Genomic DNA, 57,671 nt, shown 5'->3' with positions numbered 1-57,671 from the left:
GAGTCCCTCGGTATCGACTCACTTGACCGCCTCAACATTCTTTTCGATCTCGAGAGCGAGTTCGAAATTGAGATCGATGACGAGCAGGCAAAGCAGGTCCAGAACATCCACGAGATGATCGAAGGCGTCACGCATCTCGTCGAGGCGAAGACCTCTTCTTCGCCCCCCGAATAGCGTGCATCGCGTCGTCGTCACCGGAACGGGCGTTATCAGCGCCATCGGCGGCAACACCGCCGGTTTCTGGCGGGCTTTGCTCGCCGGCACATCCGCCATCCGTGAGATTCTCAGCGTCGATGCCTCGCAGATCCGGTTCAGGAACGGTGCGGAGGTCCGGAATTATGTCCCCGAAGAACACTTCGAGGCAAAAGACATCGCCTTCATGGACCGCTTCGCGCAGTTTGCCGTCCTTGCCGCCCGCGAAGCCGTCTCTGACGCGGACATCGAGTGGACCCCCGATCTGCGTGAAACCACCGCGGTCATTACCGGTTCCTGCCTTGGCGGCCGTGCCGCGGAGGAAAGCGGCTACTGGGAGCTTTTCCATAACGGCAAGACCCGCGTCCAGCCGTTGACGATTCCGCTCAGCATGAGCAATGCCGGCGCCAGCCACATCTGTATGCAGTTCCACATCGAAGGCCCCGCTTATACCATTTCAACCGCCTGCGCCTCTTCCAGCCACGCGATCGGCCAGGCCTTCTGGATGGTCCGCTCCGGCGCTGCCCCGATGGCCATTGCAGGCGGCAGCGAGGCTCCGTTCTTTCTTGGCGGCCTCAAGGCATGGGAGGCGATGCGCGTCATCAGCAAGGACACCTGCCGCCCCTTTTCAGCCGAGCGCAGCGGCATGGTCCTCGGCGAAGGCGCCGCCATGCTGGTGCTCGAAACCCTCGACGCCGCACTCGCTCGCGGAGCGCGCCCTATCGCCGAGATCGTCGGCTTCGGCATGTCCGCAGACGCCAGTCATATCACTCAGCCTCTGGCTGCCGGGCCCGCCCGTGCTATGCGCCTTGCTCTGCGCGATTCCGGCCTCGCTCCTGAGCAGATCGGCTACATCAATGCCCACGGAACCGCCACCGAGGCGAATGACCGCATCGAAACCGCCGCCATCCGCAGTACCTTTGGTTCGCACGTTGGCAAACTCGCTGTCAGCTCCACAAAATCCATGCACGGTCACGCACTTGGCGCTGCCGGTGCTCTTGAAGCCGTCGCCAGCGTCCTCAGTCTCAGGCACGGCATGCTCCCGCCGACGGTCAACTTCCTCACCCCCGACCCCGCCTGCGACCTGGACGTCATACCGAATCACGCCCGCGCAGCCGCCATCGAAGCCTGTCTCTCAAACTCCTTTGCTTTTGGCGGCCTGAATGCTGTGCTGGCCTTCAAAGCGCTCCCTTAGCTCAGCTCAAACCCTTCAGCCACGCGACCGATCGAGCCACACCCTCTTCCAGGGATACCCGCGGCACAAAGCCGAACTCCGCCCGCGCCTTGTCACCTGGAAACTCCTGATCCCGTCCCAGCAGGAAAACCGCGTGCCGCGTCAGCATCGGCCGCCCCGGCAGCAATTTCACCCAACGGTATGGAGCCTCCATCGCGCCCGCCAGCGCCATGGCCGCCGCATACGGCAGGTTGATCCAGGGCAGACTGCATCCCTGCCCCCTGGCAAGCGCAGACACGTATTCCCGCCAGTTCGCCCCGGTCCCATCCGTCAGGTTGTAAGCCTCTCCCCGCGCCGCAGGACACTGTGCCGCGGCAAGCATCGCGTCTACGGCGTTGTCGACATACAGGAATCCTCCCGCCGCCCGTCCCCCGCCGATATACGCCATCTGCCTCTTGCGCAGCAGATCCGCGATATCGGTCACAAATGCCTTCCCTCGAGGACCATAGATGGTCGCCGGACGAACCACCGTCACCGGCAGTCCGCTCTCCCGTGCTGCCTGCCAAACCGCCTTTTCCGCCAGAATTTTTGTCCTGTTATACGGCAGTCCCACATCGCGCAGCGCGCCTGTCTCGGAGCATGGAATCACCGGGTATCCATAGACATCCGTCGTGCTGACGTGGAGAAAGCGCTCAAGCTGACCGGCTTCCCGTGCCGCCAGCAGCAGCCTCTCCGTGCCCCGGACGTTGCTTTCGAGGTAAACGTCCGCGGAAGCCCAGTCCGTCGAAGCAGCCGCGCAGTGAAAGATATGGGTTGCGCCGCGAACGGCTTCCCTCAGCGGACCGCTCTCCGTCAGGCTTCCCCGTACCACCCGTACCCGGGTTCCCGTAAATTCGGCAAGATGCCGCAGATCGGAATTCGCCCGGGCCAGGACGGTTACCTGTTCCCCGTTGCGCGCCAGTACCTCCGCCAGCCGTCCACCAAGAAAACCGCTCGCCCCGGTTACCAGCGCCCGCATCCGTTACGCGCTCCGCATCTTCTCGAAGACGTCCAGCGCAAACTGAAGGTGCTCTGACGTATGAGCCGCCGTCACGCAGAGACGCAGGCGCGCCGCTCCCTGCGCCACCGCGGGAAACAGCACCGGCGAAACCAGAACTCCGTAATCCCGCAGCTTTCGCGCAAACAGCGCCGTTCTCGTATCGTCATACAGCATCACCGGAACGATCGCTGTCTGCGAAAGTCCCGTGTCGTATCCAAGGCTCTGCAGGCCCTCGCGCAGAAATGCCGCATTCGCACGCAACCGGTCAACCCGCTCCGGCTCCTGCTTCAGAATCTTCAGCGTCTCACTGACCGCCGCCGCTGCCGGAGCCGCCAGTGCGCCCGAAAAAATAAAGGGAGCCGAAGCATGCTGAAGAAAAATCGCGAGCCGCCGCGAGACTGCGACAAATCCGCCGTTCGATGGGATGGCCTTCGCCAGCGATCCCGTCCAGATATCGACATCCTCCGTCGATATCCCAAAGTGCTCGTCCGTCCCTCGCCCGCGCTCGCCCAGCACGCCGCTCGCATGCGACTCATCCATCAGCAGAAAACAGTCGAACTCCTTCTTCAGGGCAATCAGCTCCGGAAGACAGCAGATATCGCCGTCCATCGAGAACACCCCGTCGGAGACGATCAGCGTGCGATTCGCCTCCGGCCCGTTCTCCAGCTCATGCCGCAGAGACGCCGGGTCGTTGTGCTCGAATCTCTGGACCTGAACCCCGGCCAGCCGGCACGCATCCATCAGGCTGCGATGCGACAGCGCATCGGCAATCACGCGATCGGCAGGCCCGAACAACGCGCTGATCACCGCCAGATTCGCCGCATATCCTGAAGTGAAGGTGATCGCCGCTTCGGTGCCTTTGAACTCTGCCAGGGCCTCTTCCATCTCCTGGTGAAGATCCAGCGTTCCCGTCAGCAGACGGACCCCTCCCGTCCCCGTGCCGTATTTCCGTACCGCGGCAATCGCCGCCTCATCGACGCGCTGATCTCCGATCAGTCCGAGGTAGTCATACGACGACAGCATCAGCATCCGGTGGCCGTTCATCTCCACCATCGGCCCTGGCCGCGTGCTTAACGGAGCCTGAAATGGATAGGCATCCATCGAGCAGGCCAGCGCCGTATTCTCAAACAGCCTTCGCGCGCGCGCGTCGATCAGATCGCGCTTCCTGTAGCTGTCTTCACGCTCAGAAGCAAAATAGTTCTGAAACATCTGTCCGGATGAGGAGGGAAAGCTCTTCCTGGCTGGGACGGTCAATTCATCGCTCGGTAAACGCGCACTCATGAGTAATCAATATATCGCGTGTATGGGATCACATGGCGAATGCACAGCTCGATCCCCCAGTGCCGCTGTACCAGTGAATGCAACAGATCTCTGCCGGAGCTCCCGCATTAGTCTGCTTCAGCGCCCCGGCAATTTGCCCGCCCGGCCTCATCCATATCGCTTTTAACTATCGATCCACGGGCAGAACAGGCATCGTCGCGGAGGGCATCCTGGCCTCAAGCTCTTTCGCGATAGTCGGAGCGATCTGCCGCATATCGATAACTCCCAGATTCCTGTTTCTCGCGATCCTGGGCCCCATGATGAAGAACGAAGACTGCAGCTCAGGATGCACAGGAAGATAGCCGTGCGTGCCCTTCTGCGAAGCATCGGTAATCAGAGGCGTCGTCAGACCGCGGCCGACATAAAATCCCGGCCTGCAGTCAATCAGAAATTCGGTCTCCGGCGTCCCGCCGAATGCTTTCGCTTCCTGCTTCGATAAGATCTGCGCGATGCCGCTTGCGGGGTCCTTCTCGAGACCATCGAGGATCTGTCTGACCTTTTCCGCCGTCTCCCTGTCGTCAGGGTTGTGCAGAATCACCGCAGCGCTTCCTCCGCCGGTCCAGGAAAAAACCTTCCATGACGCAATGTGTCCGGTCTTCGAGAGCGTGATCAGTCCATGCCGCACAAACTCCGCATTCAGATTGATCACATGGCTCACCGGAAAAAATCCATGGTCGGAGACGATCACGATGTCAGCGTCGGGATAAACCGCGCGCTCGGCATCGGCAATCTGCCGGACCTGGCCATCGATCTTTTCAAGCGCGGCGAAGGCCTCCTGAGAGTCCGGCCCGCTGTGGTGCTGCGCATCGTCCAGGTTGCCGAGATGAACGGTCAGCAGGTATGGCCGCTGTCCGCGGATAACAGCGATCGCGGCGCGTGTGACAAAATCGTCTTCATCCTCTTCCGGCGAATAGACCCCGATCTGCTTCTCCACGGATGCAAGGAAGCCATCCGGGCGTGATACCGCTTCGAGCAGGTAATGGTCTGCCGGCGTGCCCTGCGTGTGGATTGGAGGAATGTTGTAATCGATGCCGCGCGCCCCAAGGCTGACCGGCCAGAAGACGCTGGCCGTCTTCAGCCCGGCGGACTGCGCCGCTTCCCAAAGCGTGGGAACGCGGATCGCATTCCCGTATTCCATCGGAGCCGCTATCAGATTTGAGTTCGGGTCCTGCAGCATATTATTGAAGATCCCATGCTGCTCCGGCAGTGTCCCTGTGATCAGTGTGACGTGATTCGGAAACGTGATCGTTGGAACAACATTGATGACGCTCTGCGCGTATGTGCCGTTGGTCAGAAAGCTGCGAAGAAACGGAATACCGGCCGCGTGATCTTCTGCGCGAAGCACGTAATGGGGATTGAGCCCATCGATCGAGATCATGATGACCGGTGTGCGGGCGCTCTGTCCCTGTGCGAGGAGACATCCCACCAAACCTGGCAATGCAATGGCGCAGACGCGCCGAAGAAGACGAAGAGACTGGAAAAGAAACATGGACCGCAAACTCCTTAACGATAAAAAGGAAAAACCGGATGGAGGAAACCTCCATCCGGAAAGTGGCTGTGCTAGAAAATAAACTTGCCCGAGAACTGAACGACGCGAGGCAGGTTGCTCTGGTCTTCCGCCCCGGCGATTGCGCCGAAGCTTCCGCTTGTGGCGCTCGTAGTCGGGCCGTTGAACCATTGTGGCGTATTGGTCAGATTGAGAAAATCGACACGGAAGTTGAACGTAACCCTGTTGGTGATGGCGGTATCGCGCATCAGGCTGGCATCGAGATTACGAATCGGTGGGTTCCTCACATAAGAAAGATAGGGCGACCAGGTCTGCAGCGTGTTGGACGGGAGCGTCTTCCACACCGGCGTTTCTCCGGCAAGGCAATTCTGAGTCGCACCGGTGCTCAGCAGCGTGCAGGTATTGAACCAGCGGTGCAGCGTGGGATGAGCGAGTTTAGCGCTCACGCCTGTCGGTTCCACACCTGTCGGCGTGGTCAGCGGAAAACCGGTTTGCAGACGAGCGATGGCGCTGAACCGCCATCCGCTGATGATGGCGCGCACCACCGGCTGTGCATCGTTTCCGAACCTTCTGTGCGTGCCGAAGGGAAGATCATAAACGCCGTTGAACTGGATGCTGTGGGCCACGGCGTAGGGAGAGACAACCAGAGCCGGCTCCGCGTCCTGAGGATTCAGATAGCTGGTGCGTCCCAGCGTGTTTGAGTACGTGTAAGCGATGCTGGCGCTGACTCCTGAGGAGATGCGCTTCTGCAACAGCGTCTGCAGCGCGTTGTATGTCGATGTCCCGACCGAATTCGTCGTCTCCGTGATCGAGAGGAACTGAGGATGAGGCCGCAGCAGCTGCGCATGCGTGGTGGTCGGACTGTTGAGCGAGGTTCCGGGAAGCAGTCCGGCAAAGGGATTGGGCACACTGGCGGTGAGATAGGTCTCGCCCAGCGCCATATCCGCGGCTGAAATCTCATTCACGGAACGGCTCACAGGGAGAGCGGTTGAGTGGCTGCCCACGTAGGCAACGGATCCAACCATGCCCCAGGGCAGTTCACGCTGGATCTCGAGCGAATACTGCTGCGTCCACGGGAGATGGCGATGAGGATTCGCGTACGTGAGGGTTTCCCCCAGGTTTGTCGCCAGCCCGCGGGAGCTGCCGGTGGGTTTTGAAATTCCGGAAGGAAAGGGATTGTCCAGGGTGTTGTAAGGAATGCCTGTGACCTCGGAGGTCGCCATAGTGGTCTGAGCGCTGAACCCCGGCGCGTTGCCCGGATCGTCGAAGGTCTGCGAATAGACCAGTCCGTAGCCGCCGTGCACGATCGTGCGATTGTTGATCCGGTACGCAGCGCCAATACGAGGACCGAAGTTGCTCCAGTCGTCGTCGTAGATGCCGCGCGGTGTGCCGTTGACGCCGGCGTAGATGAGCCCGCCCGTCAGATTCAGTCCTGACACCTGCAGTGGGCTGGCCGCTGTGCTGTCGAAGCCGCGCGCGACCGCATTGTAGCGATCGGTCATCGGAGTCTCGACGTCCCAGCGCAGGCCGGCGTTGAGGGTGAGACGGCTCGACGCGTGGATGTCGTCCTGGACGAAGAGCGAGTAGAGCATCTGCTGCCGTGCTTCGTTGGTATTTACATTGATGTACCCGCTCTGCACGTCGCCGAGCAGGAAGGATGCGATGGCGTTGCCGGAGTAAGTGTTGGTCGCCGTAGCGTCGCTGCCCGTGAACTCCGGAGTGAAGGAGAAGTTGCCCGCGCTGTATCCGGGGCTGTCGATATAGACGCGATTCAGATAGAACTCGCCGCCCGTGCGCAGCGTCTGTCTGCCGAACTCATGATAGAGCATCCCCTGAAAGGCATTTCCCTGGGAAACCGTGAGTCTGCTGGGCTGTGCGCCGGCGCCGGCGTAATTGGTCCAGGTCATGGCAGGCACAATGTCCGCCGCTTCACCGGCAAAGGCGCTGGAGAATCCAAGATTGCCGAGCCCGTACCCAACGCCCTGAAAGGTGTTATACCGCGTGATAAACCGCTCGAAGCCGACATGCATATCGAGCATCGTTTTGGAGTTGAAGTCATGAGTCAGCTGGATGGTGGCGTTGTGATTCTCGCGATTGAATCCGGAGTTGGCGGTTACATCGAAAGGATTGACCGTGCTGATGGTCGAGTATTCCCAGTCGCGCGACTCGGTAAGCTTGTTCCGGGAGTAGCGCACAAAAGCGCGTGTCGACGGTGACAGGACATAGTCGGCTCGCGCCAGCCAGCTTCCAAAGTAATCGGTAAATTTGCGCGAGTCGGAATTGTTGACGAAATTATGCAGCCCGGTGGTGGCGTTCCCGGCGGTGTTCGCCAGCGGAATTCCGGCCAGCACCTTAACCGCGACCGGGTTCAGCCTGTCCGCAGGAATTTTGTTATTCGGAAACGGGGTGCGCACGTATTGTCCGGAGGAGTTCAGCGTGGTCGTCTGCGGATCGTAGATCGTCTCCAGTTCCGGAGCGCCTGAAGCGCTGAGGCCGTAGTAAGTCTGCGAGAAATCTCCCGTGCGCTGCGCCGGTGTCGGGACAGAGGTGACGAATGGATCGGGAATCGACTGGCGCAGCTCTTCATAGGCGAAGAACCCAAAGAGCTTCTTCTTTATGACAGGGGCTCCGATCGCTCCTCCGAAGGTGTTGATGTGAGACGACTGCCGGGGCGTTCCCGTGTAATTGGACCCGAATGTATTGGCGTTCAGAACCGTATTCTGAAAAAACTCGTATGCGGAGCCGTGAAACTCGTTAGTGCCGCCTTTGGTGGAAATGTTCACGACGCCCCCGGAGGTCCAGCCGTACTGCGCGTCGTAGACCGATGTCTGTACGCGAAACTCCTCGGTCGCGGACACAGGCGGCACATAGGCCACTGTGCTCTCTTCGGAAAGCACCGAAGTTCCATCGACCAGCACCTCATTGCCCCCTGGCTGTCCGCCATTGATCGACATTCCGGAGGAGCCGCTGGTGTCGAATGGCCGCAGACGCTGCACCGAGCTCGTCACTGCAACGCCCGGAGCCGACCACGCTTCAGCAAAGATATTCTGCCCCTGCAGAGGTGTATTCTCGACTCTTGCCTGGTCCACCGTCATGCCTCGATCGGCCGACTGAGTGTTGATCAGCGGCGGCGCGGCACTCACTGTAATCTGCTGGCCCAGGGAAGCGACCGTAAGCGTGATATCCAGTTCCGTGGTCTGCGCCGTGGAGATTGTCAGGCCGGTCTGCCTGACCTTTGCGAAGCCCGGTTTCCCGACCGTCACATCGTACTGTCCAGGATTGAGAAACGGGAACTGATAACGCCCATCATGATCCGTTGTCGCTGTCTGATCGGTTCCATCCTGTACGGAGTGCAGAGAGACGCTGGCTCCGGCAATCACCGCTCCCTGGACGTCCGATATGACGCCGGTTGCGGTTCCGCGAAAATCCTGAGCAGAGACAGATAACAGGCACTGTCCAGAAAGCAAAAGCAGGAGCAGGAACAGGCGCAGGCCAGGGGTGAGCCCGCATGACGGACCCCTTCGAATCTTCATCATTATTTTTCCTTATGTGAAGTACTGCATGGCATCGTTCAGACCCGCGATACGCCTCGGGAACCGCAGGCCCGATCCTTCGGGAAAAGCAGTGCATCGGTTGCAGCAAAAAACCGTCCAGTCCTGGGCGGCTCTCCGCTTTCTGGGTTGATGTGGGGACCCAGAGCCACCGTATCGCCCGCTCTGTCCGCAATCCAGTCAATTCACTGCACCGTTCACAGTGAAATGTTTCTGAATCACTGCATACTGAGGCACTTAACCGAACGTTTACAGGGACGATAAACACACGCCCGTAACATACTGAGCGGCCTGATTTATGCCTCATTCACGAAGAACTGGTTTACTTTGAATCAACGGGGCTCGATCCTCAGCTCGGAGCAGGTTGCAGCGTTGCAGAACTCGGAAGCAGAGCCAATCTCGGATGCCGCCAGGCGGGAATTGGTCGCGCGCATCGTTGATTCCCGATGGTTCAAAAAATCCGACCGGCTGTCGAGCTTTCTATTGCATATCTGCGAGCTCGATCTTCAGGGGCGTTCGGAAGAGATCAGCGAGTACCGGATCGGACGGGCTGTCTTCGGCCGTCCGGAAAACTACGATCCGGCTGTCGATGGCATTGTGCGTTCCCATGCCAGCCGTCTGCGCATGCGGCTCGACCAGTACTTCACGCGCGAGGGCCGCGACGAACCAATCCGGCTCAGCATTCCTCGTGGTGCTTACCTGCCCCTGTTTATGCCGCTTGTGCGGGACAATGCATCCGCGGGAAGCGATCCTTCCGAGGCGCAGACCGCTCCTGTAAAAGCAGGCGACACGCCGTTCGCGATGGAGCTGCAGCCCGCTTCACCCGCTTCCGCTCCATCGGCCGATACGATTTCCGCAACGGAGACGGCCGCTCTCCATTTTGCAGACAGCAAAGCGTCGCGTCGTCAGGCGGCAACCACCAGCCTCGCCTGGGGACTGGTCGCATTTCTGACCGCAGCGCTGCTGGTTATGTATCTGCGCGACCATACCGTGCATGCCGGCCTGCAGACCAGGACAGATATCCGTCATCCGCTGTGGAGCGAGATGTTCTCTGCCGCGCATCCGACGATGATCATCGTCGGCGACAGCAGTTTTGTGCTCTGGCAGGACTTTCTGCATCGCAACATCGGCCTGGCCAGCTACCTCAGCTCAGGTTATCGAGCGGCCATTCCTCAAAGCAACCCCGACCTTCAGAAGGAGATTGCGCTCATGGCCGGCCGGCGCTACACATCGATCGTCGACCTTGAGGCAGTGCAGAGCTTCACGCGGATCGCGCAGTCCGCGGGTGGATCGCTCGACATGCGCTACGCGCGAGACATCCGGCCAAACGATCTGAAGCAGGGCAATATCATCCTGATCGGAACCGCGGAGACCAATCCCTGGGTTCAGCTTTTCGAGCACGATATGAACTTTGTCTTCAACAAAGACCGGACCAGGCAGATCTACTCCGTGATCAATCGCAATCCGCGAAAAGGCGAACCCGGGCGCTGGGATTACAGTGAAAATGATGCCCTGCACCGGGTTTATGGAGTCGTGGCTTACCTGCCGAATCCTGTCGCGAATGCCAATGTGCTGATACTCGAAGGCACCGCGATGGCCGGCACGGAGTGCGGCCGCGATTTCATCGCGGATGACATGCAGCTTCTGCCGTTCCTCAAAAGAATTCGGCGCGCCGACGGCAGAGTGCCGCATTTTGAAGTCGTACTGGGAACCGATAACATCAGCGGCAGCGCCGTCAACAGCAGCATTCTCGCATGGCGAACCATGCCATAGACGAAGCATTGTCAGCTTGACGGCGGCGGTACAGCCATACGCAACGCTCGGCTATCTCAAGCGGAAAACGGCGCCGACGGCATCTCTCCGGTGCTCTCACCATCTCGGCATCCGGAGAAGTCTTCATCCGGACACCGACCCTGCCGGAGCAATTCGCGAGATGGCAGACAATCACAGGAGATGAAAGGCTCGCCCTGTCCAGTAAGGCAGCAGGAAGGTTGTGAATTCCTCCTCCCGCCGGCCGTCGCCCCAGCCATCGACGCAGAAGGGGCTGCTGTTCCAGCGCTGGATGGGCAGTTCGTCGGGTGGCAGGAGCCGGCTGGCCTGCGGAGTATGCCCGCGATAGAGCCCGCCGTTCATGCGGAGATCGTGCCGCGTCGAGTTCATCACGCTCCACCCGATCGTATCGAGCGGCATCCGCCCCAGCCTTGCGATGGCATCGTGCAGCGGGATGCGGCCGCGGCGCGTGATCTTCTGATAGAGGAAGCTCCACAGCGGATTTTCCTCGCGGCGCTCGTTCTGCCACCACTGGTCCAAAGCGGTCTGGTAGAGCGCGATCAGTGCGGGGTCGCTCTCATCGTGCATCAGCGGATAGATGGACAGCATGAAGAGCTCTTCGTCCGAACAGTTGATCTCCTCTCTGAGCTCGAGGTAGCGCGTGCCGAGCGCTGCATAGCCAAGCTCAAGGGCCGCGTGCTGATAGGCGGTGGCGAAGCGCCCGTCGCCGGTGATATGCGCGGCGGTCCTGAGAATGCTCAGCAGCTCTATCGCGTTCAGCGGCGCGTCGGGTCGCCCCTTCTCGGAACGGAAATACTCCGGTGACCATCTTCCCCAGGTCGTCGGCTGTCCGGATTCGCCAACGAGGTTGTAGCCATGGTCGAGGATGTTCGTCGCGATCGCACGCACGGTGGCCGCGATCCGCTGTCTGGATGCAGGGTCGGGCAGCAGGTCATAGGCGACTGAGTAGAGGAAGAAGTGCCCAACGATCTCGTCCGAGCTCGTGTCGCCCTTCCAGCGATAGCGCCCGTCTTTTGAATCGTGCCACTCCGGTCCGTCTGCTTCAGCGTCTCCTCTGCGCACAAACGAGCGCGCCGGATAGCCGGGAATGCCCGTGACCTGCGAGAGGAAGAGCACGGCGTCGAGCGAACGGTGCGCACGAGCGAGCGCAGCCGGCGAATGATCGGCCGCATAGTGGAAGCACTCGGCCGCCGCATACATCGAGGTCCAGAGCCCGTCGTTATCGGCCGGCGTGGTATGGCTGTGAGTGAGGTCGCCGGGCTTGTCGAGGATCGCGTCTGACACGAGACCGTAGCGGAAGTGCCGTGCACCCTGCATAGCCTCGAAAAGATCGGCCTTCGCTGCGAGAGTGATGGGACGGTAGTCGATGTAGGCCGCGCCGGCGCCCGTGCGTACCCACACGCCGCGGTTGCCATTAGGAAGAATCCCCAGCACATGGTTGTCCGGCAGGTAGCGTCTTCCGGCCAGATACTGCGTCGACTCGCTTTCGCCGGCACCTGCCTGATAGCGGACCAGCCCATCGTTTGTGCCTATCCACATCACATCGCCTGCCGTCGCTGCCGCCGTCATCTCTCCTTCCGGCAGCGTGAGCGGCGTGGAGCCGAGTGCCTTTGGAATGGCGGCGGAGCCCGGCGTATAGAAGGTCACCGTCTTGCGGGGAAACATCGGGCTGGCGCTCTGTGCGGATGTTGCCTGACCAGCGGCCAGCACCGCTGCCAATGCGAAGATTCCATATCTCCCCCTGTTTTTCACCGGCTCCTGTTCCCTTCTCCGTTTGCAGTTGCGGCAGGGTGTTCGGGCTCAAGGCGTGTCGCGCCACGGCGCGGAAGCACATAGGGCTCGACATCGGGCAGCACCTTGACGGCGGTAGTGAAGTGAAGCGGAAGCCTACTATCGCCGGGAAATTCGGCCTCGACATAGAAGGCGGACCAGCCTTTGGCCGGAACAGCGATGTGAGTGATGTACAGGCCTTTGCCCGAAGCCTTCAGCTCGGTTGCGTGGTAAGCTCGCCCGATCGATTCGAGGCGGAAGTCGCGGTGTTCTGAGTTCGTGGCCTGCCAGAGCGTGACCTTCGTGGGCGTACCTGTTGTCTCGACCCGGAGGGTTCCATCGTGGCTGAGGTGCCATCGCAGATCCGGTCGTTGAGTCTTGCGCAGCACGGAGAGATAGAAGGCGGTTAAATCCTCAAAGACGGTTGATCCGCGCAGCGAGTGATCGGTGTTGGGCTCATAAAGCAGATGCTTCTCACCCGGCAGCCGGCTGAAGTAGAACTGCGAGGAGTCGGGCAGAAAGAACTGGTCGCCCGATGCCAGAATCAACAGCTTGGGCATGGTGAAGCGCTCGCGATAGCTGTAGGGGTCCTCGATCTTCATCAGGCTGCGGTATTGCTTCGAGTGCAGCTGGTCCATCAGGCCTTCGTCCGCATAGTCCTTCACCGCGCGCGACCAGAAGCCGTAACTGCGGTAGTGGTGCTCGAAAGAAGGCACCACATGCAGCACGTCGATCACCATGGGAACGATGGCGATGACACGCGGGTCGACGGCGGCCGTGGTCCAGACCGTCCAGCCGCGCTTCGATGCGCCTGCCAGCACAAAGTGGTCAACGCTGTGGCCGCCGCCGGCGGAGCTGGCCAGAAAACCGGTCACCGTATCCATCGCGCGCACCGCAGCTTTGGTCATCGGCAGGCGCAGCGGCCAGGTGGAATCTCCGGTCTCGATATAGCGGCGCCATGTATATGCGATGATGGCATCTTCGTTGCGCGGCCCATGCGCGTCGCCCACAAACGTGAGTGGCTCGTTCGGCACATCGTGCAGCTCGGTCACAACCGAGCTTGTCTCAGTTGCGATATTTTCAAAGGCCGGGTTGGGCTCCGGATGTCTGCTGCGCGTCGAGCCGCCGGAGATAAAGAGCAGGCCGGTGGTGCCGGTGACCTTATCCGGAACGTAAATCTCCAGCCAGTGCACCCACTCCGGCTGCGTCACCTCATCCGCGTTGCGCCATGCCTGCGAGACCATACGAAGGTGAAATACCGTCTCATGCGGCAAATGCGTTGTCTCGACCAGTTCGTAGCGATAGTGCGAATCCGGCGCGTGGACATAGGTATCGAGCGCGGTGCGGCGCGCGGCGCATGCGCTGTATTCTGCGCCGAGCAGGCAGACAAAGACGAGGATGAGATTGCGGAACAGCCGCTTTCCTGCAATGAGCATAGGCCTCCAGTGGCGAAAGGCGCGTCGACGGCACATGTCCGTGGTGCGCGACAGAGTGCATGGAACTTAGAGAATCTCGACGGCTCCCGGCGGGAGATCGGCGTCGAGGGTGATCTGCGACTTCGTGTCGATACTGCCACCTGTGCGACAGAAGACGCCCGCTGTGGAATCTCCGCTGAAGTGCAGCATCGGCCCTTTGCGCCTGCCGAACGCAATGATCTCCAGAAAGGAGTTGCGCAAAGCATGCAGCCGCGCGACGCTGCCCTCGTGGGTGGACAGCAGCTCCAGGTAGAGGCCGTCAAGGTCATCGCCGGCAATCGCCGGTAGAGAGACGGCATCTTCCGCGAAGAAGCGTATGTGGCGAAACTCCGCCTCGGCGAGATGCCGCAGGTAGAGGCCGAACGCGGGGAGTGGCCCAAACATGTTCGGCTCAGGATAATGCGCAGGGTTTTCGGGAATCCCTGTGCTCTCTTCCTGCGCGGCGCTCGGCGCCATTCTGGTCTGGGTCATGCGCACGGTCATATCGGAGAAATGAATCCCGGTGACGGGCCGGCCCGGAAGCCCCGCGATGATGCTCGGAAACCGTGTGCCGCTGGCGATCACGTTACTGATGCGCACACCGCGCAGCAGCCCTGGGCCGCGGCCGAGTTGCCATGCATCGCGGTTGCCCAGCATGATCGCGAAGGGAGTCGCCACATCGCGCATCACGATGTTCGAGATGGCAATGTCTTCGAGGTTTCCGCCATCCACCGTATAGAGAGCGATGCCGGGGTTGCCGTGGCGAAGTCCCATGCCTCCCTCGAACGTGCAGTTCGAGACAGCGATGGCGCGGAAGTCTCCGCAGCTTTCCGTGCCGCACTTGAAGTGAATACTCGCGGTGCGCAGCATGCAGTCGGAGATCGCGATCTGCTCCGTAACGCCCTGCGCGGACGAGGGCCGGCTGGCCTTGAGGCAGATGGCATCGTCGACCGACTCGACCATGCAGCCGGAGACGCGCACTTCACGGCAACAGTCGAGATCGATGCCGTCGGCATAGCCGTTGAGAATGGTGACGCCTTCGATCACTGCGCGGCGGCAGCGGAAGAGGCTTACCGTGTAGTTCGGCGCGTTGCGAAAGGTGATGCCGCGGAGCGCGATCCCGCTCGAGTCCCGCAGAAAGACCGGCTTCGGTCCGCCACGGCGGCTGCGGTTGCCTTCGATCTCGCCTTCGCCGTACACGGCAATGTTGTGCACGCCGTCGCCCAGCAGCAGAGCGCGCGAGGTCTCATTACTCTCGGGTCTGTCTGCCGCGGAGGAAGCATCATCGGCTGCTGGAAAATCTTCGCGCGAGGCGCTCATCACCAGCGTGGCTCCGTTGTCGATCCACAACGAGACGCTGCTGCGCAGGCGGAGCGTCCCGCTGAGATATCGGCCGGCGGCGAGGTAGACGGTGCCGCCACCTTTTTCATGCGCGGCGTCGATGGCCGCCTGCAGCGCGGCAGTGTCGCTCGAAATACCGTCGGCGCGAGCGCCGAATGACCGCGCGTGGAAGAGCCCGACGTTCTCCGCCTGCGCCTCAGGGCGTGCGGCAATTGTTTCTCCGTTCAGGAAACGGTCCTGACCGATGGCTGATGCGGCGGAGAGCCCTGCGCCGCGTAGCCATTCTCTGCGGTTCCAGATCATGCGGCTGCTTTCTCTGTTCCGAAACATAAAAGGGGACAAGGCCGCCGGAGTCCGGTCGGCCTTGCCGAGGGTCGCCGGTCAGAAGCGAATGTGTCCGGAGACCTGCACGATGCGCTGCGTGTTGTACTGCGAGGTGATGAGACCGAAGGACGAGCTCGTCGGAGTAAGGTTGGGTGTGCCGAACGTGGGGTGATTCGGCAGGTTGAAGGCTTCGGCGCGAAATTCAAGCAGATAGCGTTCGGTGAACCTGAACTGCTTGGCCAGCGCCATGTCGAGGTTGTTGATGCCGTCCTGCCGCCATTTGGAGAATGTCGAGTGGAAGGTGCGGATGTTATTGCCGAGCTGCTGGCTCGATATCGTGTTGAACTGCGTGGTGTCGAATGCCGGCGTGGTTGTATCTCGCGGATTCAGCTTCAGCGAACCGCCGTAGTAGATAAGGTTGCCCCATTGGAGCGGCGACCCGGACTGCGCGGTATAGATCGCGCTGACCGCCCAGCCTCCCAGCGTGGAGTGCATCAGGTGGCTTGTGGCGCCCTGTCCTCCCAGCGTCGCATACGGCAGCGTGTATGTGCCCGCGATGACAAAATGATGCGGATAGTCAAAGGGTGAAATGCGCTTCTCGTAGTGCAGATCGGTTGCGTTCAGCAGCGAGTTCTGATCGATCGTGCGCGACCATGTGTAGTGCACAAAGCCGGAGAGCCCGCGAGACGAGCGATACGTCAGCGCTGCGTTGAGCGAGTTGTAGTTGCTCGTGCCGTTGCTCTTCTGCTGCATGTCCAGACCGGACGACACGGGATATTGCGGATACGGAGCCAGCAGCTGCGAGCGGCTGACCGTGGTGCCATTCAGGGTCGTTCCGGTGAGCAGCCCGGCGAAGGGGTTCGCCACACTGGACGAGAGAAGGCTGATCACCGTGTTGTTGCGCGTCTGCCCGGTCGCCAGATACTGCCTCGGGATCGCATTGATTTGTGTATCGGAGACCAGCAGCTTTACATACTGCGCTCCCATATAAGAGAGCTGAAGAGAAAGGTTCTTCGCGAGCTGCTGCTGGATCGTCAGCGCATAGCGCGACGAATAGGGGTTGTGAATGTTCTCGTTGAGGAAGGTCATCGCCTTGCCCTGGTAGGTCGAGGCCCCAAGAGTGTTTCCTGTAGGCTGAGTAAACCCGCTCGGGAATGGATCGCTCAGGTTCGCTGCAGAGGTGAGGTAGTTATTGTTCGTGGCTACATAGGTTGTGGATGCGCTGTAGCCGTCTGTGTTCAGATCTGCCTGGACCATGATCGGCGCGACAAAGATCGAGTACGCGCCGCTGACCACGGTCTTGCCGCGCAGATAGTCCGGAGTCCACGCAAACCCGACGCGCGGGCTGAAGATCTTCGATGGGGTGTTATATATCTGCGGCCGTGCGCTGTCCGCGAAGGTGACGCCTCCGGGAACGGCAAACTGACCGGCGGGAATCTGTGCGATCGGGTTCTTGTTGTAGGCGGTCTCGGCTTTGGCCGCAAGCGGCGTGACGATAGATGGATCGAAGCCGTTGATGGCGCGATCGTGGCGTTCGTAGAGCGGGAAGTCGTGATCGAAGCGCAGGCCGAGGTTCACCACCAGATTGCGCGCGACGCGCCAGTCGTCCTGCACGAAGAGCCCCAGGTAATTGTTATGCGTGGCGGTGAAGATATTTTTGTCATAGTCGCCGGAGCTGGGCAGACCGAGGAGCAGCGCAGCGAGATCCGGTCCCAGCGTAGCCGGGGTGGCGCTGCTGGACTGCTTGGTGAAGTTCGAGCTGAAGGCGAACTCGCCGTCCGGATAGTTATAGTTGATGGCCGAGTAGCGGTACTGACGCGTGTCCACTCCGATGGTCAGCGAGTGTCCGTGCCACAGTGTCGAGACGTCTCCGAAGAGCTGATAGCTCTCCGTCCACTGAGCCTGCGATTCGTGAGCCGGCGAGAACAGGCAGGCAAAGGTTGCCGACGTCGAGTTGCATCCGGTGAACTGGATCGACGGATACTGCTTCAGCGTGCTGGTCGAGCTCAGGTAGCCGGGGAAGCCGAGCTGCGTCGGGTCGTCACCATCCGTCGGCGTGTCGTCTGAGTTTTCGTAGCGGGTCCAGTTCGCGCGTACATCGGCTACCGTTGTTGGGTTGATGGTGTAGACGTTATCCACCGTCCCGCCGTAGTTCTCACGCGCCAGCGAGAAGCCCGTCGCGTCATTATGAAGGAAGTTGCTCGTCACCTGATTACGCAGGCTGTGCCGCATGTCGACGAACAGGCTGTCGCGCGAACCCAGGTTGACGTCGAGCCTGCCGAATTCGTTGTCGTAGAGGTCTTTGCTCGGAAACTTCGTGAAGTAATTCAGTGAGCCGTCCGCCGCGCCGGCAGTGTTCGGTTCCGGATAGAACGTCATCAGCTTGCTGGCGATCGGGTTGATGCTGGTGGTGGGAATGACGTTTCCGCTGAATGCGGTACGGGTGATGCTTCCGTTCGCATTCTGGACCGCAGTTGTCGGGTCGTAGATCACCGTCGCCGGATTGAGCCCCAGCAGGGCGGAAAAATCTCCCTTGCGCTCCGCATCCGTCGGAACCGTGAGGTACCCGGACGCCGGCTGCTGGTCGCGAATGCCTTCCCATCCGAAGAGGAAGAAGAGCTTGTTGTGGCCGTTGAATATCTTCGGCAGGATCACCGGACCGCTGATGCTCAGTCCATACTGGTTATAGTGGTCGTTCTCCTTCGGCGTGCCGGTGCGGTCCGAAAAGTAATCGTTCGAGGCCAGCACTGCGCTCTGGTTGTACTCATAGAGCGAGCCATGAAACTGGTTGCTGCCGCCTTTGGTGATCTGGTTCATGATGCCGCCGCCCGAGTGCCCATATCCCGCGTCGGTCTGGAAAACATGCGAGGTCACCGACTTCACGATGTCCTGCGGCGGGCTGTAGGCCAGCTTGAGCAGATTGTCGGTGTCAGGCGAGCCGTCCAGCAGCACCTCAGTACTTTCGTCGGGGGTACCTGCAATCGAAATCGACACCGCTCCGGCGTTATCAAAGGGGCGATACTGCCCCGGACCGTCCGTGCTGGCCACGCCCACGCCCAGCTGAGCGAGCATGATCGGCGTTCTGCCGTTCAGGGGAAGGTCTTCCACGTCTTTGGCCGTGATCGTCGAACCGATGACCGTTGTCGTCGTCTCAAGCAGCGGCGCGTCGGAGTTCACCACCACCTGCTGCGACACCGTGCCCGGATGTAACACGACTTTCACGGAAGGATGCGAGCCCACCTCGAGGGTGAGACCTCGCTGGAGGAAGCGCTCGAAGCCCGGCGACTCGACGGTAAGGTCATAGGTGTCCGGAATGAGGGAGCGCACCTCGAAGTCGCCGTCCTTATCTGTGATCGTGTTCGTTACTGTTCCGGTCGCAACGTCGCGCACCTCGACCGATGCATGGACCACGATCCTTCCCTGATTGTCCGTAACCGTGCCGATCATGGCGGCGCGGAACTCCTGTGCGTGCAAAGTAGCTGCCGACAGGAGCAACATCACACAAAGGCCTGCTTGCACTCTCCCGGACCATCGCAACCGGGTCTTACCTGTTAAGGCAGACAGATCCCATCGCATCATTCACACTCCTTTAAAAAACTGCTCTGTTCAGGTTCCGTTGCGCCCTGGAGAGATCCCTCCGGGCATCATCGCATCGTCAGACTTTGCCTTCGGAAGCCGTCTGCTGCGCGGCTCCCGCGCCCAGAGGGGAATGGGCGCCGGCATTCGTGATTTGACGGTAGCCATCCGCTGGCAGGCGAGAAACGTTTCAAACAGTTAGGCTGCGCAGCAGGAGTGACGAGGTGAAAACAGCCTCGGACGTCGGCAAACCTCGATTCAACGCTGGTATCGGGGCCTGTTTGGGAGCCTTTAACGTCGCTTACTGAGCCTGTAACCTGCCTCTGTCACAGAATATTCACTAAAATGCGGCCCATTTCGCCCCGGCTTCATCAAGCCTCAGTCATCCGGGCTTTAAAATCTGAGACAGTCGAGTCCAGCAGATATATTTGAGATCCTCGGTGGCCGCGCAGGTCTGCCGCCCATGAGGAAGTCTTCTGACGCTCGCCTTCACGGTAGCTGCAAAGCGACCAGGGATTGAAATGTCATCCGCAATGCAAGGTATGCACGAGATTCATCTGGATGGAGCGTCGATTCCAACGGATGTTCGCGCAGAGCTTGACTCGATTCTTGCCAGCGAGGAGTTCCGCGGCAGCCAGCGGTGCCAGGCTTTTCTCCGCCATATCGTCGAGGCCTTCTACGCCGGCACGGCCGATTCGCTGAAGGAGCGCACGCTCGGGATCGCGCTCTTCGGACGCAGCCCCGACTACGATACCGGTGCGGATGCGATCGTCCGCGTGACCGCGCTCGAAACCAGACGCCGTCTCGCTCGCTATCACCATGCCGCCCACCCGATGCGCCCGGTGGTCATTACGCTCACGCCCGGCACGTATGTTCCTTCGATCGACCAGCGCAGCGTGGAGCTGCCGCCTGCTGCGCAGCCGGCAGAGTTATCCAGGCCGGTCTGGCGAATGCCGCTCAGGCTCGTCTTTGCCGCCGTCGGTCTGTGCCTGGTGATGGCCGTCGCCCTCGCGGCCTGGGCCTTCGTGCATGCACGCAGCTCCGTCGTCGAGAGTTTCTGGAAGCCGGTGCGCTCGGCGAAGAAAACGATCCTCTGCACCTCGAAACCAAACGCCTATGCCATCAGCCCCCCATCGGCGGTGAGCGGAGACTCGAACCTCGCGCTGCGCGTGCAGGATATGCTCTCGCATATCGGGCAGCCGACACGCATGGCCATCACCTCCGATCTCTCGGAGAGCGATCTGCGCGAAGCGCCGGCCGTGCTGATCGGCAGCTCCGGAACAAATCTCTGGACGGCAAAACTCACGAACAGCTTCCGCTTTCGGTATGCGATAGTCGACGGCAGGCCGGTAATTCGCGACCAGCAGGACGCTACGCGATTCTGGGAGGTCTCGGAGAGGCCGGACGCGACGCATGCGGCCCTCGACTACGCGGTGATTACCCGTCTGGTGCATTCGCAATATGGCCCGGGAGTGATCGCCATCGCCGGTTCGAGCAGTCTCAGCACGCATACCAGCGGCCTCGCGCTGATGAGCCGCGATTCGCTCGCCGCCATGCTCAGGGACGCGCCAGACAACTGGCCGCAGAAAAACCTCCAGATCGTGATCTGCTACCGCCACACGCAGTCGCGGGATTTCGCGCCTGAGGTGCTGGCAGCCGTCTATTGGTAGAGCCGGTTGCATTCTCGATGAGCCTGTCTGAAACCGACCATCTGTTTGGCAGAGCTCCCGACAGGTCTTTCCAGCGCACAGGCACTGAATGACGCGAAATCCGTGTTGGATAACGCCTTCCACAGTCAACAGAGTGGGTGCAGCTTTGCAACCGATCCGGATGACTGCACATTGCATTTTCCTTTCGATTCCGTTATAAAGCGATTGGCTGGCATTATTTGCGAGCTGAGGGCTGTTTCTTCCCCGGTGAAGAAATGCTGGCCCTCTCGAAAAGCTCCTACCACCCGCTTGTAGGACGCCGCAATATCCTTCCAGGACGAAGAGCTTTTTCAGGCCGGGCGCGAAATTGCGTCTGCGCGAATGACTGACTTCTTCAGTCGAACCACTCGGGAGGGATTCTTATCTTGTCAGCGCACGAATCATCAATATTGCACCTGTTTCTGCCTTTGGCCTTCGCTCATTTCCCGGATAAAAGCAATGGTTGCTCGAATCGGCAAACATAACACCGGAAAGTGTCTCAAATCAGGTCTGCGCAGCAACTGCCGTTCCGTTTCTCGCGTGACCGTCGTCACAGGTGGACGCCGACTCCGGCAAATACTTTGGTTGTGGCGAACGAATCTGCAGCGAGAGAGCGGTGCAGCCCTCAGACACGGTCAGGACAAGCATTGGCCTCAAAACATTTCCAGTCAAAGCCAGACACAGCACGAAAGGTAAGATCACGTATGCATCTCCTGAGCGGTTCAGGTACCCTCTGTCGTGACAAAGCCACTCGCAGGCGGTTTCTCTCAGCGTCTGCACTGGGCATCTTTGTATGCATTCTTCTCGCGCTTCCCTCCTTTGCTTTTGCGCAGAGCGCCAGGGTAAGCGGGCTGGTCACCGATCCCAGCGGGGCGCCGGTTGCAGATACTTCAGTCAGGATCACCAATCTCGCAACCAAAGAGGTCTATAACGTCCGCACCGATACGGAGGGCAACTACCAGGTTCAGGGCCTGGCCGCCGGCGAGTATGACATCGATGTCCAGGTGAGCGGCTTCAAGGCCGTTCAGCTCCGCGGCATCGAGGTGGGCGCTTCCGCGGCCGTCACGCAGGACGTCAGGCTGGAGCTGGAAAACGCCAGCCAGTCGGTCAACGTAAGGGCGTTGCCGTCGGATCTGAAGACTCAGCCGGCGGCGCTGACAGGTTTGGTGGAGGGAGTGAAGAGCCAGGACATTGTCTTCACCGCCCGGGACATCGAAGCCTTACATCCGAATACGGTCCTCGATGTTTTGCAAACTGTGCCAGGCATGGAAGTGGATTATCAGGGACGGCAGTATCCCAACAGTGTGACCCTGCGCGGAGGCGCTGTTCTGGTAGTTATCGATGGCGTCTACCTCACACAGGTGGCCCGTCAGCTGGCCTTGTTTCCGGTTCAGTTGATCGAGTCGATGACCATCGTGCGCAATGCCACGGCGCTCTCAATTGGACCGCTCATGTCTTTTGAGGCGAGTGTCAGCTCCACCGGCTCTTCGAATGTCGGTATCCAGGGCTTCATCGTCATCAAGACCAGGCGCTCCTCCTCGCCGGAAGCGGGATTTGTTTCCAGCGGCGGCAACTGGGAGACCGCGATGGGGCATGCCTATACGGGTTCGAGGAGCGGCAACTGGGACTATCGCGTCGCCTACACTTATTACACCACCCAGGGAGCCCCGAGCGCATCGTGGACGATGGGAGCGCGCAACGGCACGATGACCTTCCATGGCGGCTATACCAGCGACAAGCTGAATGTCGAGTTTCTGTACCTCGGCAGCCGCGGTTATCGCGATGACGAATCTCCTATCTATGTAGCTCCGCACTGGACCGGCACGGCATACGACTGGTCGGTCGTAAATACGCCTGCGCCGGCGTCGGGCTACTTTAACCCCGATGACATGGACCTGTACAACCTGAACGTATCGCGGCCCTGGAATGCAAACAACCGCACGGTGCTGCAGTATGGGTTTTATAATTCGCATATTTTGTCGCCGACCCTGTCGTACGGTTCGCAGGACAATACCGAGGCGAATCTGGACCTGCAGCATACCTACTGTTTCAGCGGGAACTGCGTCACCGGAGGCGGACAGGCCATCAAATTCATTGCTCCGAATGGAATCGCGCCCAGAGCCAACGCCAAATCCAAAACCGGCGTTGCCGAGGATCGTGTCGACGATGCGTTATACAGCTGGTACGTGCAGGATGAATTCAAGGTGCCAGGCAAACGGCTGGATTTCGATGCCGGCATTCGCGGAGACAAGTTGCATCATGGCTGGCCACTGGGAGGAACTTCAAAGATCGACGTCTGGGTTCCAACGTTCTACACCTTCACTGCTGGAGCCATTTATCAGGCGACTGACAAACTGAGCCTCGGTACACGCTACGGCTTCGTACAATCTCAGCCCCCATCCGGCTATGTGACGGTTTCGGGCGCGCAGCTGGCTGCTCAGTCCCAGCAGCGTGCCGAGATCAGCGCCGACTACAAGATCAGCCGGCATCTCGAAATCAATCTTGCGCCCTATGGCTACAACACCTCCAATGCCTTCACCCAGGCCACAGGCTGCCCCGGTTTTCCTGCGGGTTCTTACGTCCTGAACAACGCCGCCGGCAATCCGATCGCCTATTGCGTCAACCCGGCAGGTAATATCTGGACGTACGGCATCGACTCCTCCGTATCCGGCATCGTCTATGGACCGCTCAAATACAATACCGGCTACGGCTACGTCGAGGAAAACAACACCGTCAATAACATTGGCATAACGCATCACTTCGTCCACGGACAGCTGGACTTCCGCAAAAAGATTTATTTTGCCGATTTCAACATGATCTACGTTGGGCCAAGGTGGTACACCACCCCTCTGACCGGCAACATGCCCGCGCTTCCTGGGTACTTTCCCTACTATCCGTTCAGTAACTACACCAATCTGAACGCCAACGCCGGAGCCAACTTTAAGTTATTCGGCAGGGCGATGACCTTTACGGCCTCTTCTTATAACATGGGCGACGGCCACTATATGACAAACACCAGCGCGGGCGGTGGATTCACCAATGATTTCGGCGCATTCCCTAACCCCGGCCGCAATTACACCTTTCAGCTTGCGACGCAGATCATTCCTCACGACCGGTGAACCGGAAGCAACTGTCGCGGCGGAGTATCCTGGGGGGCAATGGCCAGGCGTCACGACAGGTTTTTCCTGATTGCCAGTGGAGCGCACACACATGTCCTGTGAATCTCCGGTCGCATGCCGGCCCGTATCGCGTTCCCGCGATGGAGCCCTGGCGATGAAGCTTGTACTCCTCGCGCTCTTTCTTGTTGCCGTCATCCTGGCTTCCATCGTGCTGGGACGCTACAGCATCTCTCTCGATGCGTGGCGTCACTTTCTTTTGCATCCTGGGAATAGCGACGTCGCAGCGCAGGTGCTGCTCCGGGTGCGCCTTCCGCGCATTCTCGGCGGACTGCTGATCGGAGCAGGTTTGTCGGTCTCGGGAGGCGCCTACCAGGGTCTCTTTCGCAATCCGCTGATCTCGCCCGATATCCTTGGCGCCTCGGCCGGCGCGGGCATCGGTGCGGCAATCGCCATCCTGCTGGGCTGCGGCGCTCCGGCGATCCAGGCGATCTCTTTTCTTGGCGGCCTGGCGGCCGTGGGCGCAACCTGTTTTGTGGCCGGCCGGGTCCGGCTCGGCAACGATCCGGTGCTGGCCATGGTGCTTTCGGGAGTCATGATGGCATCCATCTGCGAGGCGCTGATTTCGCTCACCAAGACCGTCGCCGATCCCGAGGACAAGCTGCCCGCAATCACGTTTTGGCTGATGGGCAGCCTGAGCTCGATCAACGCCACCAGTCTGGTCTGGCTCCTGATCCTGATTCCGCTGGGCATCGTCGTGCTGATGGTCATGCGCTGGAAGCTGAATGTTCTCTCCATGGGTGAAGAAGAGGCCGCATCGCTCGGCGTGGATACGCGGAAGGCGCGCTGGTTGATCGTTCTCAGCGCGACCATGCTGACAACGGCCGCCGTGTCCGTATCGGGAATGATCGGCTGGGTAGGCCTGGTGATACCCCATCTGGCGCGCATGATTGTCGGTCCCAACTACAAGGTGCTGCTGCCGGCCTCGATCCTGCTGGGCGGCAGCTATATGCTGCTGGTGGACGACCTCTCCCGCAGCGCCATGGCAAGCGAGATTCCGCTGGGCATCCTGACCCATCTGATCGGCGCTCCTTTCTTCCTTTATCTGCTGATCCGCACGAGACAGGGATGGGCCTGATGTTACGCGTCGACTCGGTTGCGTGCAGTTACGGCGCGAAGGAAGTGGTGAAGGGCGTTTCTTTCACCCTTCAGGCCGGAGATGTAATGTGTCTGCTCGGAGCAAACGGCTCCGGCAAGACGACTCTCTTTCGCGCGATTCTGCGCTTTCTTCCTCTGACACGGGGAGAAGTCTGTATGGATGGAGAAGCGATCGCGCACTGGTCGCGGCGCAGGCTGGCGCGCACGATCGCCTACGTGCCGCAGGCGCATACTCCGCCCTTTGCCTTCAGCGTGCGCGATGTGGTGCTGATGGCACGCACAGCCCACATGAACAGTTTGGGCGCTGCCAGGCGCCACGATCACGAGATGGTGGATCATGCGCTGGACTCTCTGGGGATCATGGGGCTGGCGGAGAAAGAGTACACCCAGCTCAGCGGCGGCGAGCGGCAGATGGTGCTTGTGGCGCGCGCGCTGGCTCAGGAAGCGAAGCTGCTCGTGATGGACGAGCCGGCCTCGAGTCTCGACTTCGGGAATCAGATCCGCATGCTGACGGAGGTGAAGCGGCTTTCGGAGCGCGGTGTCTCGGTGTTGATTACTACTCATTCGCCAAATCACGCATTTCTTTGCGCATCGCACGTCGCAGTCATGAAAGCCGGCCGTCTGCTGGCCTGTGGCGTACCCGATTCGGTGCTGACCAGCAGTTGTCTGGAAGAGGCCTATGGAGTTCCTCTGGACATCATCGACATTGGGAATGGCAGCCGTACCTGTGTGCCGCGAACGGCGAAGCATACGTAAGGAAGTATCCGGAGGACGAGCAGGAATGGAGGCATTTTCCAGGATGAGCATAAAAAATATTGCGTTGCCAGGCCCTGCACTGATTCTTCCGGTGTTGGTTCTTGCGCTTCTCGCGGCCGTCTGCTCCGCTTCCAGCGGTGACACCAATAAGACCGGAACAGACGGAACGGTCACGATCACCGACATGCTCGGCCGTAAGGTGACAATGCCGAAGACGATCCACCGTGTCCTTGCTCTGCACCCAATTCCGACTGGACTGCTCGCGATCCTGGCGCCGCAGGACCAGGTGAGCATCGACTCGTATTTCCAGCGCTCGCTGAAAACCCACGACCTGTATACGGACGACGAGTACAAACGGCTCAGCAATCTGCCGGTGACCGGCGTCTACTTCACGGGCATCAGCGCCGAGCAGATCATCGAGCTGCACCCGGATGTCGTGATCACGATGGTCAACGACAAAAACATCGACAGGGAGCAACAGCAGACCGGCATTCCATTCTTCGCCGTTTCCAAAGCGCCCACATCCAGCTACGAGACCACCATTCGCCTGGTCGGGCAGATCGTCGGCCAGCAGAAGAGGGCCGGCGAGATGGCCGGCTTCTGGGCAGAGACCGTCCAGTCGGTCGAGAACACGACCGCGAAAACCACCCGCCATCCGACGGTTCTCTATACCGGGAAGAACGGTCACACAACCAGTGTGCCCGGCAGGAACACTGTCTTCGGATCGACTATAGACACCGCCGGCGGACAAAGCGTCGGAGATGAGCTGCCGTCGGCATTTGCCTCGAATGAGAGCAACCCCGTCAGCATGGAGCAGGTCGTGAAGTGGAATCCCGACATCATCATCGCCTCCGGAGCCGCGAGCAGGAACACGATCATGACTGACCCGCAGTGGCACGCGCTCAAAGCTGTGCAGACCGGGCATGTATATGCTCCGCGGGCCTTCGCCGGTCTCGACGGCCTTCAGGCTGTGCTTGGCATGGTCTGGACTCAGGGCGTCCTGATCGAGGGAGATGATGCCGCTGCCGAGGCTCGCCTTACCTCACTGATGCAGAGCTACTACCAGTTGTTCTACGGCCACACACTCACCGCCTCACAGATCGGGGAGCCAGCGCGATGACGATCCCTTCGACAACCACGACTTCGACGATGCGCTTCGGCCTCTCCGGTTCGCTCGGCGGGCTTGAGGCACACAACCACGCCGCCATACCGGAACGCGCGCGGGAAATAGAACGGCTCGGCTTCGCGGGAATGTGGTTCAACGAGGAGCACTTCGGCCGGACGGATGCCTCGCATCAGCGGCATATCCTTTCGCCGATCGTGCTCGCGATGGCCGTCGCTGCTGCGACGACGCAACTGCGCGTGGGCTTTTCCGTGCTGCTCGTCCCGCTGCATCACCCGCTGCGCCTTGCCGAGGAGATCGCGACTCTTGATGTGCTTTCCGGCGGCCGGGTCGACCTCGGCGTGTCCCGCGCAAACAACGGGCGGTACGGCGTCGCATTCGGCTACGACAGGCAGACCGGGCCCGACCTCGAACGCTGCCTGGACACGATGATCGGGTACTGGGCGGGCAAGCCACTCACCATCGACGATATCGACTACACCGTGTCTCCGGCACCCATCCAGCAGCCGCATCCCCCGATCTACGTCGGCGCGTACAGCGAGTCAACGATCGAGTGGGCGGCCCGCTGCGGCTATCCGACGATCCAGCATGGCATCCAGTCTGCAGCCTCATTGCACCGCTGCCTGACCAGCTACGCCGGACACGGCGGCGATCTCTCCCAAGTACCCGTCGGGCGGTTCTGCTACGTCGGAGAATCCGACGCCCAGGCCCGCAAAGATATCTGGCCGATCGTCGTCCGCCAGGCCGAGCGGCTGCATGGTATCGGCATCTGGCGCCGTGGCGATCAGGTCATGACCGAAGCCGATCTCGATCCGGAGCGCTTCTACCACGAAACCGCCATCATCGGCGGACCGGACACCGTCGCTGCTCGCATCGCCCATCTGCGCGACACTTACGGCATCCGCTATGTCAATCTGCTCTCCTCTTTCTTCGGGCTGATGCCCGAACAACTGCTCCGATCCTCCCTCGAACTGTTCGCGCGCGAGGTCATGCCCCGCTTTGTCTCCACCGGAGCAGGCCTGCAGTCAGCGACCGGCCAGGCCGCCCCCGCCACACCTGATCTCCGGTGAGAGCCTGCGAACTACGGGAGCCGCCACGATCCCGCGCATGCTGGTTCTTCATGAGGAACTGAAGTGAATGCCTGTACTCGCGGTGAGCGGAGCGATTCGTTTCATGTGTCCGCTTCCCGCGAATGACGTGTGACGCCGAATCGGGCCAAAAGACTACGAACAGATCATGCTGGTGATCCCTGCATGATTTGCACGGGTATGCGTCTCATGCTAAAAAATGGACCCCTGTCACCCTGTCCATGCACTGTCTCCTCGTCATCCCTGTCGATAATCTGACGGACAGAGGACTCAATCGACTGCGAGAAATTCACTGTCGGATACGCAATAAGCCATATCGGCCGATGCTATCTGAGCCGAAAGACGATCCCCGCGCCAAAGCGGACGTTATTCTGCACGTTTGTCGTTGAGTTGGGCAGCTGCGTACGCAGCCAGTTCACCTCGAATGCGCGCAGAGCCACGCGCCGCGAGAGCGCCACGTTCATGCCGCCGCCGGCCTCCAGCGCCATGCTGTCCGCGCTGTCTGCAGCCCCGTTCGGCGACGGAAACAGCCCATGAAAGCCGTTCGCTTCGCCTATCAGGAATTGTCCGAACAGGTTATATCTCTTCTTCGGCAGCTCCCAGGTGTAGCGCGGCCCGAACGTCGCCGTTACGATGTCCAGACCCACGCCCGAAGAGTTGATATCGCTCGTGTGCATTCCGCCGACGTCGGCCACCGCGCTCAGGCCGCGATAGAACTGCCCCGCCACCTCCACGCTCCCGTTCTGCATCCAGAAGCTCTTGCCCGCGATCACATTCGCCAGCATCGCTCCATAGGTCACCGACACTTCCAGCGTGCCGCTTCCTGGCGCATACTTCGGCGCGGTCTGCGCCGTCAGCGTCATGGCCGTCATTGTCATGGCTCCCATCAGAAGCACGCTTCCAAATAGTCTGCGCATCAGCGCTCTCCTCATGGCTTATTGCACGTTGAGCATCACGGTGGCGGAGTGCTGCAGGCTTCCCGCCGTGGCCGTAACGGTAATGGAGTAATTCTGTTCTGCCTGTGCGAAGAAGCCCGTCGATCCGCAGCCGCTCAGCGAAAGCGTAGTTGCCGCCGCACCGGCCACGAGCACCGCCACGCAGAGGAATCGCTTCAGCGCCCGTCTTCGTCTGCGCAGCCCGCCAAGGCCCAGTAGCCCCAGAGCCGCCAGCGCCACGCCGCCGCCTTGCATTGGCCGCGAGCCCGGCCGCACCGGAGGACGATCCAGTGCCGTCGTCCGAGCCGTCTGGATGGTAACCGTCACCGTCTGAGGACCGCCGCTGGCCGGAATCGACGATGGCGAAAACGTCGCGGTCGCCCCAGGGGGCAGGCCACTGATCTGGAAGTTCACTGTTCCCGCATAGCTGCCGTAATCCGGAGTTACCGTCACCTGATACGTAATCTCGCTGCCCGGAACCACCGTCTTGCTCGATGGACCCGCGACCGTCATCGTAAAGTCCAGCGAAGCCACCGTCACCGTGGCGCTCGCGGTCGAGCTGCTGGCCGTGAAGTTGCTGTCTCCCGAGTAAGCCGCCGTGATGGTATGGATCACTCCCGGTGCCAGTGTTGCCGTCGAATAACTCGCTGCGCCGCCGCTCAGGCTGACCGTACTCAGAAGAGCAGTTCCATCGTAGAAGCTCACCGTCCCGCCGGGGGTGCCCGTGGTCTTTGAGCTTACTGTCGCTGTCAGCGTTTCGCTCTGACCCGGCGTGATCGTTGCGCTGCTCACGCCCAGGTTCGTCACCGTCCCCGCCTGCGTCACCGTCAGCGTGCCATCCACGATCGACTGTGTGTAGTCGCTGAGGTTCGCGCCGGTCACCGACGGCACGATCGCATAGTCGCCCACCGGCGACGACAGCGCCGCCGCCGTCGTAAAGCTCTCCACGAACGTATCCCCGTTCTGCTCACCCGTCACCGCCCCTGTGAACGGGGGATTTGCCACTCCATATACCCTGGTTGCGTTGTTAGCCGAGATCGTGAGCGCAGCTCCGGTCACCGTGAAGCCAATCTGAATCTGTGCCGCGGCATTGTAGTTTCCATCGCCGCTGTAGTTCACCATGACCGTGTGGCCGCTCACCGCTTCCGCTGCCGGAATCGTCAGCACGGCCTTACCTCCGCTGATCGACGCTGTCTGCGCCGTTCCTCCGTCGATCGCGTAACTCACGCTCCCGGACGGCTGCGCGACTCCCGCGCCCGTGTACTGCCCGCTCACCGTGACCGAGATCGTTCCCCCAGCGCCATATACAAAACCCGGTCCCGTTGCCGGACCCTGCAGCGTTGATGATGCCTTGCTCACCACCAGTGCTGCTGTGGCGCTCGTCAACGCGCTCGCGAGGAAGTTATTGTCGCCAAGGTACTGCGCTTTGTACGGGTGGCTGCCCACCGTGGCCACGCTCACCGTGTAGCTTGCCGAAGCCGTGGCCACGTTGCTCGTCGGCATCAATGCCGTCGCGCCGTCGTAGAACTGGACCATGCCGGTTGGCGTCGAGCCAGCCACCGTGCCCGGCGAGATCGATGAAGTAATCGTCACAGGCTGGCCGTACACCGGCGCCGAAGGTGACGGAGTTACCGTCAACGCGGTCGCATCCTGCGTGTTCGTCAATGTGAAGCTCGCCGACGTGGCTCCGCTCTCGCTCGCCGTCACCGTGTAGGCCGTCGTGCTGGCCTTGCCGTTGGCCGTCGCAGTCACGCTCGTCGTGCCGTCCGTGACCGTCGCCGCCGCCGCGCTCAATAACGCGCTGGCGCCGCTGGACGGCGCCGCAAATGCGACCGCCGCGCCGGACACCGGATTCCCGTACTGGTCTTCCACTTTCACTTTGAGCGGCAGCGCGAACGCTGCACCGATCACCGCGTTCTGGTTTGAGCCCGACACCACGCCGACGCTGGCCACCGAGGACGCCGAGACCGTCTCGCTCGCCGTGGCCGCCGCGACCGACGGACTGCCGGCGATCGACGCCGTGTAGCTGTAGCTGCCCGCCGCCGTCAGCGCTGCGCCGGACAGGTTGAAGATCGCTGTGCCGTTTACCGCCGTTTCCGTGTAGCTCTTCGAGTAACTGCCGGGACCGGTCACCGTCAGCGTGATCGTGCCGGAAGCCGTGGTCACCGTCGCGCCGCTCGCGCCCTCTTCCTGTACGGTCACGGATGTCCCCGCGTTGCCCCCCGCCGTCAGCGTCGCCACCGGCACCGTGCTGAAGGCCAGTTGCGTCACCGCGGAGTTCACGTTGAACGTATCGCTCTTCACCGTCAGCGTGCCGCCCGACGAGGCGGTCAGCGTGTCGTCTGTTCCGGGCGCGCTTACGTTCAGGTTCGCAAACGTCGCCGTTCCCGCCGGGTCCGTTGCCTGCGACAGAGTTCCGCCCAGACTGCCCGGCCCGCTGAGCGTCAGATTCACCGCGGCTCCCGGAATGCCGTTGCCGTGATCCAGCACAGTGACCGTGACCGCAGGCGTCATCACCGCACTCTGCACTACTGCTGAAGGCTGCTGTACAAAAGCGATCGAGTATTGCGTCTGCACCGCGCCCACGTCGTAGCATGAACCGGTAGAGCGGCTGTAGCCGCGCTGATCCGTGGTATCGGCGGTTACCGCGCCGCCGCAGATGGCCGGCGACCCGGGCAACGGAATCATGGTCTCAGTCGGACCGCCGTAGTTGCCCGGCGGAGCCAGATCGACCGCCCCTCCCACGATATTGCCATTGCTTCCATTCGTGGGGCAGGCACTGGAACCGCCTGCGCTGCAATCACCACCGGTGTTGCCGGAGAAGATGGAATTTACGGCCACGAGCGTTCCATAGTTAAAGATTCCGCCCGCCTCGCCAGCTCCCGCCGAATTTCCACTCAGAGTGCTGTTCGTGATCGTGACGATCGTCCCCGCATTGAGGAACATGGCCCCGCCCGCATACCCTCCCAGGACAGTATTCCCGGTAAAGGTGCTGGAATCGATGGTGACTGCTCCAGCTCCCACACTGATGGCTCCGCCCGGTGCCGACGAGTTGCCGGAGAAGGTGCTGCCGGCAACGGTCAGCGTGCCCAGCGTATAGACAGCGCCCCCGCCATTCCCCGAGCCGGCGCCGCCAGCCGCATAGTTGCCGGAGAAGGTGCAGTCGCTTACCGCAAGGGAGCCAAGGTTACTGATGGCGCCCCCCTGCGAGTCGACATGGCCATTCGCGATCGTCAGGTTGCTGATGCCCGCTCCGGTCACGCCCGAGTTGACTGCGAAGATCGAGAAGTTGCTGGACGAGCCGCCGCCCGAGATGGTGACCAGGTTCGCGAGCGTCGCGCCGCTGCCCGAGGTCGCACCGGTGATGGTCGTGTTCGATGGAATGTTCAGTGTGCCGTTCGTCAGCGTGATGGTATTCGCGGCGGCAGTGTTGCCGGCGGCGAAGACCGTTGGGGAGAAGGTGATCTGCCCGCCCACCGTGGCCGAGGCCGCCAGCGCGTCGCGCAGAGAGCAATCTGAGCCACCCGGCGTACAGTTCGAAGCTGTTCCGGTTGCGTCATCCGTCGCAGTGGTCACCACAAATCCTGGCGGGGGAAGGACAGTCAGCGTGAAGCTCTGGGTGGCGGTCGGATTTACGCCATTGCTGGCCATGACGGTCAGCGGGTACGTGTTTGCCGATCCTGCCGCCGGTGTTCCCGCCAGGGTCGCGGTCCCATTGGCGTTGCTGGTGAAGGTCACTCCGCCCGGCAACGCTCCGCTCTCACTCAGAACCGCAGTGGGATAGCCGGTGGCGGCGATAGTGAACGCCCCCGGTACACCCGTCGTGAAGGTCGTGCTGACGGGACTCGTGATGGCCGGCGCCTGGCCCACCGTCAGCGTGAAGCTCTGCGCAGCATTCGGGCCGATGCCGTTGCTGGCCGTGATGGTGATTGCATAGATGCCGCCCGCCCCGGCCGCCGGCATCCCCGACAGCGTCGCCGTGCCATTGCCGTTGTCGATGAACGTGACGCCGCTCGGCAACGCACCGCTCTCGCTCAGACTGGCTCTGGGATTGGCAGAAGTGGTCACCGTGAACGATCCGGGCGTGCCCACAGCGAAGGTCGTGTTGTTCGCGCTCGTGATGGCCGAGGCCTGATCCACGCTCAGCATGAAGCTCTGCGTCCCGTTGGGACTGATGCCGTTATTGGCGGTAATAGTAATCGGATAATTGCCGCCGGTGCCAGCCGCCGGCATTCCCGACAGCGTCGCCGTCCCATTGCCGTTGTCGATGAACGTGACGCCGCTCGGCAGCGCGCCGCTCTCGATCAGACTGGCCCTGGGATTGCCGGTCGCGGTCACCACAAACGCCCCAGGCGTACCGGCCGTGAAGGTCGTGGTACCGGCGCTGGTGATCGTCGGCGACTGATCCACCGTCAGCGTGAAGCTCTGCACAGCATTCGAGCCTATGCCGTTGCTGGCCGTGATGATGATCCCATAGATGCCGCCTGTACCCGCCGCCGGTGTGCCGGACAACACGCCGCTCGATGTGAGCGTGATACCACTGGGCAATGCCCCGCTCTCGCTGAAGGTGGGCGCGGGAGAGCCGCTCGCAGTCACCGTGAAGGAGCCTGCCGTGCCCACAGTAAACGTATTGCCGGCGGCGCTGGTAATGGCTGGCGCCTGACCCAGGGTAATCGCACCCGACGTGCCCCTGATCGAAGCGTTGCTCGTATCGGTGGCCATAATCGTCTGGCTGCCGGCCGTATTGAATGTGACCGTGAAGGTGCCTTCGCCGTTGGTCAGGGTGCTGTTGGCAGGCAAACTGGCGGCGCCGTCGGTGCTTGTGAAATGAACCGTGCCGGAATAGCCGCTCGCGAAATTCCCGTAGGCGTCGTATGCGAATACGGTAATGCTGAAAGGCGTGCCGACAGTGGCCGACGACGGAGCCGACACCCCAAGGCGGGTGACCGTGCCCGCGTCGACGGTGATGACGGCCGAACCCGTCACCGTCGCGGTGGACGTATCCGTGGCTGTAACCGTCTGGCTGCCCGTCGTCACCAGGGTCACGCCATTCGTAAAGGTGTGCTGGCCGTTGTCTCCGGATGTGAAGGTGTAATCTGCCGGCACGGTGACACCGCTGCCCGTGTCCGAGCTGGTGAAGTGAACCGTGCCCCGGTACGCCGCATCGAGGTTCCCTACGGAGTCGTAAGCCCTCACGGTGATCGAGCTCGCAGTTCCGGCAATGACCGGGCTCGAGCCCGTGACAGTAAAGGAAGAGGCCTTATCCGTGCCCGTTCCCGTGCCGCTCAGGTTGATGGTTTGCGTGGCGTACGGTGAGGTCTGATTGCCGCTGTTGTCGGTGAGCACCAGAGTTGAGCTGGAGTAGCTGCCTGTCGCCTCTGGCGCAAAAGCCACCGGCAGCGTGCAGGAGGCGCCGGAATTCAGGACACCTGCTGTCGAGGAGGCTGAAGTCACCAGCGGGCACTCGTTGCCGCTTCCGCTGGCCAGCGTAAAGCCGGTCGAGATGTTGGGATTATTTCCCGAGCCGGGAATCTCGAACTCCAGCGCTGCATTGCCGATGTTGTTCACCGTCACCGTTTGCGTGCTGCTGGTCGAACCCACATTGGTGCTGGCGAAGCTCAGGCTGGGCGGGTCGGCGTAGTCTTCCTTATATACAGCGCCGGCGGTTGGAACTCCGCTGTTTGCGCTGGTGATCGCTGCAACATAGAGATTGCCGCTCTCATCGAGCACCAGAGCCTCGGGAGAATAGAGGTTGGAAATAAGCGTGGATTGGGTATAACTGCCACCGGACAGCGTTTCCTTGTAGACGGCTGCACCGCTGCCGGAGATCATGTTGTCATCGGTAACGTAGAGATTTCCGCTGGGTTCCACCACCACGGATTCAGGCGTGATGAAGTTGGTTGCAATAGTGCTCTGCGTATAGCTGCCGCCTGAGAGCGTCTCCTTATACAGGGCCCCCGACGATTCAAAGCCCGTCCAGACTGTGATGTAGAGATTTCCGCTGCTGTCCAGGGCTACGCCGGATACGTCCAGCCCGCTCGCAATTGTGCTCTGCGTGTAGCTGCCGCCTGAGAGCGTCTCCTTATAGAGACCGCCGGTCGTGGCCGGCGTGCAGGAAGGGCACCCGAAATCGGCGATATAAAGGTTTCCGCTGCTGTCTATCGCTACGCCATCGGCATCCTTGAAACCGCTGGCGATTGTCGTTTGCGTGTAGCTGCCGCCCGAGAGCGTCTCCTTATACACCGCGCTGACGCTGCCGCCGTCGTCTCCATAGTCGGTGACATAAACATTCCCGCTGCTGTCGACCGCTACCCCCCACGCATCCGTGAATCCGGATGCTATGACGGTCCGGGTGTAGGTACCGCCCGAGAGTGTCTCCTTATAGAGGTAGCTGGGAGGGGCGTAACCATCGGAATCGGTGATGTACAGGTTCCCGCTGCTGTCGACCGCTACCCCTTCCGGATCGAAAAAGCCGGTCGCTGCCGTGCTCTGCGTCCCCGGCAGGAAGGTCACGCGTGGGGCGGGGGTCTGCGCCATCGCAGGCTGCAAACAGCAGGCCAGAACCAGCAACAGGGCTGCGGCCGCCGGCCATCGATACGCCCGGTCGGAACGCGAGTTGCTGTTCCGGTTTGCGCGGAAAGAAAGAACTGCGCTCAGAGACAACGCAGGCAGGCTAAGGCAGCGGCGGATCAGCATCAGGAGCTCCAAAAGTCGAACAACAATTAGCTGCAGGCGCGCAATCTCACCGCTGTCCGCCTCCTGGAAGGCTCGAATACTGTTTGAAACTGATTTAGAAACAGCAGCGCCGATTGCACTTTTAGGTCTGGACCAGAATTATCGCATAACGATCTAATTTCCTGATTTTTAAGTATGCAGCGAAAGCGTCGCACCTCTCGCGGAAGAGGATTGAAATCGGCAGACGATGGCTACGCCGGGACCTGCCCTGTCGATGCTTTCCCACCCAACGCCTATGACCTCTGCTCCATCACCGGCAATACGTGGGAATGGTGCTCCGACTGATTCAGTGCGGACTTCCACAAAGACGGCCCTCGCCAAAGCCCGACCGGTCCGCCGGCTGGTGAGATGCGCGTTGTAAAAGGCGGATCTTTTCTCTGCCACAAGTCCTGCTGCAACCGCTACCGCGTGGCAGCCCGCACTTCCAATACTCCGGACAGCTCTGCTTCAAACATGAGCTTCCGTTGTGCGTTTTAGACATCCTCTGTCCTCCGTCGTGAAACAACATAACGCCTGCACCGAATGGAGCCAATCCGCATCCAACCGGCACATGTCACGAGTTCTCAGGAAGAAAAGAGTGCCGGACATCGTGACTGATCCGGCGCTTTCGGCGAAGGAAGCAGGGTTGCGGTATGTCTCCGATGCTCAGCCAGGAATGCGGCGGAAGAAGTCCGGAAAGGGCTTCCGATATATCGATGCCGAAGGCAAGCCGGTTCGAAACGAAGATATTTTGCGGCGAATTCGCTCGCTCGTCATTCCACCGGCATGGACGGACGTCTGGATTTGCGCGAATCCGCGCGGCATCTGCAGGTAACCGGGCGCGATGCGCGGGGCCGCAAGCAGAGCCGTTACCATCCGCGATGGCGGGCGGTTCGCGATGAGACCAAATATGAGCGGATGCTGCTCTTCGGGACAGCTCTGCGGAGGATTCGCACACGGCTGGAGGAAGACCTGGCCCTGCCCGGACTGCCGCGAAACAAGGTCCTGGCGACGATCCTGCGACTCATGGAGCGGACACTGATCCGGGTGGGCAATGAGGAGTACGCGCGAGACAACAAGTCATACGGGCTCACCACCATGCGCGCGAAGCACGTGCAGATAAACGGGTCGATGGTCGTATTCCGTTTTCGTGGCAAGAGCGGCAAGCTGCACACGGTGGGCGTGGAAGATCGACGGCTGGCGCGGATTGTGCGGCAGTGCCAGGATCTTCCGGGATACGTTCGGCTGAAGATACAGCACTTCCCAACGGTGGTGACCGGGTGATGGAATCTGGCCCCCCCCCGCCCATACTGAACCAGACCTTTGGGAGCTTCCCGGCCGCTTTCGGAGGTTGCGCGGCCTGACCTGCTCCGCCTGCAGCGGCAAAGCACAACAGTGCTATCGCACTCAACTGACACAGACTGCGGAGAATACGGCTCTTCATCACGTTCCTCGCTGTGAATGTAACATCTTGATCGAACCGACGATCTGGATCAGCCGATACGTCGAATCCAAACTTTATTAGAGAGCAAAGCGCGCAGCGACTCTACGACCATGTCGTGGCCCTCGGAATGCTCCAGTACGCCGGGATAGATGAGCGCGCTGGAGAACATGACATTGGCAGGGGCGATGACGGTGTTGTTGGTGACGGCGGCTGCCACGGGCTCTCCGTCGATTTCGAAGATCAGCTCAGTGGGAGTCCAAAGCATGCCGTAATCGTGGAAACCCGCCGAAAGATTGTCGATGAACGTGGCGCCCCACCCCATACCGGTATGCTTCACGCTGGAATGCGCGTTGGACGGATACTCCTGCAGGCCGATGTGATCATAGCTGGAATACCGGACTTCGGAGACGTCAATCTCGAAATAGTCTTCAATCGGGGCCGGGTCGCGGTGTTCATCCAGAACGCGTTGTTCATTCCCTTGATGTCGGCAATCTTCATCGTGGCCTCATAGAGGCCGTAACCGTAATTTGCCTTGCTCTGAATTGAGCCGGTGGACCATTTGAGGCTCTTATTGCGACAGTCAGCCTGGGCAGCAAGGGTCTTCAATCCTAGACCGCCACTCGTCGCCTCCACGTTGCCGGGCCTTCTGCACATTCCACTGTCATCCGACATCAATCTCCAATCCGCCTGGAGCTCGGCGGGATCGGTAAATTCGTTGAGAAGATGGGCGGCTTGTGTCCATATCGATAGCTCGCTATGGCGGCGCGATCGGCAGCCGTACGACCGTCTTTTACCGTACGGCTGATCCGGAGATCCCCATGTAACCGGGCTGGAAAGGGTTGACTTGCTGTGTGCGGCAGGACCAGTACGCATTGATCTGCATGGCAGCAACCTGCGCCGTCGCCAGCCCGGCAATGAATATGCCGCCGAGAAGGACGGAACCTGCGACGTATTTTGTTACATCCATGTTCAAGCTCCCTCACTTTGGGCTCAGGCCAGGCTTGCCGGCGGATTTCGGATGCAATGCCGCTAACCAGTTCAACTTGATCTTTTGCCGAAACAAGACACGCTGGTACGGACCATGGTTCACGTCCGAACGTACGTAATAGAGATAGGGTGTGTCCGTAATCGTCATAAAGTTCGCATCAGTCGATTTCGGATCGATGAGTGAAAAGTACGCATACGACCAATTGCCTTCAGGCTCACGACGAAGCATCTGGTTCATGGTTAGTGCCAGGGCAGGTTTGCTCCAATGCACAAAGTCGGGCGATGTCGTGAAGTACACCCCCGGCGGACCATACGCGGTCTCCACCGGAGTAAATTGCGTCCCAATGAACAAATGCGCTGCCGCGTAGTAGTTGAACCCGGTCAGAAACTCGATATTCGGTGCCTGGGGACAGAGATGCGACGCTGGGTTCGTTATCGGTCCGCGGTAGGGATCGGTGAACACAACATTGAATCCCTTTCCGTCCCAGCCGCGCCAGGACGATGCATCGAGGATATTCGCCGTGCGAATCGGGCAGGTACCTCCGGGATTCAGACAAGGCCGCAACCCCTTGCCGTTGCCACAATTGGGCGGCCACGGCCATCCGCTCATAGCGGTGTAATACCAGTCGCCAACCTTCACGATATTGGCATCGACACTGACACCTTCCGGCCCCTGATTTACCTGATACTTATATGGAAGGCTCAGGAAATAGTTCGCAGGCGGCTTCGGACGAGCGAAATGATAGCCGCCATCTTCCGACAGGTTATATGTCTGCACGTTGTACCAGCAGTTAATGGTGTCCGTTTTGCCTGCACACTGGCCATGCTCCCAGCCGTGATATTCCATGTGTCCCAGCGCCACGATCCGCTTGCCATCCACGCTGTAGAACGAATTGAGCCAGGTGTAGTCATTGAAGTCTGCAATGTTTCCGTCATGCGGAGTCTGATAGACAACCTGACAATTGTGCTTCACGGTTTCGAGTGTTGGCCCGAGCCCGGCGCGCGTGACATAGTGCGACGCGATCAGGTGGATCGTTCCTTTGTAGTCGCGGAAGGCGCGGGCCGCGGCGTCCGGAATGTCGATTTGCTCGCAGGAATCTTTTCTGGTGTCGAAGGCCGCCACAGCAGGACCATCGAGAAAGCTGGGCGTGGGAGGATCGGGCGGCCATTTGGGGCTGGGATATGCAAACCTCCCCGATCCTGCCAGCAGGGAATTGTCGACGTTGCCCGCAAGCGCGATGCCGTGGATGAAGAGCTTCTTGTTCTGGAAGCTTCTCAGCAGTTGGTTGGGCAGCGCAGTCCTGAATCGGTGCTTGCCGCCACTGGCGTCATGGCACTCGCGGTCAACGGCAGGCTCGTTGTCTAGATTGGCCGTGTCTGCCATGACGTACACGCCAGGCGGCTTGCCGCCCGCCGGACCGCCTGCGTAGAGATTGATGCTAATGGGGCCGCGAATGCCCTCCTGACAGGCCCAGCCGTGCACGTAGTACTGGTCGCCCTCGAAGGCCACGCCATCAATGACACCGGTCACGGGTCCGGCATGGGAGTTCTGAGCTTGCGCTGCCGGGGAGCAGACTGCAAGCTCGATCCCTCCCGCTGCAAGGGAAATAAACAGCCAGAATAACCTCAACTTCCGTGTGGCACTGGGCATCGCGACCTCTCAGTGTCTATCAGTGATAGGCAGCAGGACTGTGCATGTTGCGCGTTTCAAAACTACGGCAGACTCGAAGAGAATTGAACCCTCGATTGTTAAGACCCCAAATGGAATCGATTGTTTTAGTCAGATTCTTGCAGACCAGACAGACCTCAGGATGGACCTGTTATAAGCATGTGGGAAAATGGGCTTCACCTGCTCATTGATCCTGGATTGACGTCAAATCGCCAAGTATCAAATCGAGATGGCTATCTCTGGCTACCGCGCCTCAATGAGCGACCTGGCCCGTTCGCAACAGTTGAAATCTGACGCTCTTCCGTACAAGCGTGCCGTCCTCGTTCTTCAATAGGGCGACGGCTGGTTGAAGATGATGGCCAGGCTAACGATCTTGCCATCTCTGATCCTGAAGTAATTCGTCAGTATCAGTTCTTCAGGCAGGTTTGTCTTGTCATATTCGCCGTCATAGACGGCACGCACAATGGTGTCGCCATAGTGATCGATGACCTCTCGTACATCCATGGTCACTTTGTCGCCTACGATCTCCCTGGATAGCCACCGGCGAATGGCGTCTATACCCACGATCTCCCTCCGGTTGTCGTTGACATACGCATCTTTCGCAAACGTGTTGATGATGGCATCGAGATCGAACGCATTCACCGCCTTGATGTACTCGGCAATCACGCCCTTAAGTTCAGGTTGCATGTTTCCTCCAGATTGAACACAGCCTCGTGGCTGCTACATTCATCCTTCGCCATGACGTTGGAGGAGGGTCAAGAGCGTCTTTGCGATTGACTCTCCCCCTGCGGGAGAGTTGACAATGGCTGCATGTCGTTACTCCTTGCGATCGGTGATTTTGCGCGCGCGACGCATATGACCGTCAAGACTTTGCGCCATTATCACGAGAACGGGTTGCTGGAGCCTGCCGAGGTGGACACCAGGACTGGCTATCGCCGATACACAGCAGATCAGATTGCGACAGCTCATATCATTCGCCGGTTTCGAGAGCTCGATATGCCCTTGGGCGAAATCCGTGCGGTGTTGACCGCTCCCGATCTCCAGACCCGCAATGAGCTGATCGTGGACCACCTGAACCGCTTAGAGAGCCACCTTGCCAGGACGCAGGGAGTCGTGGCGTCTCTTCGTGACTTGCTGCAGCAACCGGCATCTGTTCCCCAGATACAACACCGCAGCATCAGGGCAACAGCCTCGGCCGCGATCTCAAAGATGCTCGACGTGAAGGACGCCTTGTCCTGGTATCAGGGTGCGCTGGCAGAGCTGCATGCCACCCTGGCGGCTCAGCGCGCTCAGGCATCCGGGCCGGCAGGTGGCGTTTTCTCGAACGCGCTGTTCTCAGATGGCCGTGGAGAGGCAACGATATTCATCCCCTGCGATACCCCGTTTCGCTCCATCGGACGGGTAAGACCAATGCTTATCCCTGCAAGTGAAGTCGCGATTATCCTGCATTCAGGCACACATGCGGACATCGATCTTGCCTACGGCGCGCTCGCAAAGTACGTTGCCCAGCACGAGTTGGCGGTGGTTGGTCCTATACGCGAGCACTACGTGATCAGCCCCTATGACACAGCGGAGGAATCGAAGTGGCGAACCGAGATCGCGTGGCCGATCTTTCCAACTGGAGCGCGCGTTTAGCGTTTCTTTCCTCGCCATCCGTCCACACCGCAAAAAAACTCCGTTCGCGCATTATCGCCGATACGGTCTTCGACCTCAAAGGCCCTGGGCTGAGCGGCGTTCAATGTTAGCCTTCCATTGCGGCCTCTTCGGTGTCGGTCCACTTTGTTGTCTCGCTCGATTTCAAGCGCGTCAACTTTGGCAAGAGAGCCGGGTTTAAGCGATTGGATGCTGGACATGATGAATTTCATCCGTCTTCCGCTTGTTCGACACGCTGCCGTCTGTGCCATGGCGGCGCTCTTGCCCCTGGGCGGTCACGCAGGTGTTCCGGTAGCTCGAGGCACATACCTCGTCGGCGGCGCTCAGACGCATGCCGCCGTCAACCCATCCAGGTTAGTTCCGAAACTGGAGATCGGCATCGACCGATCCAACATGAGCACGGAATGGACGCTATCCCCGCCCGCCGAGCCGAACATTTATCCATTCAATGGTTCTTACAATGGAACCGGCATTTTTGAAGCGAGACGTGTGGCGGTTTTCGACGGGGTCGCCAAATTCCATCCGCAATGGTTCCGGGATGGTTTCGGCCAGGATTCGCCGCAAGGCGCGCAGTTGTTTGTCGACATGGTCAGGCAGGTGCATGCGCGGGGCATGAAGCTGTTGGCCGTGGTTGGTCACAGCGCTTCGGATTTCGATTCGAAGGACTATATCAATCCCAGGGAGAGCGGATGCCAGTGGGGAACCTACCCGCTGAGCAAAATTAATCTCTCCAAGCTCGAACAACGCGTGCGCGTGTATTTCGACGCCGTCAAGAATGCCGGCCTTACCGTCGACGCATTCGAGATTGGCAACGAGCTCGATCTCTACTGCAACGATGCCGATATGCCCAGGACCTCGGAGTTCGCGGCGCACGGCTGGAAGTGGTTTCTGACGCCCGCGCAGGTCCACGCATTCGCCGCGGGCTACGCACCCTTTCTCAAAACCTATGCGCAGCTGATTCGGAAGTACTTCCCCACTGCCAGGATCATCACCTGCGGCATGTCGAATCCCACGGGCAATTCCGCGGCGCTCATTCAGGCGTTGGCAAACTTCACTGACAGCTCCGGCAAGACCTTCGACTACACCAGTCTCGTCGACGGTTACGGCACGCACACCTACCCGCCTTCAGACACAACCCAGCACATGGTGCAAAACGCCACATCCGATCTGGCAGCGCAGGGCGCACTGCTTCCGCATAACCGAGATAAGCCTATCTGGATTACGGAATGGAGTGAATCGGCCTCGGTCTTCTGGTCCAGCCACAAGTGGTCCTACCAATATGACGCTCACGGCAAGCCCGGAGGCGACCTGAACCTTGCCGCCGGGCCCTATCAAGCCATGAGTCGCGCCCAGGCCATCGAGACCTTTCGCAAGGATGTGATCGAACGGCTGCGGACTCAGCCCAAACCCGTCAACATCGGATACCTTCTCTACTATTCTTACGATTCTGAAGGGAAGACCGACATGTGTGACGGCACCGGCTTCAATCGCAGCCGTAACATCAAGGGCACATGCTTCAACGGCCTGATCGATCCGGTCACGGGAGATCCACTGCCGGACATCGCTCTTGCGCTGACGGGCCAGCCACCGGCAAAGGAGGAACCGAAGGCTGCGGCCGCTGTTCCCGAGATGCTGATCAACACCGGTCGCATCATGCCCCGGTCCGCACAGACCTTTCGCGGATGGGGCATGTCGCTGGCTTGGGAGGCGAACGACCTCTACGGCGGTGGCCGGCAGACCGCACAGATCAAAGACCCGAAGATTCAAAGCCAGTATATGGACCTGCTCTTCGGGGATCCGGCAACGCGCCTCACGCTGGGATTCAACATTGCTCGCTATAACATCGGAGGCGGCGACGATCCGTCTCACACGCACATGCGTCCCGACGCTCAGATGGAGGGCTATCAATCCAGTCCGGGTGCAGCCTTCGACTGGAGCAGGGACGCTTCGCAGCGGCGGATGCTCCAGGAAGCTAAGAAACGGGGAGCCAACATCTTCGAAGCTGCCTCGTATTCCCCGCCCTACTGGATGACGGTCAGCGGCTGCTACTCCGGGAGCAAAGATGGGAAGCAAGACAACCTGCGGCCCGAGATGCGGGAGAGCTTCGTCAACTATCTGGCGACTGTGGTGAAACACTTTCAAGATGCGGAAGGAATCCGTTTTGAGAGCGTCGAGCCATTCAACGAACCGGATGGCGGCTGGGAGGCCGGCGGAAGACAGGAGGGGTACACCGTTCCCGTCGCAACCCAGAACGCGGTCCTTCCAGTGCTGGCAGACCGCCTGAAGCGCGACGGCGTGAAGACCTTTGTTGCGGGCGTGGATACGAACAACATCTACTCGGCTGTGAGCATCGGAGGTCAGTTAAGCGGCGATGCTCTGTCCGGAACAGCCCGGCTCAACACGCACGACTACCATCCTTTGGTCGGCGACGTGGCAAAACTCAGGGAGTTGAGAGCTCTCGCGGAAAAGCTGCACAAGCCGATCTGGATGAGCGAACTCGGCTGCTGCTTCACCAACCAGGGAGACAAGAGCGATATGTGGGGCGCGCTGTTCATGGCGGATTCGATCCGCATGGACCTGCGCGACATGGGTGCGGAAGCGTGGGTGCTCTGGCAGCCTGACTGGGGCGTGATTGCCTTCGATCCCAAAAGCGGAGAGCCGCACTTGCAGAAGCAATACTATGCACTCGCCCAGTACACAAGGTTCATCCGTCCAGGGTTTCAGATCATCTCGGCCGGAGGAGCTTTTCATACCCTCGCCGCGTACTCGCGCTCGGCGAAGCGCCTTGTGCTTGTGACGACCAACTGGGACACGCCGGCTGGGAACGACCTCGACCTCACGGCATTTACCGGGCTGCCATCCTCAGTAACGGCCTACCGCACAACCGCAGACGAGCCGGTCAGTCTGCGCGAGGAAAAGATCGCGGTCTCCGCAACGGGACGCATCGTGGACTCGCTTCCGGTTCGCTCCATCACTACCTATGTCGTCGATGGTGTTACGCCGGCCGCAAATGCTCCGGCCAGCGCCATCGAAGGCACTCATGAGGTTGTCTCGCAAGCCACCAGGCTGTGCATGAATATCACCACCAATTCCACGAGCCCTGGCGGCGCCATTATTCCCTATTCCTGCGGAGCATACAACAATGAGGAATTCAATTTCGTCGACGAGGGAGGCGGTTTCTATTCCATTCAGACCGTCAATGGCGCTGCAGGCCTGTGTCTGAACGTGTCCAACGGCGTGGGATCGCCCGGAGACGGCAAGACGCGCGGAGGTCCGGGAAACCTGATTCAGTGGGATTGCGGCAATGGCTCGTTGCCCGCAAACGATCTCTTCGAGATGACGCCCGCGGGCGAGGGCAGTTATCAAATTCGTGTCAGGAGCAGCGGGCTCTGTCTCGAAGACCCTGGCCGCGGAGGCACATTCAGGCAGGACAGGTGCAGTCCGACACTTCCGAATCAGCAATTCACCTTGACCGAATAGATTGATGCTTCAGACGCATCGGGGAATCGGAGTTATGGCATGAAGAAACTTGCCTGCCTCATCATTTTTCTCGAATGCATATTGCTGATGCCACTGGCCTCGGCGCAGGCCAGGGATGCAGTCGTCGGCGTAAACCTTCTGAATCACCCTGAACAATTGACGCCCCAGGAGCAGGACACCATCCTGGACAACATGAAGAATGCCGGAGTGCGCGTTATTCGCGCCGGAATCATCAACAACGACCAGTACCTCGATTTCATTCAGCGCGTATACGCTCACGGCATAAAGATAGCATTGCTCAGGATTGAAGGTCCCGATATCAATATGCCGTCAATCGAAGTGCAAGAGTTGCCCGAAAACTGGCGGACACGCCTGGAAGCAACGCGCGATCTGGGAACAATATGGCTGGAGAGCAACGAAAGCGTTCTGCTTCGTATTCCAAGCGTGATCGTTCCGAAGACGATGAACTACCTCTTCAACCCGTCGCACAAGCAGGCCTCGGAATTTCGCATTTTAGAAACGATCACTTATGGTTGACAGCCAGGATGATCGCCGAGAGAGATCGTAGTGATGCATAGGTGCTGCTCACGCCTTTATCGGTACCATAATTTTTCAGGGTCCGCTTCTTCGGTTTGCCGCTCAGAGGCTGGCTTGCAGGAATAGTCGAAACCCGAAAGGGTTTGCAGAAGATTCTCTTCATGTCGCTTTCCTCTGGTCCTAATGACGATGGCGATGATGGCGGGTTCCTGAGTCGTTACGCCTGGCTTCAGCACGGGTATCGCGGTGAATGTGCAACTCCTGGCAATGATCCTGATGAGGGTTGGCCGAGCTTAGGTTGTGCGGATCTCGAGAACAGCCACGGTATAGGGATCAAGGTCAATGGTAAGATCTTTTGCGTACGTGACCGGGCGGGACACAGGAGCGATGACATCAGGGCTCTCCAATGAGGCCTGAGCGTTGAGTCGTGCGTTAATAGTGTGGAGGATCGCGGTGGCGCGCTCGGGAGCGGCCTTTCCCTGCAGGCGAATGAGAAGAGTACTGCGATTGTCGCGGTAGTTAACCGCCTTGATGACGATGCGGCGATTGTCATCGCTCGCGGTGGCGATGGCATCGACGGAGTCGGGCAGCCAGCCGGAGGGAATCCGGGTGGAGATTTTATCGAAGAAGAATGTGCGGTTGGCGGCGTCTCGTACAGAGCCCGTAGCGGAGGCCAGATAGCGCGGAGCGAAATGCTGGCGGAATAGCTTCTCAACTACGTAGCTTGCACCCGGAAACCAGGAAACGTGATCGTGATAGATAGCCGAGGTCCACTTGGGATCATCAGTGGTGTTGCGCATGAGAAGAGCGGGGCAGGTCATGGTGAGGCCCGGGCTCAGCTCTTCATACAGGATGAGACTGCCTGCAGCGTGGAGACCGGCGCGCCAGTCATAGGTGTGCTGGAGGCTCCATTCGAGGACCGCTATTTCAATGTTCGGATGTCCGGAGGCGCGGACATAATCGCAGAGTTTCGTGAGGTAGCCGCGAATGCGGTCAATGCCGGACGCGAAGTTGTCCGGCTCGTACTCATAGTTGTGGCAGCCGAGAATGTCGAAGTTCTGACCCGCAATATCGATGACCTTCTCACTCCAGTCCATATCGCTGGAACGTTTTTGACCGCAGGCCACAATGCGGGCGTTGGGAACGATGGTACGAAGGCGATTGCCATATAAGTTGACGATTTCGGCATAGGATTCCGGCGTGAATCCGTTGTTCATGGGCTCGTTGTCGATCTGGAAGTAGCGGACATTGTAAGGCTCGGGATGGCCGTTCTGTGCGCGCAGGCGGCCCCACTCGGTCGAGGATGGGTCGTTGAGATAGTGGACCCAGCTCATGGCGTAATCGAGATCTTCTTGTTTGGTTGTCGGAGCAGCGAGGACAATGAGAGGTTCGCAGTTGAGACGCCTGCAGAGTCCAAGGAACTCGTCGGTGCCGAAGCCGGCGTAGCCAGAGTAGTTACCCCAATAGACGTTTGGATGATAGCCGCGAGAGACATAAGGGCCGATGGCTTCCTTCCACTTGTACGTGGACGCAAAGGAGCCTCCAGGCCAGCGGATGAAGGACGGCTCGAGACCACGGAGGGCGTCGAGGAGGTCGGGACGGAGCATCCCGTTGTGGCGGACATCGGAACGCATGAGAGAGACGAAGTCGATGAGGAGCGCGCCATGCCCGGTAGCAATGATCTCGATGGAGGCCTGGGTATCACGGAGATGGCTGGTGAACGAGAATGGGAGTTCGTGCCAGTCGGTTCCGGTAAACGCAAGCGGAAGTGATGCGATGACGTTGCCATCTGAACTGAGGATGCGCAGGGTGAGCTTCGGAGACCCATTTTCTTTCTTGACCCAAAAGGAGCCATCGTATTTCGTGTTGGCCTCAACAAAGATGCGTCTCTGCCGAATGCCTGCCTCTCCACCGTCGACGCGAAGGCGCACGCTCTTCCTGCCGTTCTGGAAGTCGAGCTCGGCAATTTCGACATGGCCTTGCTGAGAGATGGGCTCCCAATAGGTCTGAAAGTCCGGACCTTCGAAACCCGGGCCACGGATCTGCTCGGCAAAGAGACCATCTTCCACGGAGTGATTGATGTGCTCCAGGAATTGACCGTAGATGCGCTTGTCTATGGGGACAGACGCGCGATCTGTATCAACCACAAGCACAGTAACGCGCGCTTCCTCTGCGGCAACATCGGCAATGAGCGGGGTGGAATGAAGTGAAACTGTTGCGACGGCAGCAGTTGAGTGGATGAGGAAGTTGCGTCGGTTCATGCCAGGTGTAGTCCTCGACTTTTCTCCGCTGGATGAGTGCATTATCAAGCTTCCTGATCTGTTCGGCGGATGGGCGTTGTGCTGTGAAAGCCCTGCGACATGCGTCGTTCGCACCGCAGACTCACGCACCATTCGCGACATCAAGAACCAAATCAACAGTTCATGCCAATATCAACTTCCGAATCTGTCCCTCGGGATCGTTCACCATACGGCATTCGTTATCCCAGACCATCGTCCTGTTCGTTTCAGGATCAGTTGGATCCCAGGTGAGTCCCGATATGCCTGGCTTTCCGGTTGCGGCGAACGCGGCCCAGGACGCCGCCATATTCTTCGCCAATGCCTGTGCTTCGGGTGTATTGCCCGTCCCTTGCTCACAACGCCTGGTGTTGTCGAAGCAGAATTGAAGCTCGGCGGTGTGCCACGCTCCACCCACGCCGTCCAGAATCTGCGTCTGCCAGGTGAAGTAGTAGGCGTAGGCGGGAGCGGCCTTCAGCTCGTGTTTCAACCGCGCCATCTTCACTACGTTGTTACGCATGGAGAGGCCGTTCAGCCCTGGTCTGCCGCTGCACATATATGACAACGTTCGAATCTGTTTGTGCGGATAGGCGTTCTTCAGCGCACTTACGATTGCGGTTGCCTTTTCGTCGCCATAGGCTTTGGCAAGGTTGGCATGCCACTCCTCTTCGGTAGGCTTTGAGGACATCTGATTGCCCTCCTCGCTGACAGAGCCGATGAGAATCGGAACATTTTTCGAAATTTCGGGAGCAGCATCGAAAAAGGAACGCATGTTGATGACTTTGCCGTCGACGCATGGTGACCACCCAACCCGCGGTGTGCCCGGCGCTCCCGGTCCCCCCATCGGCGGGCCCGTCGGATTAATCTTCGCCGCTGCCGCATTGCCCGCTGCAAACAGCTTCGCCCACTCCATCTTCTGCAGAGCTCCCATGTCATTCGGCGCAAGCCCGAGTTCTTTCATTACCTGCCGGGATAGTTCCTTCTGCTGATCTCTGCCGGGAATATTCCCGCCGCCGCCCGACTGCGCCGAAGCACGATGGAACAACCCCACCGCCGAAGGCATGCCCATTAAAGTTGTCACCTTCGACCCGCCGCCCGACTGCCCGTAGATCATCACCCGATCTGGGTCGCCGCCGAAATTCTCGATATTTTCGTGAACCCACTTCAGCGCCGCCACAAGGTCCGTCATACCGACGTTCACCGAATCCTCATACGCCGAGCCGCCAATTTCGCTGGCATCGAAGAACCCGAGAATGTTCAGGCGATGATTCACCGACACCTGCACCACATCGTGATGGCGGGCCATCTGCGCGCCCTCGTGCGATGGCAACTCGTATGACGACCCAAAGCTGAACCCGCCGCCATGCATGTAAAACATCACCGGCCGCTTTCCCGTCAGACTCGGCGTCCAGATGTTCAGCTTAAGCATGTCCTCGCTTTGCCAACCGTCATCCCAGTCAAAGAGGAACGTTTGCTCGATGCCCGTCCAGGTATGCAGATTCTGCGGGCAGTTCGCACCGTAGATCAGTGCCGGATATTCATCGTTCCACGGTGCTGGTGGCCTGGCTGGAAGCCAGCGATTCTCCCCGGCCGTGGTTGCGCCATAGGGGACACCTTTGAAGGTCAATACACCACCGTCCAGAAAACCACGCACCTTGCCGTACTGCGTTTTCGCAACCGCCGAGCGCGGCGTAGAGACGTTGCCGGGCTCCTGGTGCGCCGCTGTCCTGGTGCTGTCAGAGGCGAGAGCGGACTGGCTGGTTGCAATGTTTACTGCCGCAGATGCGGAAAGAAGCAGCGCCTCGCGGCGAGTGAGAACGATACGGCTTGAAGATCCCGACATGAATGCCTCTCCTTTACATATCGCCTGCCGATAATCAGGCAGATCGTTTCCGATGCAATTGCAGAACCTGTGTTACTTACGCCGGAGTCGTGCTGCCGACCGGCAAGCTGCGTTATTCAGGCAAAGCATACTGACCATCGATGTGGAAGTGACCGGTAGCGACAGGCGCTGTTGTCTCAGGCTGGCCTCCACCGATGCTGATCGTGTAATCCCCTTGCGCAATAATCGGATCGCCGTCTTCCGTGACCATGCCCAGATCGCGTGGCTTCAAATCAAAATGAACCTGCCTGCTCGCACCAGCTTCGAGGTGAATACGCTGAAAGCCGCGCAGAGCAACGCGGGGCGCTCCTTTAACCTGGGGAAACCTGAGATAAAGCTGCACAACCTCGTCCCCCGCAGCCTTGCCGGTATTGGTGACCGTGACATCAGCGCTGAGGGGTTGTCCGGCGGCAATGGCAGATGTGGGAATACTGAGATCGCTATAGCTGAATTTCGTGTAGCTCAGCCCATAGCCGAAGGGGTACAGCGGCTTGCCGCTGAAATAGCGATAGGTCCGATTCGCCATCCCGTAGTCTTCGAAGTTTGGTAGCTGGTCGACACCCGTGTAGAACGTGACCGGCAGCCTGCCAGCGGGATTGTTCTTACCGCTCAGCGTCTCTGCGACAGCCGCACCTCCCTCTTCGCCGGGATACCATGCTTCCACAATCGCATCAGCGTGTTGGTTGATCCAGTTAACCGCCAGAGCACTGCCATTCATGAGAACCACAACGAGAGGCTTGCCTGTAGCCGCCACGGCTTCCACCAGGTCTTCTTCCGGCCGAGGCAAGTCGATGCTGGTGCGGTCCCCGCCCAGAAAGCCGGGCTCGCTCACCGGCATCTCTTCGCCTTCCAACTGACTGGTAATGCCTGCAACGGCAATGACAACGTCGGCGTTTCTGGCAGCGGCAATCGCCTCCGGGGATGGGACATTATTCGCCCTGGTCCAAATCAGCTCTGCCTGTGCATTGCCGTTTCTGGCCCCATAGGTGAACTCAAGCGCAACTTTGCGGCCTTTCTCAAGGTGAACGCGGCCTGCCTGGGAAACAGGTTCGTTGCCGCCACCGTAGGTAAGAGTGACCTGCTTGTCGTCCACTGCGAGTCGGCAGAAGCCCTTACAGCGTATACCCAGCAGGAAGTCGCCTGATTCATTCGGCGTCAGGAATCCCGACCATTGCGCCCCGAATGTTTTCTTCTCCGCCACCTGGGATGGGAGGTTCTCCTTAGTGAGCTTTACGTTGGGCTCAGTACGGCTCAGGATTTGGACAGGCTTCGTCTCAGATCCTGGCCCTCCGCGCATGCCTTCGTTGTAGTCAGCCTTCAGTCCGGGCTTGCCGTCTGGCGTGGTCAGAAGGGAATCCGGTACAGGTGTTCCGTCAGTGCGGAGGAACTGCGTTCCAGGAACGTATGTAATGGCCGCATTTGGAAACTCAGCCTTGAGGCCATCCATGATCGACACGATATGCGTGGGCTGACCCGCATAGTTCCCGATCAGCGGCTGGGTCTGATCGGCAAGTGGACCGACAACAGCGATTTTCCTGATTTCCGGCTTCAGTGGAAGAAGCCCGTCATTTTTCAGTAAAACCATCGATTCGTTTGCGAGTTTGCGCGCATGCTGACGGTGTTCGGCGCTGTCCAGTTCCTTCTCATCGATCTTCGTGTAGGGGACCATGTCAGGCGGATCGAACATGCCCAGCCTGATCCGTGCGGTAAAGAGGCGAATCAGCGCTGTATCGAGCGTACTCTCGGGCAGATATCCCTGTTGCACGGCATCGATATACGCCTTCTCGACCGGGTCGCCAAAGCGAGAGGTAAATGTTACGCACTCATTATCCATACCGCGAATGACTGAAATTGCCGCGCCCTGTGCCTGGCTCGCACGATAGCGATGATTGGCGGCAACATCGCGGACTGCATCGCAGTCGGACACTACATATCCCTGAAAGCCCCATTTGCCGCGCAGCTGATCCTGCAGCAGATATTGATTCGCGCATGCCGGCTCACCATTTATGGCGTTATATGCGCACATGATCGACCCGGCCTTGCCTTCCACGATCGCCGCGCGGAATGCGGGCTCGTAGGTATCCACTTCGTCGTGCTTACTCACATCTACATCCGCAAAGTGGCGCGTCGGTTCCGGCCCGCTGTGCACGGCGTAGTGCTTCGGCGTCGCGATAGCAAGGTAGTACTTCGGGTCATTCCCCTGCAATCCTGTCACATACGCGACACCCATGCGGCTCGTCAGATAGGGATCTTCCCCATAGGTTTCCTGCCCGCGGCCCCAGCGCGGGTCGCGGAAGATGTTGAGATTCGGGGACCAAAAGTCGAGGCCTCCCATGATCCCGGTGTGTCCTTCTCGCAGATTTTGCACATGTTTGATGCGGCCTTCGATTCCAATCTGTGCCGCCATGGTGTGAATTCCCGGCGCATCAAAGGTGGCCGCCAAACCAATCGGCTCAGGATACTCGGTGACACCCTCGTTAATGACCCCGTGAAGCGCCTCGCTCCACCATTGATATGCCGGGATATTGAGACGCGGCACTGCGGCGGAGTTGTTTTGCATTTGGGTAGCCTTTTCCTCGAGCGTCATGCGATGCACCAGGTCGGTCGCCCGCTGCTCCGCTGAAAGCCGGGAATTCATATAAGGGAGCGTCGCCGAATCCTGAGCCGCCGCACTTTGCAGGGTCGAGCCAGAGAAGAGCACTCCTGCACACACAAGTACACAGCCGGTAATTCGCTTCATTCTGCTTTTCATACGTTTCTCCAGGCGAATGAGTAATGAATGATTGCGGGCCTCGTGCGACAGACATCAGGTCTCATTTGGCAACGTAGTTCCGAGCGTCCCTCCGGGTACCTCCCACATTCGATTTGCATCTGCTGCTCGCTGCGATTCTCCATCGCCTTCCAGTCATGCATGAGTCGCGCTGCAGTCGGCCCAGCACAACCGCTTCCGCATACTCGCGGCAACCCCCCGTAAAGGACAGATTCCTGCTGAAGAACGGCACCCGCGATTCTGGCAGCTCCCCGTAATTCGAAAAACAGCAGGACCAGACGAAACATGTCTCCCCCATGCACCCTCCAGCAAACGCTTTCCCGGCCGCCTTCAGCCGCTATTCTACGAAGCGTCACCACGCTGGAAAAACGGAGTCATCAGACTATACAAAGAGCATGGCGCTGAAAACAAGATAATAAATCGCTTTATTCAGAGAGGTAGCTGGTATACGATTTCCATCGTTCCTTTTCTCCCGGAGAACGGCTCATGAAAACCTTTTCCAGCGTTGAGCGCATGATGGGGCACGGCCTGAAAGACTTCGCACCGCGACTGTTTAGCCGGTGGCGATTTCATGATGACGAACCTGAGGTCGTTCATCACAAGCGATGGGCGCCGCTAAGCTATGAGATTCGCCATGCTGAACAGACCGACAAAAAGCGAAGGAACATATGAAAAGAAGGAAATTCTGCAAATTTCTTGCAATGACAGCCGCTTCCACGGCCCTTCCTTCCTATGCCCGGATTTCGGCCGGCGGTCAATTCGGCTCGTCGTCAGGATTCAATCAATACACACAGGACTACGCCGCGTTTTGCGCGCTGCCACCAGAGAAGAGGATCTTTTACAAAGTGGCCGACGGCAGGATCGTCGAGATAAAACTGGATGAGTCCACGTGGCAGCCGCCGGTATGGAACTACAATCCCTCTCCATTACAAGTGGCGGGCGGCACATGGGATGATGTTCCGCTGCAATCACCGATCGCCAACCTCGCCGGCGAAGGCCCCTTCAAGCCGACCTGGGATTCATTGCTCGAGTATGAAGCTCCGGACTGGTATCGCGATGCCAAGTTTGGAATCTGGGCGCACTGGACTCCACAATGTGTCCCCGAGGCGGGTGACTGGTATGCCCGTAACATGTACATCGAAGGGCAACGGCAGTACAAGTATCACCTTGATCATTATGGGCCGGCATCGCGCTTCGGGTACAAAGATCTCTGCGCGCAATGGACACTTCTTAATTGGGATCCCGACGAGTTGATCGCACGTTACAAGAAGGCAGGCGCAAGAATCTTCGTCGCCCTGGCTAACCATCATGACAATTTCGACGCGTGGAATTCGAAGCATCACCCCTGGAATTCCTCAGCCCTCGGTCCACATCGAGATGTGGTCGGCACATGGGCAGCTGCGACCCGCAAGCAGGGACTGCGATTCGGCGTTACTGTACATCAGGCCAGAAACTGGTGGTGGTTTCAACCCTCTCACGGTGCCGACAAGTCCGGACCTCTTGCCGGCGTTCCTTACGACGGAGCCCTGACTGAGGCGGAGGGCCGGGAACAGTGGTGGCAGGGGCTCAATCCGCAGAATCTTTACTGCGTGAAGCATCCACCCGAGGCGCTGCCGGATGTCTCATACGTCAAGAACTTCTACGATCGAACGCGCGACTTGATCGATCAGCACAATCCCGACCTTCTCTACTTCGACGACTCGCTCCTTCCGCTCGGCTGGGCTGGAATGAATATCGGCGCCTACTTTTACAACAGCAGCCTGAAGAAAAACGGCGGCAAGATGGACGCCGTCCTGAACGTCAAAGACGTTCCAGACCGGCTTGTCAAAGCAGTCGTTGCCGACTATGAGCGCGGTTTGACCGCCGAGATTATGAAGTATCCCTGGCAGTCGGAGACCTGCATTGGCGGGTGGCACTACCAGCGTTCCCTGTATGAGAAGCAGGGCGAATACGGAGGCTATCTGCATCCGCGCGATGTGATTCACTGGCTCATCGATACCGTGAGCAAAAATGGCACCTTTATCCTCAATGTACCCGGAAGACCAGACGGAACCATTGACAGCAAGGAAATCGCAGTGCTCGATGGCATAACCTCCTGGATGGAGGTCAACGGCGAAGCTATCTATGAGACGCGGCCGTGGAAGATCTCCGGTGAAGGCCCCAATATGGTCAAGGCCGGTTCGTTCCAGGGCGGGAGCGTGAACAAACTGGGTGAAAAGGACATTCGCTTTAGCCGCAACAAGCCAAACAGCATCATCTATGCGATGGTGCTCGGTTGGCCCGCCGAGCCGATCCTGGTGCAGTCGCTCGGACTGTCTGCTGCGACAAGCCCTGGTAAAGTAGCGCGCGTCGAACTTCTTGGAACAGACGTAACGCTCGACTGGAGCCAACAAGCAGACGCTCTCCAGGTACAGCTTCCCAAAAGCTATCGCCCTAAAGTGGACTATGCAGCTGCTCTCAGGGTCATGCTGGCTTGAGCGAGCGCAGCACGCCTTGAGCCTGTAAAGGCACACAAGCAGCTTTCATCCACGGCATCGTTCAGCAATCTCATGCCGGGGCCTGACAATGGATATCTCTCTCAGCGGGGACCAGCTTATCCATTGATGCTGGCCTCCGGCAACACATCATCTATTGAGTATTGAGCCGCTCTCCGCTATGCCTTGGCCTCATCGTGTGCCCGGAAGCGGAGAACGCTCAATCCGTGTGCCGGTAAAGTGTCCTTGTTGCGGCGGTCTCGCGTGATATTTCGGTCAATCTTCTCAGTCCAATATCGACGGTTCGTCCTCGGCTGTTTGTAGTGCATCGGGCATCCATGCATATGGTCACACTGACTATCAATGGAGTTCCCGTCTCCGTGAATTATGGTCAGGGCTCAACGGCTTGTTCGGTTGCCTCTGATCTCGCCTCCGCCTTTAATGCGCTTCCTGGAGCTGTGGCAACTGTCACGCCGCAGGGCTCCTCTCCCTCCTGCTCCAATAACCAGGAGAATCTGCTCATAACCGCGAACCAGACGGGCTCGGCCTCCGACTATGCATACTCGGTCACCGGCAGTTATGACACGCAGGACTTCAACCAGCCTTCGTTTAATCCGACCAGCGGCAATCTCAGTGGGGGCAGCGACGGCACCCCCTCGCAGAGCATGGTCTATAACTACGTCATTACTCCCGCTAATGGCCCGAGCGGCTATGCGCCGAACGGCAATCTGGTTTCGTATACGGATTATGTCATGGGCACGTGGAACTTTGGATATGACACGCTGAACCGCCTGACTATCGCTTCTACCAACTCCACGAACAGTCCGTACTCAAACTATACCTGGGTCTACGATTCCTTTGGCAACCGCCTGAATCAGTACGGCTCGAGCCAGCCGCTTCAGGCTAATCCGAATACAACCTGTTCAAACCAGGCGGTTCCCTCAGGAGTACTGTCTAATGTTTATACTTGTCCGAATGGCCTGAATCAGATTGCCAGCACCAACGCAAGAACTATTCCTGCGACGCCATCCTACGACGCGGCAGGGGACATGCAGGGTGATGGTGAGAACCAGTATCTGTACGATGGGGAGGGCCGCGTCTGTGCAGTGGCTGCCCCTTCGATCAGCGGAGGCACGTCGTGGACCGGCTACCTTTACGATGCGGATGGCAACCGGGTGGCGAAGGGGACGATCACGCAGTGGAGCTGCAATATGGCCACCAACGGCTTCACGCTGACGGCCAGCTATGTGCTCGATCAGTCAGGCAACCAGATGACGGAACAGGACGGGCAGGGCAACTGGGTGCACACGAACGTTTATGCCAACGGCAGCCTGATAGCTACCTACAACAATCAGGGGCTGCACTTCCGCCTGACCGACTGGCTGGGCACACTGCGCGCGCAGACCTCGGCCGACGGAATACTGGAGGAAACCTGCGCCAGCCTGCCCTTCGGCGATACCTCCACCCCATGCGTCAGCGCCACAGAACAGGTCTTCACCGGCAAAGAACGCGATACCGAGAGCGGCAACGACTACTTCGGGGCCAGATATTACAGCAATGCCATGGGACGGTTCATGTCGCCGGATTTCGACGACCTCGATGACGGTGGTCCCGAGCCTGTACCGTACGCAGACCTTGAGAATCCGCAGACCTTGAATCTTTATGAATATGCGGGGAACAACCCCCTGATTCATATTGATGCCGATGGGCACTGTTGGCCGCAATGGCTTTGCGATTTTGTTAACGAAGTAAAGAACGAATTCGTTTATCATGAATGGACCACAAATACGAAGCAAGCTCAAATACACCAGCTCGATCAGCAACGGGCCCAGCAGCGTGCAGCTTCGCTTTGGCAAGAGCAGCATCCAGGGCAACTGTACCCAGGCAGTATTCAGCAGGATATTGTTTTCCCAATTGGGCTCGAGGGACTTGGCGGGATAACTCTAGAGGAGATGCCGGGACGCGGAACGGGTACCGATCCCAGCACGCCGATTGGGCGGCGAGGAAACCCGATTGATGTCACACCGGGCACAAACTCCCCTGAGGTAATTAACGGGCGGAAGTTCACGGGCCACGCGTTGGATCAAATGCAAGGAAGAGGCATCCCTTCGTCAGTCGTAGAGGACGTCATCACGAATGGTACGCCCGGACCGGGCAATGACCCCGGAACGTTTACCCATACTGGTGACGGTGTTCAGGTTGTAACCAATTCAACGGGCGACGTGGTGACTGTAAAAACGGTTTCGCGGTGAGGAGGATGAGCATGGAGGCACTGCTGTCAGGTGAAGGGGGTCGGCTAATACTCGCCATCGATGAGTATGAGAATAGTCATGCGATGGCAGTTGATGACCGCAATTGGCTCCGGGCAGCCCTTCAGGTTACCGCTGGACCGTTTCAAGGCTCAATCTCTCTTGCGTTGACGACAGTCGAACTGGAAAGGCTCTGCCGCCAAGTTCGCGAAATTGCGAAGTCGTTAAAAGGCAGCTTGAGCTTTACCACGGTCGAGGGCGATTGGGACATCAGCCTGGCCTTAGAAGGATCGTCTGCTGTCGTGGTGAAAGGTGAGGTTCGATCCCCCGATGGAGATGGAAGCGCCGTGCGCTACCAATTCCGCACGGACCCGATTACGCTCGAGACTTGGGCCGAGAAACTCGGAGCATTAGTACGGAAGTTCCCGGCGGTGCAGGGGCAGCCGTCATAGCGGTGAACACGAAGTCTGGTCCCCATCTGTGACGCACAAAGAACAACGCTGCTGCGCAGCGGCTGGAGCAGGGACACTCCACCCCTCCTGCGCTCATGTACGCCCATTTGCATGAGCTGTCCTGCGTGTGACATGCTGAAAGGCTTCCTAAACATTCCGGGAAGAGCGATGAATGCAGTAG

The 57,671-nt window shown here is 59.5% G+C and carries 36 protein-coding genes and 1 pseudogene (1 of these 37 running past the window's edge); 19 read left to right on the top strand and 18 right to left on the bottom strand.

The window, feature by feature from the left end:
- Positions 1-174: the 3' portion of an acyl carrier protein gene (locus D0Y96_RS10785; protein ID WP_350449033.1), read on the top strand. The gene continues 66 nt to the left of window position 1, outside the view; the window shows 174 of its 240 coding nt (coding positions 67-240); its start codon lies off the left edge, out of view; the stop codon is at positions 172-174.
- 1 nt (position 175) lies between these two features.
- On the top strand, positions 176-1,387 hold the full coding sequence (locus D0Y96_RS10780; protein ID WP_117299540.1) for a beta-ketoacyl-[acyl-carrier-protein] synthase family protein: 1,212 nt from the start codon (positions 176-178) through the stop codon (positions 1,385-1,387).
- Between the two features lies 1 nt (position 1,388).
- On the opposite strand, the gene D0Y96_RS10775 is transcribed toward D0Y96_RS10780, so the two are convergent.
- The 4 genes from D0Y96_RS10775 to D0Y96_RS10760 form a co-directional block, all read right to left on the bottom strand.
- Positions 1,389-2,384, bottom strand: coding sequence for an NAD-dependent epimerase/dehydratase family protein (locus D0Y96_RS10775; RefSeq protein WP_117299538.1), 996 nt, complete (start codon positions 2,382-2,384; stop codon positions 1,389-1,391).
- A 3-nt stretch (positions 2,385-2,387) separates the two neighbouring features.
- Positions 2,388-3,686, bottom strand: coding sequence for an aminotransferase class I/II-fold pyridoxal phosphate-dependent enzyme (locus D0Y96_RS10770; RefSeq protein ID WP_117299535.1), 1,299 nt, complete (start codon positions 3,684-3,686; stop codon positions 2,388-2,390).
- A gap of 166 nt (positions 3,687-3,852) precedes the next feature.
- A complete protein-coding gene (locus D0Y96_RS10765) occupies positions 3,853-5,214 on the bottom strand; it encodes an alkaline phosphatase family protein (RefSeq protein WP_158562348.1) in 1,362 nt (453 codons plus the stop codon).
- Positions 5,215-5,285: 71 nt separating this feature from the next.
- Positions 5,286-8,768 carry a TonB-dependent receptor gene (locus tag D0Y96_RS10760; RefSeq protein ID WP_117299530.1) on the bottom strand — a complete coding sequence of 1,161 codons (3,483 nt, stop codon included), beginning with the start codon at positions 8,766-8,768 and terminating at the stop codon, positions 5,286-5,288.
- A gap of 342 nt (positions 8,769-9,110) precedes the next feature.
- On the opposite strand from D0Y96_RS10760, the gene D0Y96_RS10755 reads away from it, so the two are divergent.
- Entirely contained in the window at positions 9,111-10,556 is a 1,446-nt protein-coding gene (locus tag D0Y96_RS10755) for a hypothetical protein (protein ID WP_252263648.1), read from the top strand.
- 171 nt (positions 10,557-10,727) lie between these two features.
- Here the strand turns inward: D0Y96_RS10755 and D0Y96_RS10750 are convergent, their stop codons facing one another.
- The 4 genes from D0Y96_RS10750 to D0Y96_RS10735 all read right to left on the bottom strand — a co-directional run bounded on the left by D0Y96_RS10750 (position 10,728) and on the right by D0Y96_RS10735 (position 18,961).
- On the bottom strand, positions 10,728-12,293 hold the full coding sequence (locus D0Y96_RS10750; protein WP_117299526.1) for a hypothetical protein: 1,566 nt from the start codon (positions 12,291-12,293) through the stop codon (positions 10,728-10,730).
- Between the two features lie 29 nt (positions 12,294-12,322).
- On the bottom strand, positions 12,323-13,780 hold the full coding sequence (locus D0Y96_RS10745; RefSeq protein WP_158562347.1) for a PhoPQ-activated pathogenicity-related family protein: 1,458 nt from the start codon (positions 13,778-13,780) through the stop codon (positions 12,323-12,325).
- A 66-nt stretch (positions 13,781-13,846) separates the two neighbouring features.
- Complete coding sequence (locus D0Y96_RS10740; RefSeq protein ID WP_158562346.1) at positions 13,847-15,442, bottom strand: glycoside hydrolase family 28 protein; 1,596 nt, start codon at positions 15,440-15,442, stop codon at positions 13,847-13,849.
- Positions 15,443-15,520: 78 nt separating this feature from the next.
- On the bottom strand, positions 15,521-18,961 hold the full coding sequence (locus D0Y96_RS10735; RefSeq protein WP_252263706.1) for an outer membrane beta-barrel protein: 3,441 nt from the start codon (positions 18,959-18,961) through the stop codon (positions 15,521-15,523).
- A gap of 611 nt (positions 18,962-19,572) precedes the next feature.
- Here D0Y96_RS10735 and D0Y96_RS10730 point away from each other — a divergent pair.
- From D0Y96_RS10730 to D0Y96_RS10705, 6 genes are all read left to right on the top strand, one after another.
- Positions 19,573-20,709 (top strand): hypothetical protein, encoded by a 1,137-nt coding sequence (locus D0Y96_RS10730; protein ID WP_158562344.1) that lies wholly within the window; start codon positions 19,573-19,575, stop codon positions 20,707-20,709.
- 722 nt (positions 20,710-21,431) lie between these two features.
- Positions 21,432-23,846 carry a TonB-dependent receptor gene (locus D0Y96_RS10725; protein WP_117299512.1) on the top strand — a complete coding sequence of 805 codons (2,415 nt, stop codon included), beginning with the start codon at positions 21,432-21,434 and terminating at the stop codon, positions 23,844-23,846.
- Positions 23,847-24,000: 154 nt separating this feature from the next.
- Entirely contained in the window at positions 24,001-24,981 is a 981-nt protein-coding gene (locus tag D0Y96_RS10720; RefSeq protein WP_117299510.1) for a FecCD family ABC transporter permease, read from the top strand.
- Positions 24,972-25,757: an ABC transporter ATP-binding protein gene (locus D0Y96_RS10715; protein WP_199480235.1), complete on the top strand. Its 786-nt coding sequence runs from the start codon at positions 24,972-24,974 to the stop codon at positions 25,755-25,757. Before D0Y96_RS10720 ends, D0Y96_RS10715 begins: the two co-directional genes overlap by 10 nt.
- A 43-nt stretch (positions 25,758-25,800) precedes the next feature.
- Positions 25,801-26,877, top strand: coding sequence for an ABC transporter substrate-binding protein (locus tag D0Y96_RS10710; protein WP_158562343.1), 1,077 nt, complete (start codon positions 25,801-25,803; stop codon positions 26,875-26,877).
- The gene (locus D0Y96_RS10705; protein ID WP_117299506.1) at positions 26,874-27,950 is read left to right on the top strand and encodes an LLM class flavin-dependent oxidoreductase; all 1,077 of its coding nucleotides are present in this window, start codon (positions 26,874-26,876) and stop codon (positions 27,948-27,950) included. Before D0Y96_RS10710 ends, D0Y96_RS10705 begins: the two co-directional genes overlap by 4 nt.
- Before the next feature lie 344 nt (positions 27,951-28,294).
- Here D0Y96_RS10705 and D0Y96_RS10700 read toward each other — a convergent pair whose 3' ends face one another.
- Both D0Y96_RS10700 and D0Y96_RS10695 read right to left on the bottom strand, forming a co-directional pair.
- Positions 28,295-28,885 (bottom strand): hypothetical protein, encoded by a 591-nt coding sequence (locus tag D0Y96_RS10700; RefSeq protein WP_147325013.1) that lies wholly within the window; start codon positions 28,883-28,885, stop codon positions 28,295-28,297.
- Positions 28,886-28,903: 18 nt separating this feature from the next.
- Positions 28,904-35,440: an Ig-like domain repeat protein gene (locus D0Y96_RS10695; RefSeq protein WP_158562342.1), complete on the bottom strand. Its 6,537-nt coding sequence runs from the start codon at positions 35,438-35,440 to the stop codon at positions 28,904-28,906.
- Between the two features lie 333 nt (positions 35,441-35,773).
- Here D0Y96_RS10695 and D0Y96_RS10690 point away from each other — a divergent pair.
- From D0Y96_RS10690 to D0Y96_RS10685, 3 genes and pseudogenes are all read left to right on the top strand, one after another.
- Positions 35,774-36,115: pseudogene (locus D0Y96_RS10690) on the top strand (SUMF1/EgtB/PvdO family nonheme iron enzyme).
- 73 nt (positions 36,116-36,188) lie between these two features.
- Complete coding sequence (locus tag D0Y96_RS20730) at positions 36,189-36,452, top strand: hypothetical protein (RefSeq protein WP_350449032.1); 264 nt, start codon at positions 36,189-36,191, stop codon at positions 36,450-36,452.
- A complete protein-coding gene (locus D0Y96_RS10685; protein ID WP_252263647.1) occupies positions 36,404-36,901 on the top strand; it encodes a hypothetical protein in 498 nt (165 codons plus the stop codon). The genes D0Y96_RS20730 and D0Y96_RS10685 overlap by 49 nt, the downstream gene beginning before the upstream one ends.
- Positions 36,902-37,110: 209 nt before the next feature.
- Here D0Y96_RS10685 and D0Y96_RS10680 read toward each other — a convergent pair whose 3' ends face one another.
- The 5 genes from D0Y96_RS10680 to D0Y96_RS10660 all read right to left on the bottom strand — a co-directional run bounded on the left by D0Y96_RS10680 (position 37,111) and on the right by D0Y96_RS10660 (position 40,404).
- Positions 37,111-37,476, bottom strand: a complete 366-nt coding sequence (locus D0Y96_RS10680) for a family 16 glycosylhydrolase (RefSeq protein ID WP_350449040.1) — start codon at positions 37,474-37,476, stop codon at positions 37,111-37,113.
- On the bottom strand, positions 37,395-37,715 hold the full coding sequence (locus D0Y96_RS20725) for a family 16 glycosylhydrolase (protein ID WP_350449039.1): 321 nt from the start codon (positions 37,713-37,715) through the stop codon (positions 37,395-37,397). Before D0Y96_RS20725 ends, D0Y96_RS10680 begins: the two co-directional genes overlap by 82 nt.
- A gap of 136 nt (positions 37,716-37,851) precedes the next feature.
- The gene (locus D0Y96_RS10670) at positions 37,852-38,028 is read right to left on the bottom strand and encodes a hypothetical protein (RefSeq protein ID WP_158562340.1); all 177 of its coding nucleotides are present in this window, start codon (positions 38,026-38,028) and stop codon (positions 37,852-37,854) included.
- 12 nt (positions 38,029-38,040) lie between these two features.
- Entirely contained in the window at positions 38,041-39,699 is a 1,659-nt protein-coding gene (locus tag D0Y96_RS10665; RefSeq protein WP_158562339.1) for a hypothetical protein, read from the bottom strand.
- A gap of 345 nt (positions 39,700-40,044) precedes the next feature.
- Positions 40,045-40,404, bottom strand: a complete 360-nt coding sequence (locus D0Y96_RS10660) for a nuclear transport factor 2 family protein (protein WP_117299492.1) — start codon at positions 40,402-40,404, stop codon at positions 40,045-40,047.
- A gap of 123 nt (positions 40,405-40,527) precedes the next feature.
- Between D0Y96_RS10660 and D0Y96_RS10655 the strand changes: the two genes are divergently transcribed.
- The 3 genes from D0Y96_RS10655 (at position 40,528) to D0Y96_RS10645 (ending at position 45,387) form a co-directional block, all read left to right on the top strand.
- Positions 40,528-41,352 carry a MerR family transcriptional regulator gene (locus D0Y96_RS10655; RefSeq protein ID WP_117299490.1) on the top strand — a complete coding sequence of 275 codons (825 nt, stop codon included), beginning with the start codon at positions 40,528-40,530 and terminating at the stop codon, positions 41,350-41,352.
- A gap of 216 nt (positions 41,353-41,568) precedes the next feature.
- Positions 41,569-44,850, top strand: coding sequence for a glycoside hydrolase (locus tag D0Y96_RS10650; RefSeq protein ID WP_158562338.1), 3,282 nt, complete (start codon positions 41,569-41,571; stop codon positions 44,848-44,850).
- A 39-nt stretch (positions 44,851-44,889) separates the two neighbouring features.
- Positions 44,890-45,387, top strand: coding sequence for an RES family NAD+ phosphorylase (locus tag D0Y96_RS10645; protein WP_117299484.1), 498 nt, complete (start codon positions 44,890-44,892; stop codon positions 45,385-45,387).
- A gap of 293 nt (positions 45,388-45,680) precedes the next feature.
- On the opposite strand, the gene D0Y96_RS10640 is transcribed toward D0Y96_RS10645, so the two are convergent.
- The 3 genes from D0Y96_RS10640 to D0Y96_RS10630 all read right to left on the bottom strand — a co-directional run bounded on the left by D0Y96_RS10640 (position 45,681) and on the right by D0Y96_RS10630 (position 52,183).
- The gene (locus tag D0Y96_RS10640; RefSeq protein ID WP_117299482.1) at positions 45,681-47,648 is read right to left on the bottom strand and encodes an alpha-L-arabinofuranosidase family protein; all 1,968 of its coding nucleotides are present in this window, start codon (positions 47,646-47,648) and stop codon (positions 45,681-45,683) included.
- A gap of 160 nt (positions 47,649-47,808) precedes the next feature.
- Entirely contained in the window at positions 47,809-49,506 is a 1,698-nt protein-coding gene (locus D0Y96_RS10635) for a carboxylesterase/lipase family protein (RefSeq protein ID WP_117299479.1), read from the bottom strand.
- 112 nt (positions 49,507-49,618) lie between these two features.
- A complete protein-coding gene (locus tag D0Y96_RS10630) occupies positions 49,619-52,183 on the bottom strand; it encodes a glycoside hydrolase family 3 C-terminal domain-containing protein (RefSeq protein WP_252263646.1) in 2,565 nt (854 codons plus the stop codon).
- Between the two features lie 618 nt (positions 52,184-52,801).
- Between D0Y96_RS10630 and D0Y96_RS10625 the strand changes: the two genes are divergently transcribed.
- From D0Y96_RS10625 to D0Y96_RS10610, 4 genes are all read left to right on the top strand, one after another.
- On the top strand, positions 52,802-52,987 hold the full coding sequence (locus D0Y96_RS10625) for a hypothetical protein (RefSeq protein ID WP_117299476.1): 186 nt from the start codon (positions 52,802-52,804) through the stop codon (positions 52,985-52,987).
- Positions 52,984-54,792, top strand: coding sequence for an alpha-L-fucosidase (locus D0Y96_RS10620; protein ID WP_117299474.1), 1,809 nt, complete (start codon positions 52,984-52,986; stop codon positions 54,790-54,792). Before D0Y96_RS10625 ends, D0Y96_RS10620 begins: the two co-directional genes overlap by 4 nt.
- A gap of 455 nt (positions 54,793-55,247) precedes the next feature.
- Positions 55,248-57,041 (top strand): RHS repeat-associated core domain-containing protein, encoded by a 1,794-nt coding sequence (locus D0Y96_RS20720; protein ID WP_215601618.1) that lies wholly within the window; start codon positions 55,248-55,250, stop codon positions 57,039-57,041.
- An 11-nt stretch (positions 57,042-57,052) separates the two neighbouring features.
- The gene (locus D0Y96_RS10610) at positions 57,053-57,490 is read left to right on the top strand and encodes a WapI family immunity protein (RefSeq protein WP_147325011.1); all 438 of its coding nucleotides are present in this window, start codon (positions 57,053-57,055) and stop codon (positions 57,488-57,490) included.
- The last annotated feature ends 181 nt before the right edge of the window (positions 57,491-57,671 follow it).

The organism is Paracidobacterium acidisoli, from assembly GCF_003428625.2.
GTDB lineage: Bacteria > Acidobacteriota > Terriglobia > Terriglobales > Acidobacteriaceae > Paracidobacterium > Paracidobacterium acidisoli.
This window is presented reverse-complemented; position numbering and strand designations above follow the sequence as displayed.

Excerpts from the sequence above, each read along its gene's own strand:
- D0Y96_RS10660 (WP_117299492.1), bottom strand. The coding sequence starts at position 40,404 with ATGCAACCTGAACTTAAGGGCGTGATTGCCGAGTACATCAAGGCGGTG.
- D0Y96_RS10730 (WP_158562344.1), top strand. The coding sequence starts at position 19,573 with ATGCAAGGTATGCACGAGATTCATCTGGATGGAGCGTCGATTCCAACG.
- D0Y96_RS10685 (WP_252263647.1), top strand. The coding sequence starts at position 36,404 with ATGGACGGACGTCTGGATTTGCGCGAATCCGCGCGGCATCTGCAGGTA.
- D0Y96_RS10665 (WP_158562339.1), bottom strand. The coding sequence starts at position 39,699 with ATGCCCAGTGCCACACGGAAGTTGAGGTTATTCTGGCTGTTTATTTCC.
- D0Y96_RS10735 (WP_252263706.1), bottom strand. The coding sequence starts at position 18,961 with ATGTTGCTCCTGTCGGCAGCTACTTTGCACGCACAGGAGTTCCGCGCC.
- D0Y96_RS10745 (WP_158562347.1), bottom strand. The coding sequence starts at position 13,780 with ATGCTCATTGCAGGAAAGCGGCTGTTCCGCAATCTCATCCTCGTCTTT.
- D0Y96_RS10720 (WP_117299510.1), top strand. The coding sequence starts at position 24,001 with ATGAAGCTTGTACTCCTCGCGCTCTTTCTTGTTGCCGTCATCCTGGCT.
- D0Y96_RS10610 (WP_147325011.1), top strand. The coding sequence starts at position 57,053 with ATGGAGGCACTGCTGTCAGGTGAAGGGGGTCGGCTAATACTCGCCATC.
- D0Y96_RS10740 (WP_158562346.1), bottom strand. The coding sequence starts at position 15,442 with ATGATCTGGAACCGCAGAGAATGGCTACGCGGCGCAGGGCTCTCCGCC.
- D0Y96_RS10705 (WP_117299506.1), top strand. The coding sequence starts at position 26,874 with ATGACGATCCCTTCGACAACCACGACTTCGACGATGCGCTTCGGCCTC.
- D0Y96_RS20730 (WP_350449032.1), top strand. The coding sequence starts at position 36,189 with ATGTCACGAGTTCTCAGGAAGAAAAGAGTGCCGGACATCGTGACTGAT.
- D0Y96_RS20725 (WP_350449039.1), bottom strand. The coding sequence starts at position 37,715 with ATGTGCAGAAGGCCCGGCAACGTGGAGGCGACGAGTGGCGGTCTAGGA.
- D0Y96_RS10655 (WP_117299490.1), top strand. The coding sequence starts at position 40,528 with ATGTCGTTACTCCTTGCGATCGGTGATTTTGCGCGCGCGACGCATATG.
- D0Y96_RS10670 (WP_158562340.1), bottom strand. The coding sequence starts at position 38,028 with ATGGATGTAACAAAATACGTCGCAGGTTCCGTCCTTCTCGGCGGCATA.
- D0Y96_RS10725 (WP_117299512.1), top strand. The coding sequence starts at position 21,432 with ATGCATCTCCTGAGCGGTTCAGGTACCCTCTGTCGTGACAAAGCCACT.
- D0Y96_RS10650 (WP_158562338.1), top strand. The coding sequence starts at position 41,569 with ATGATGAATTTCATCCGTCTTCCGCTTGTTCGACACGCTGCCGTCTGT.
- D0Y96_RS10775 (WP_117299538.1), bottom strand. The coding sequence starts at position 2,384 with ATGCGGGCGCTGGTAACCGGGGCGAGCGGTTTTCTTGGTGGACGGCTG.
- D0Y96_RS10700 (WP_147325013.1), bottom strand. The coding sequence starts at position 28,885 with ATGCGCAGACTATTTGGAAGCGTGCTTCTGATGGGAGCCATGACAATG.
- D0Y96_RS10765 (WP_158562348.1), bottom strand. The coding sequence starts at position 5,214 with ATGTTTCTTTTCCAGTCTCTTCGTCTTCTTCGGCGCGTCTGCGCCATT.
- D0Y96_RS10635 (WP_117299479.1), bottom strand. The coding sequence starts at position 49,506 with ATGTCGGGATCTTCAAGCCGTATCGTTCTCACTCGCCGCGAGGCGCTG.
- D0Y96_RS10625 (WP_117299476.1), top strand. The coding sequence starts at position 52,802 with ATGAAAACCTTTTCCAGCGTTGAGCGCATGATGGGGCACGGCCTGAAA.
- D0Y96_RS10710 (WP_158562343.1), top strand. The coding sequence starts at position 25,801 with ATGAGCATAAAAAATATTGCGTTGCCAGGCCCTGCACTGATTCTTCCG.
- D0Y96_RS10630 (WP_252263646.1), bottom strand. The coding sequence starts at position 52,183 with ATGAATTCCCGGCTTTCAGCGGAGCAGCGGGCGACCGACCTGGTGCAT.
- D0Y96_RS10715 (WP_199480235.1), top strand. The coding sequence starts at position 24,972 with ATGGGCCTGATGTTACGCGTCGACTCGGTTGCGTGCAGTTACGGCGCG.
- D0Y96_RS10640 (WP_117299482.1), bottom strand. The coding sequence starts at position 47,648 with ATGAACCGACGCAACTTCCTCATCCACTCAACTGCTGCCGTCGCAACA.
- D0Y96_RS10645 (WP_117299484.1), top strand. The coding sequence starts at position 44,890 with ATGAAGAAACTTGCCTGCCTCATCATTTTTCTCGAATGCATATTGCTG.
- D0Y96_RS10620 (WP_117299474.1), top strand. The coding sequence starts at position 52,984 with ATGAAAAGAAGGAAATTCTGCAAATTTCTTGCAATGACAGCCGCTTCC.
- D0Y96_RS10695 (WP_158562342.1), bottom strand. The coding sequence starts at position 35,440 with ATGGCGCAGACCCCCGCCCCACGCGTGACCTTCCTGCCGGGGACGCAG.
- D0Y96_RS10760 (WP_117299530.1), bottom strand. The coding sequence starts at position 8,768 with ATGATGAAGATTCGAAGGGGTCCGTCATGCGGGCTCACCCCTGGCCTG.
- D0Y96_RS10770 (WP_117299535.1), bottom strand. The coding sequence starts at position 3,686 with ATGAGTGCGCGTTTACCGAGCGATGAATTGACCGTCCCAGCCAGGAAG.